The sequence below is a fragment of the Paenibacillus sp. J23TS9 genome (assembly GCF_018403225.1).
GTDB lineage: Bacteria > Bacillota > Bacilli > Paenibacillales > Paenibacillaceae > Paenibacillus_AQ.
The window spans coordinates 230,686-288,356 of record NZ_BOSG01000001.1 but is presented as its reverse complement, the minus strand read 5'-3'; the positions used below and the strand labels follow the sequence as shown (position 1 = coordinate 288,356).

Sequence of the window (57,671 nt, the reverse complement as noted above, 5' to 3'; positions counted from 1 at the left end):
GTGCAAACCCGAGTGCAGCTTTACTCCAGTTGCCATTCTCATCCTGGGCGATTTTGCGTGAAGGTCCCTTTACTTCTTCCTCCACATCATCCTGCTTCTCTGCTACATCCTTAATCAGCACCGCAAGGCGCCGCGGTGTCGCATAGGCCTGGACATCACTTTGGGACAAGCGGGATTGCTCCAGCCATTGAACCATTTTATCCTTAAGCTGATCCATCGCCGCACGCAGGAATCGTGCAGGAACCTCTTCAAGACCGATTTCAAACAACAAATCCTTAGACATGCAAATCGCCTCCTTTCTTCAGCAGCGGGAAGCCAAGCTTCTCGCGTTCCTCCACATAGGTTGCTGCAACCTGACGGGCCAGATTACGCACCCGGGTAATGTAACCGGTACGCTCGGTTACACTGATGGCACCACGGGCATCCAGAAGGTTAAAAGTATGGGAGCATTTCAAAACATAATCATATGCGGGAAATACCAGGTTCTGATCCATCGCCTTTTTGGCTTCCTGCTCATACATGTTAAAAAGCGTGAAGAGCATTTTGACATCAGACACTTCAAATGTGTATGTTGAATGCTCAACTTCCGGCTGATGGAATACGTCTCCGTAGAGAATACCTTCAACCCACTCCAGATCAAACACATTTTCCTTTTCCTGGATATAGGAAGCGAGCCGCTCCATACCGTAGGTGATTTCAACGGCTACCGGATGTGTTTCAATACCGCCCACTTGCTGGAAGTACGTGAATTGGGTAATTTCCATACCGTCAAGCCATACTTCCCATCCGAGTCCCGCACAGCCGAGAGATGGATTTTCCCAGTTATCCTCTACAAAACGAATATCATGATGCAGAGCATCCACACCAAGTGCTTTGAGGCTTTCCAAATATAGTTCCTGAATATTGTCAGGCGAAGGTTTAATAATCACCTGAAACTGGTGATGCTGATACAAGCGGTTTGGATTTTCGCCGTAGCGTCCGTCGGAAGGACGGCGTGAAGGCTCCACATAAGCTACTTTCCAGGGTTCCGGTCCGAGTGAACGCAAAAAGGTCATCGGGTTCATCGTTCCTGCTCCCTTTTCCGTATCATAGGGATTCACGATAATACAGTTCTGCTCCGCCCAAAATTGCTGCAGTGTCAAAATCATTTGTTGAAAATTCATATGCGCCTCTCCTTTGCTTTTTTTGAACGAAATCTCGTTCGCCAGCATGCTTGATCCGCTAGCAGGACATTTTCGGGGCAAACAAAAAACTCCCGCCCATGCCTGCTGTACAGACATAGGGACGAGAGCTGTTATTCCCGCGGTTCCACCCTACTTGATCGCATTTCCCATATTTACAGGGAGGCAGCAATCCTCTTTTTTAGCCGATTTCATACCATGCTCCCGGATGCCATGTTCATGAATTCATTCCACCGGGCTTGCACCTTCCCCGGTTCGCTGTTGGAAATAAAATCATTACTTTTTCCGATCAACGCATGTCAGACAATTTAAAAAGAAACTTAACCTATATTACTGAATATCCAGTGATAAGTCAACTGTATTCTACAGCCCATATTTCTCCATCTGATCGAGAAAGCTTTGCGATTTCAAATTCAGTCCAAGCTGCATATCCATAAAGGCACGCATAACTGCCTTCAGTTCAGCTTTCGTCTCCTCTTTCACATCGACATGGCCGAGTCTTCTCAAATCAAGTCGTGCGAAAAGACGGAGCAGCTTCAAACTTTTGGGGGATAATTTCATCGCCGGCGGATCCAGATGTCGGCAAGAACGGCATAAGACTCCGCCCAGTCTTGGACTTATGACAGAGCTATCATCCTCAGACAAATCCTTGCCGCAAGAAATGCAGGATAGGAGCTCGGGTCCGTATCCTGCAGTCTGTAGTATTTTCATTTCGTACAAATTGATGATAATTCCAGGATCCTTGCCTTCCTCCAGCGCATCCAGACAAGCCTTCAACTGTTGAAACCAAAAGCTTCCTGTTTCCTCGTCATGTAGTACCCGGTCAAGCAGTTCACATGCATAGGAGGCGTAAGCTGCCAAAATAAGATCCTGGCGGAGCACATGATGCGAGCTGCTAATTTCGCCTGAATTTAGCGTTCCCAGACCTGTCCCATTTCTAAAAAACACATATTCTGCTGTTGTAAACAGCTGCGTTAAGGCAGCATGGCGGCTTTTGACTTTTTTTGCTCCTCGGACAAGAACACCTACTTTGCCCGCATTTTCGGTGCAAATCGTAATGATTTTGTTCCCTTCGCCGTAGTCCATGCTGCGGATGACGATCCCTTCCACCCTGTATAGCATGCCTCTTCCCCCAGCCATTCCCGGAGCAGCCAAAGATCATTCGTTTTCTTCATGATTATCCGTCTCTTCCGCTGCCGCCATTTCCGGCACTGCAGCCGCTTCGGCCATTGCTACGCCCCCATGTTCTTTGTAGAGCATGTAAGCATCCACATCTCCAGTCATCGCAAAATACTTCCACGAAAAATCTCGCATTCGTATTCATCCTTCCTTTGGAAATGACGTCTGCATCTTCAAAATTAGGATGTGGCGAACGCTCCGGATGTATGTGAAGCAAATCCTGCCAGCGGCATAAGTTGCTTTTTAGGCGTCGCGGTGGAAGCCGAGATCACGAAGTACGCGGTCCTGATTGCGCCAGTCTTTTTTTACTTTTACCCATAATTCCAGGAAGATCTTCGATCCAAGCAGATTTTGGATATCCTGCCGGGCCTGCTTGCCCACTTCTTTCAGAAGAGCGCCTTGTTTACCGATAATAATGCCCTTTTGGGAATCCCTCTCCACAAAAATGACGGCGGAAATGTGTACCACTCCGTTCTCCTGCACATGCATGTCCTCAATCGTAACTGCAATGGAGTGCGGAACCTCTTCCCGTGTCATATGGAGAATCTTTTCTCGAACCAGCTCTGCACAGACAAACTGCTCTGGATGATCTGTAATTTGATCGGCAGGGTAATACTGCGGTCCTTCTGGTAAATACTTCTCTACCTGCTGCAAAAGCGTGGTCACATTATTGCCGTTCAATGCCGATATGGGTACAATCTCAGCAAATTCATGCAGCTTGCTGTACTGCTCAATCATTGGAAGCAGCGCTTCAGGCTCAACCTTGTCAATTTTGTTCAGCACAAGTATGACCGGTGTCTTGATGTCTTTCAGCTGTTCGATGATGAACCGGTCCCCGCCGCCAAAACCTTCTGAAGTATCCGCCAGGAACAAAACAGCTTCAACCTCTTTAAGTGTGTTCAAGGCCGTTTTGTTCATAAAATCACCAAGCTTGGATTGTCTTTTATGAATACCCGGGGTATCCAGGAACACGATCTGGTTATGATCCGTTGTATAAACCCCATGAATTTTATTGCGCGTTGTTTGGGGCTTGTCAGACATGATGGCAATTTTTTGACCGATAACCTGATTCATCAAGGTCGATTTGCCCACATTAGGTCTACCAACAATTGCCACAAAGCCTGATTTGTATGACGGTTTCGCCATAATCTATTTTAACCTCCTCAAGTTTCTTCCCACTTTTCGGGAAGACCACCCAGGGCCCTGAATCCGGCGGTGGCACAGATAATAAATGCCGGCCGCGGAGACGGGGCCCCGGTTCGATGTTTACTGTTTTGAATATATCTGATTACTTATTGGCACTTTCAAGATCAGACGGGCCAAAAGCCCCTGGCAGAAGATCACGTACGGTTGTCTCCTTGATGTCGCCCTTCATATTGCCCATAATGATCTTCATATCCGGATCGCAGAGCTCGACCAACACCTGGCGGCATACCCCGCATGGTGTAATGGGTCCATCCGTATTGCCTACCACGGCCATGGCCTTGAAGCTTCCTGCTTTATGTCCATCTGCAATCGCCCGAAACAGTGCAGTCCGTTCAGCACAGTTTGTAGGGCCGTATGCTGCATTCTCAACGTTACAGCCATGGTGAACATGACCTTCCTTGTCAAGCAGCGCCGCTCCTACGCCAAAATGGGAATACGGTGTATAGGCGTTTGCCCGTGCTTTAATTGCTTCCTGCAATAATAGTGCTGAATCCATGAATAAAAACCTCCTCAAATTCCGTAAAACCAATAATATACTAACCGCCCAAACCAAGCAAATCCATGAATGGATGGTAAAATACAATGACGCCTGCGACAACCGCAAAAATTGCCGCTAGGAGCACGGCTCCTGCGGCCGTATCCTTTGCTGCCTTTGCCAATGGATGAATCTCAGGTGAAGCCAGGTCCACTATCGATTCCAGCGCCGTGTTCATCAGCTCCATGGCCATGACCAGCGTAATTGCAAGCAGTAGAACCACCCATCTGCCCCAGGACAAATGCAGCAGCGCTGCCGCCGTAATGACGATCACCGCTGCTGCCGCATGGATTCTCATATTGCGCTGTGTTCGAAGGGCGTACCGTACTCCTTGAGCCGCATAGGCGAATGAAGCAAGGAGAGATCCCCTTCGCATTAGCGTGTAAGCCCTACTTCAGCCAGGACAGCTTCCTGCTTGCCCATCATCTCGGCTTCACTTTCTTTGTCCTGATGATCATATCCAAGGAGATGGAGAAAACCATGAACGAACAGGAATCCGATCTCACGCTCCAGGGAATGTCCATATTCTTCGCTTTGGATCTGCGCACGATTCACGGAAATAATAATATCCCCTAGCATTTCCGGCATGTCCTGCAGCTCCTCATCTTCCTCCAGCTCATAGACGATATCCAGCTCTTCGTCCGTAAATTCGTTCATGGCAAAGGATAGTACATCAGTCGGCCGGTCAATGCCGCGGTATTCCATATTCAGTTCATGGATCTGCTTATCGTCCACAAAGGTGAGAGCCACCTCCCCGTCCAACACTCCTTCTACTTCCCCTGCCTTTTGCAGCAGAAGCTCCAGCGTCGATACCAGCTCTTCACTGATTGCAATCTCCTCTTGCTCATTATTCCATGCCAGCTGCAGTCCCATGACTAACCGCTCCTTCTTGTGTCTTCATTCGTTTTGTTCTTTTTGATTTCTTCCGGATATTCAATTCTGGAATGAAATATTCCCATAACGCTTTCTTTAAGCGTTTTTGCCACAATATCCAGTTCCTTCATCGTCAAATCGCAGTCATTGAACTGGTGATCGTCCAAGCGGCTTTTGATAATTTTTTCGATCATTGTCTCAACCTGGTCCACAGTCGGATTTCGCAGGGAGCGGACGGCAGCCTCTACGCTATCCGCTATACCAATAACAGCCGATTCCTTGGACTGGGCTTTGGGACCCGGATACCGGAAATCTTCTTCGGTAAAGTCCGGCTCTTTTCCATTCTCTTCGGCCTGGCGCAGCGCCTTATGGTAGAAGAATTGAAGGAACGTGGTTCCGTGATGCTGCTCCGCTATATCTCTGATCGGCTTCGGAAGCTTGTGTTCTTTCAGCATTTCCACGCCATCCCTAGCATGGGCAATGATGATGGATTTACTCATTTTCGGATCAATGGAATCATGCGGATTCTCCATGTTGTTCTGATTCTCGATAAAGTAGCTCGGACGCTTGGTTTTGCCGATATCATGATAATAAGAACCGACGCGGCATAGTAGTCCGTCCGCACCAATCGCCTCGGCCGCAGCTTCGGACAGATTTCCCACCATGACGCTGTGATGATATGTGCCCGGTGTTTCTGTGAGCAGCTTCCGCAGCAGCGGATGGTTAGGATTGGACAACTCAACAAGCTTCAAGGCTGACAGAATCCCGAATGTAACTTCAAAGAAGGGCATAAGACCAATCGCGAGAATGGCGGTTAGCAGTCCACCAGCGAAGGCAAATCCAATGCCGTACAATGTCTGCATCTGGTTCCACTGGCCGTTGCTGATGAGCGTCATAATAAACACGGTCAGCGAGCCGAACAGACATACCATGATCCCGCCTTTCAACAGCGTCGAGCGCTGGCTCGCGCGGTGAATCGTAAATATGGCTACAGTCGATACGACAAGAGCAAAAAATCCGAAACTAAAGTCAAACAACTGCCCCTGATGGACATTCAATATAACACTAGACAAAATGCTAAACAGCATTGCCGAGAAATACGCAAGTGACATATCCAGCAGCAGGGTTACCAGTGTCGCTCCGATGGCAACAGGCGCCAGGTAACCGACATAAGGTCTCTCAGCACTCTGGAGAATTCCTGCCAGATGCATGGAAATTACTGTAATGATAAAAATAAGCACCAGCATCAGAAGTTGTGAATTATTGTACCTGAATTTGCCGGAATCAGACTGGCGGATAAAAAGGAACAGCCCCCAAGCCATAAGCAGAGACAGCAACAGCAGGCCAAGTTGAGGCCAGTAGTTCACCTCATTTTTAAGAAGACCGTTATCATCCAGCAGATTATACAGATCCTCCGTGATCAGCTGACTTTTAGCTACAAGCACATCTCCCTGCTTGATGTATACTGTCTGTGTATTTTCCCGGGCTTGAACCTTGGCTTCCTTGGTCGCTTCCTCATCGTAGAATTTGTTCGCCGTAATCGCTAACTTAGACAGCTCCTGCACAACTTCACGGGCTGTACGCTGGTTCAAAGTGCTTGCGCTGACGAGTTCAGCCACCTTCGCACGAACGGCTTGGGCTTCAGTAACCTGATCATTCGTCAGACGGGATACGATTTCACGTGCAACCGGCTTCATTTCGGCAATATCCTTGGTTGTCAGCTTCGGAATTTTAATAAAGGTCTCTTCTGGAATCCGGTAAGCCTGCTGATTCGTCACCTTCAACATCTCGTCCAGCAGTTTGTCCGAGTATTTGGCCGTAGAACGGTTTGCATTGACATAGTTTTGAATAAAATCCTTGGAACGCTGCGGGATTTCAAGACGGTAGATCGAAATTTTATCTTCCCTTGAGACCTGATCATCCTGATTCAGCCGGTCGATCCGGTCCAGAATGGAAACTACCAAATTTTCATTGGGAACGGTAACAATCGTATAGATCGGCTGAACACGCTCTGCTTCCTGTTCCTGTGCCTTCAGCGTCGCTTTGTTGTTCGGAATCTGCATTGGTGCCCTGATTTCCTTCTCACTGCGAGTCCCCACCTGAATGTTATACCTTTCAGGCAGCAAATCAGGAGCCAGACTGACATAAAAGAGCACCGCCAGACATAAAAAGAGAACATAGCGTGTTCCTGCGCTATGTTTCCAGCCCACATTTTTAATTGAGAAAGATTTGCCTGATGACGTTTCTCTCGAAGTCATAAAGATAATCCCCTCTAATCTTGATTTTCTACAGCTTTGTCATAAGCAACGATAATTTTTTGAACGAGAGAGTGGCGGACGACATCCTGTTCGGCAAAATAAACAAAGCCGATTTCTTCAATACCGCTAAGAATCCTTTTGGCTTCAATCAGACCGGATTTCTTGCCCTTTGGCAGGTCGATCTGTGTAACGTCACCAGTTATGACCATTTTTGAGCCGAAGCCCAAACGGGTTAAAAACATTTTCATCTGCTCGGGGGTCGTATTCTGGGCCTCATCCAGTATGATAAAGGAATCATCCAGCGTACGCCCGCGCATATACGCCAGCGGCGCAATTTCTATAAGTCCTCTTTCAAGCGCTTTCGCTGTTTGCTCCGGGCCCATCACATCATAGAGGGCGTCGTAAAGCGGACGCAAATACGGGTCTACCTTCTCCTGCAAATCGCCTGGAAGAAAGCCTAGACTTTCTCCGGCTTCGACTGCCGGACGCGTGAGGACGATCCGCTTCACGGACCCATCCTTCAAAGCTGCCACAGCCAGTACGACTGCCAGATACGTTTTACCGGTACCGGCAGGGCCGATACCAAACACGATATCCCGCTTGCGGATGGTCGTTACATAATGCTTCTGTCCTATCGTTTTGACACGAATCGGCTTGCCGCGAAAAGTTGTTGTAATTTCTCCCTTAAATAAATCGAGCAGCTGATCCGCTCGAAAATCTTTTGCAAGTTCAATGGCGTATGCAACATCACGCTCTGAAAGAATATATCCGTTCCGGACAAGCTCCAGGAGGACTTCGAACAGCTGCTCTGCGACTTGAACATCGTGCAGACTGCCTCGTATGGTAATTTCAGCTTCCCGCGAATCAATCTGCGCAGGGATTTCAGCTTCAATCATTTTCAAAAAAGTATCCTGAGGTCCGAAAATGGACAGCCCTTCACCTGCACTTTGCAATGAAATTTGTGTGCTGTGGTTTTTCTCTGACAAATAGCCTCATTCTCCTTGACTATGAACTAGGGGAAGCTCTTCAGCGATCTTCTCCTCCACCTCAAAAAGCACTTTCATATAAACTTTACCATTCTCTTTCTTCTCATGCAAAATTTTTTGATTGATGATCTGTGAATCGCTTCCGTATTTCGCCAAAATATCCCGAACTGCACCATCTATTCCAAGTTTTTTTGCCTCTTCGGGCTGCAGCGTTTCCTGAGTCTCCGCTACCTCCATAACTTTTTCAGTCATCCAGCCAATCGGAAGTGAGATCGAACGCCAGGTGAGCGGATCATGCTCCGTCAGCGTTTCGGATTTCGCAAATGGTTCTTTTCCGTATCCCCATAACTGAATGGCCCTGTTTCCTAACACAAGATAGCTTTTGTTTTTCCGTTCGCCTGTATATACTTTTCGCTTTTGAACAAGCGGCACCTGCAAATTGTATTCATGCCATACGAGTCCCTTCACTTCGCCCTTGGCGACGACAATCTCTGAGTTGACTGCCCCATCTCCCAAAATGCCGGAAATTAGCACCTGTCCTTTTTTAACACGCGTGTTCTTTTCAACCAGAGGTCGTCCCTGCTCGGCATAAATACTTGTCACCACCGCATCCGTCCGGCTGATGAGATGACGCGGACTGACCAGAGGCTTCTTCTCCGGCTCAGCAGCCTCTACAATCTGAATAGTAATAGTCGTCCCTTTTCTCTCCACTCCAACCCATGAGGTCCCTGGAAGTTTCATGCTGAGCTCACGGGAGAGCTTGTCCGGCTCGTCCAGGCGAAAAATCCATTGAAATGGCCGGATTCCCGCTTGTCTCGCGACTTTCAAAACATCTTCAGAAGCCAGTTTTTCATTCCCTATAACGTTTATATTCCACACCAGAGATGAGAGCAAAAACAGCATGATAAAAAACATAATAATGCCTGTAGCAAAAAATTTGCGTTTATACAGCCTGACGATGCGAAAAGGCAAGCCAATCCTGCGGCTGACATGCATCCGGCAGCCTGTCCGTTTGAGCAGGGGGCGAAGAGCATGAAAATCTCTCAGAAGCAGCTTCATATCAGCGGTATGATCGCTGGTTGGCCGGATATCCCACACGGGAATGCCAGACTCGGCCAAAACATTGATCAGGTGATTTACATGCTCTCCTCTGACTGTTATCAGCACACAGCCGCGCACGACAGATAGTGTAGGTATTTTCATAAGCTCTCCCCCGTTCCTATATATTTTATATTGTTGATGATCCCTTCAATCATGACTTCCTGCGGCAGGATCGCCCGGATCATGAGCCCCGTGCCCTCGACTTCAAGCGAGCCCTGGCTAAGGGAAAGAATCATTTTATTCTCTGAAAAATGCCGCACTCCGCGATGATTTTCAATGGAAAGCTCCTTGTTTCCCACCAGGGTAATCCGCGGTAGATCGAGCAGGACATCCTGCGGCAAATCCAGCATTTCATTTGTCCATTTCCGCAGCCTGCGGCTGATCCGGGTCATACGAAGGTCTTCCCCCTTCCTGTACTTTACAACTTATGCCCGGTCTGGCTGATTTATGAGAGGTTTCAGGCTCTTATCGCATTTTGAAAGTTCCGTAATCAGTGGGCACACAAAAAAACCTCTCCTGTAAGGCATTGAGGATATCAAATATCCTCTGCCATGCAGAAAAGGTTCATTTGCCACATATGAAAATTGCTACGGATTACAGCCTCACTTACGGCCGCCATATGGCCGCTTTGATCGTGGCGGCCCCAAAATTTCGGACCAGATCAAACCGTTTATGGCTTGCTTCGCAAGTGGTGACACCGGCTTCGAGTGTTCCACACGTGGAGTATGATTGGAAGGTGATCCCGTCGCCGTTTTCTCAATTCGGTCCAGCGACGCGCTTACCCGTTCCAAATGCTGCTCCATTTCGTTTTTGTAATCCTCCAGCGTTTCCGGTTTGTTGTCTTCCCACATTCCGGATACACCCTCGCCTGTATCATAATCGGGTCCATCGCCTTGATAATCATAGGATCTCTGCTTATGCCTGGATACCTTTGAACTCCAGCCCTGCGGATAAGATGCACTGCCCGGTTGATCCCGGTCGTCCTCAGAATCAGGCGTCCTCACATCATCTCGGCCTCTGGGAGCTTCGGTACTGGCAGAATGGGTTCTGCGCTCCATGCCGCTTCCACCGCCGAAGGTAGGCATTCCCCGCGGGTTTTGCCTAGGCTTAGATTTGCCGCGCTTGCTCAGGGCGGAGATGACCGCAAATCCGACAATCAGGATCCAATAGAAATTTTCCAAGATCCACATGGATGCATCATTCCCTACTTATTATTTTGAGGACCGTTTTGGTCTCCCTCGCCCATTTTGCCAAGCGAGCCTCTCATCTGGGTGTCCGCTTCGATATTTTTCAAATTCATGTAATCCATCACGCCAATTTTGCCTGAACGAAGTGCTTCCGCCATCGCAAGAGGAACCTCGGATTCAGATTCGACTACGCGTGCTCTCATTTCCACTACGCGCGCCTTCATTTCCTGCTCTTGAGCTACCGCCATTGCGCGGCGTTCCTCGGCTTTGGCCTGGGCAATTCGTTTGTCCGCCTCCGCCTGCTCCGTTTGGAGATAAGCACCGATGTTCTTACCTACATCCACATCTGCGATATCAATGGACAGAATTTCAAATGCGGTACCCGCATCCAGACCTTTAGACAAGACAGTACGTGAAATCCGGTCCGGATTCTCCAGCACATCCTTGTGCGAGTCACTCGAGCCGACCGTGGTAACGATACCTTCGCCTACACGGGCAATGATCGTTTCCTCACCTGCACCACCAACGAGACGGTCGATATTCGCTCTAACCGTAACACGGGCCTTAACCTTCACTTCGATACCATTCTTCGCAACGGCTGCCACAACAGGCGTTTCAATGACACGCGGATTAACGCTCATTTGAACGGCCTGCAGTACATCGCGTCCTGCCAGATCAATAGCAGCTGCACGGGTGAATTCCAGTGGAATATCGGCACGTTGAGCCGCGATCAGGGCATTAACGACACGGTCTACGTTACCACCGGCCAGATAGTGGCTTTCCAGCTGGTTGATATTGAGTCCTAGTCCTGCTTTGGTAGCCTTGATCAGCGGATTCACGATCCGGCTTGGTGTAACACGGCGGAGCCTCATGGCTACCAGGGTAATAATGCTGATGCGGACGCCCGCCGCCAATGCGGAAATCCAGAGTGTGAGCGGGAAGAAGCTGAAGAATACGCTCAGCACAATAATAACCACAACCGCAATGAGCAAAATCGAGATCAACGAAGCACTCGTCATAAATGCAATCCTCCAATATTTTTTTATGTTTATCTATGATTCTTTCCGTGATGTCCTATAGTTACCATGTTACACGATTCGGGGTAAAAGAACAGGATTTATTTGGGTTTGACGACAACCCTCGCACCTTCGACATGAACAACCACCAACGCTGTATCGCGTGGGATAAATTCTCCATCCGTCACCACATCAATGCGTTCATCGTCTATGAGCGCCGTCCCGGCAGGCCGCAGCGGTGTTACACTGACGCCCTCCCGGCCAAGCAGCGCATCCTTGGAAGCCGTAGGGACGTATCCCTGCTCCTTCGTGAGAGACTCACTAAGAATAAACCGATTCCATATCCCCCGCTCCTTGAAAAGGATGGCCACAATCACAATAACTACGACCGCAGCAGCAAAAGCGATGCCCAGCGACAGCATTGCATGGCTTGTGTCATATGCTGCGCGAACGACTCCCGCTATCAGACTGATGGCGCCCAAAATTCCCAGAATTCCGAAGCTCGGGACAAACATTTCCAGAATCATGAGAACTAGACCTACGATAAAGAGCAGCCAGGTCTCATTGCCTGCAAAGCCGGCTACATAATTGCCGAAGAAATACAGTACAAATGCGGCTACTCCAATAATTCCGGGCACACCGAATCCGGGAACAATCAGTTCAATGACAATGCCGGCAATACCGAGAAACAGCAAGATGGTCATCACGATTCGATTCGTTAAAAATGAAGCTACTTTCTCTGAGCCTGTATGCTGCACGAGGAACATATCATCCGTTGAATATCCCATCCAGGATACAACATCCTCAGGTGACGATGCGATGGTGTCTGCATATCCAACCTTGAGTGCCTGTTCACTCGATAATGCGATAATTTCGCCTTTCTCTTTCTTCACTCCAATTTCCGGCATATCGACAACAGCATTGATATCTGCCATGCCTTCCGCTATGGTTCCGTTTCTTCCACTGGATTCAGCAGCGGATGCCATTTCGGATTTCCAAGCCGCTACAAGCTTGGGATCATCCACCCGTTTGCCTGTACTGTCCACCATGGCGGCTGCGCCAATCATGCTGCCCGGTGACATGGCAATTTTATCCGCATTTAATGCGATGTAGCTCCCGGCAGAGGCGGCATTGCCGCGTATGTAAGCAACCGTTGTTATCTTGCTTTCACGAATCATTTTGCCAATATCCTGTGCCGTATTGACCAGACCGCCCGGCGTATTGACTTCCAAGATGATAAGTTCAGCATTCATTTTCGCGGCTTCCTTAAATCCGCGTTTCATAAATTTCCCAAGTCCCGTCTCGATTTTCTGATCCACCGGAATAATATATACCGGCCCCGTTTTTGCCGTTTCTGCTATTGCCATACCCGGTATTGCAGCCGCTGTGCAGCCAACCAATAAAAGAAGTACAAACCACATAGCCAGCCTTTTGGTACATTTGGATAAATTCAATGTCTTCCCCTCCTTTCCACATGATTATAATATATTGTCCAGCATATGGTAGTTATTACGCAATAAATGGCTTACCGTTTCAGAAAAATGAAAAAACACCCCTTTAAAAGGGGTGTTTCACATTATGTTTTATTGCAGAAATTGTTGAACCACTTGGTTCACAAGTTTTCCGTCAGAGCGTCCTTTGACTTTCGGCATCAGCGCACTCATCACTTTCCCCATGTCCGCTTTCGAAGAAGCACCGGTTTCCTGGATGGTCTGCTGTACAATAACTTTTATTTCTTCTTCGGAAAGCTGTTCGGGAAGATACTGACCGATAATCTCAATTTCTGCTTCGACATTTGACGCAAGATCGTCACGATCCGCTTTTTTAAATTCTTGGAGGGCATCTTTGCGCTGTTTAATTTCACGACTGAGGATATCAAGCACTTCGTTGTCATCCAAAGTTCTTTTCAAATCTATTTCAAGATTCTTGATCGTTGAACGAACCATTCGAATAGTGGAGAGCCTGAATTTCTCCTTGCTCTTCATCGCTTGTATCATATCTTCGTTCAATCGTTCGCTAAGATTCATGTTAGTTCAGTTCCTCCTAAAACTTTCTCTTACGAGCAGCCTCGGACTTTTTCTTGCGCTTCACGCTTGGCTTCTCATAATGCTTGCGTTTCTTCACCTCAGCCAATACACCATCCTTTGCGATGGAGCGCTTAAAGCGGCGAAGTGCAGCATCAATAGACTCGTTTTTGCGAACTTTAGTTTCAGACACCAGTTTTCCCTCCCTCCGACCAGACCGTCCAAGAGCAATAACACGGTTCATCAAATTTAATTATAGGTGAAAGAGAAATAGGGTGTCAACCTTGATGCCTATTTTTTCAGAAAGCACCTATAAATTTTTGGATAAATTATCTATTCATGCGAATCTGAAATGCCTGTCAGAGCGCCTAATTTGGCCCCTCCAAGCAGGTGATAATGGATATGATGCACAGCTTGTCCGCTGTCCGGTCCGCAGTTATTAATAAGACGGTAACCGGAATCTGCCACTCCAAGATCCTTTGCTACCTGCTGGGCAACCTGATGCATTTCCGCGATCAACGCCAGATCCTGCTCCTCCACTTCGTTCATGGAAGCAATATGTTTTTTGGGAATAACCAGTACATGCACAGGTGCCGCAGGCTGAATATCCTTGAACACCAGGATTCTTTCATTTTCAAACACCTTTTGTGAAGGAATGCTGCCCTCGGAAATTTTGCAAAAGAGACAGTCCATATTTTGTCGCCTCCAATATGTAATATTGTTCTTCCAATACGAATATCATACCGGATTCTGGGGGATCACGTCCAATTTTCATCTCAAAAAAAGGACTTTCCTAAGGGAAAGTCCTACTTTTTACCGGATGTTGGGCCCCTGTATGTGTAAATATCGGTATTAATAGAAAGGCAGCAGAGAAAGTGCAGTCAAGCCTACAAGCGGCAGAACCAGCCTGTTAAAGCGCCGTCTGTATGGAAAACCCCCATAGGGGAACCCAAAACCATACCCGTATGGAAAAAATGCCCGGGTGTCCTGCGCAGGATATCGATAACATGGATCCCAGCAGCCGCCTTGATGATACGCGCTGACATTTCCATGATGATAAGGCATGTTTTCATGACCTACCGGTACCGCCAGATAAACCTGTTCTTCATCAACATGTTCAACAAAGCCATCATGGGCGCTTCCATCCGACATGGTAGCTCTGACATAACGGTACATATGTTTTTTACAAACTTCCTTGGCCTCAAACTTCTCCATTCCGTAATCCTCCCCAGTCTGCAATTTACACGATCATCATATTCAGAACTGGGCGAATGGCTACTCATCTTCAGCAAAAAAAACGGAAAACAAAAAAAAGAAGCACCCGCTCCGCTGAAATCAGCTTCGCTGCGCACGGACGTATGTTAAGGAGTTGTTATCCCTGCCATACGTCCGCCGGGGTGCTTCATGATAGAATGTCGGCTTGACTGTATTATAACAGCCGCTTGCAGCTGTAACTGTGAATTACATCACATTACATTTCTTCCACGGTAATTTTCGAACCTCCGCCTGCCTGGTCAGCCGGCAAGACCACCAGCTTACGCGGAAGACGGGCACGAAGCTCCGGAACATGACTGATAACGCCAACCGACAGGTGATCGTTATGCAGCTTTTCCAAGGATGAAATGACGGTCTCCAGCAAATCAGGATCAAGCGTACCAAAACCCTCATCCAGGAAAAAGAACTGCAGCGGATACTGTCCGCGAAGCTGTATCTGTGCGGACAAAGCGAGGGCCAGCGAAAGAGAGGTAAGGAAGGTCTCTCCTCCGGATAACGTGGAGACCGGTCTGCGAACCCCTCCATTGGCGTCGTCCCGGATTAGAAAGCCTCCGCCAGAATCCACTTCGAGGGCATAACGCTGCTTGGTCAGGAATCTCAGACGCTGGGAAGCAGACTGACTGACCTGCATCAGCTGTTCTTCCGCAATGTATTCGACAAAAGCATTACCGCGCAGACAGGATTGCAGCTTGGCAAGCTTCTCCGCTTCCTGCTGCCGCACAAGGCGCAGTTTCTCGAGCTCTGTCCAGCGAACATGCCGCTTCTTAATATCCTCCAAATCACGTTCTGCACGCGCTTTAGCCTGCAGGGCCTCCTCATCAGCTTGGCGGAAAGCAGCCAATTCCTGAGTCACGTGCAGCCAATGCTCTTCCGTCAGCGAGCTGCCAAGCAGCTGCTCTTCGAAATGCCTGATCGCTGCACGGAGATCCCTTTCTCTGTCACGGTGCTCCCGCACCCTGGCAGCAAGCTGCTCAGCCTCCTGCGGCTGAACATGCGCAGCCTCCACCTCAGCTTCATTGGCAAACGGTGAAGCTGACAGCAGCTTCTCCCATCGCTTGCCCGAGGCTTCATAATGGGCTGCAGCCGACTCTGCAGCTTGACAAGCCATTGCATATGCCTTTGCACTCTCATACTTAGCCTGCTCCGCAGACAGCCTGAGCTGTTTTGCCTTAGCGGCGGTCTCCCGCAATGCTTTCAGCTCCAGTGCGCAGGCTTCAAGCAGTGCCTCCGCCCGGTTGTCACCGATCCAGGCATACAGCCGTTCCTGTTTTTCTTTCAGGAGCTCTTGCTTGCCGCGAAGCTGTGCATCCAGCTGAATCAAATGCTTTTCTGACTCCGTTAGGCTCCGTTCCATGGACTGGACCGTATTCTTCTTTTCATCGAGAAAAGGAATACTCCGGCGCAGCCGTTCCTTCACATCTTCCGCATCCTGGTCTTTTTGCTGCATCTGCGACCACCGCGTCTCTACTTCTTCCATCAGAAGATCAGGCAGCTCCTTAGCCCACTTTTCTTGCAGCTGCGCCACTTCCTCCGCCAATTGTTCAAGTCTGTTCTTCAGCTGTTCCAATACACTGCTGCCTGCTTCCGTTTCAGCGGCATGTTTGATGGCCTGCTGCCGCAGGGCTTCACGTTGATCCCTCAGCTCTAGTGATTCTCTTTTCAGATTCGCAAGCTCGCCTGAAAATTCACGTTGGGCGTACTCAAGTCCCCTGGTCCGCTCCTCCCAAATAACCGTAGAGAAAGCGTCAGCTTTAGACGCAGCCTGCGTCGGTTCTGCACTTGCAGCCGAATGATCCAGCGCCATGGGTTCAGCTGAGGTTGCTGTTCCTCCCTCACATAGGCTGGAACATTCATGATACATCTGACGCGATGCATATTTAATATCCTGCAGCCGGGATCGATATCCCTGCAGCTGCCGAATCATATCTTCATGCATACCTGATTCAGCTGCATCCGAATGGGCAGGAACCGGATGCTCCAATGAACCGCATACCGGGCATGGCTGTCCTTCGTGTAACTCAGCAGCGAGAGAAAGCGACAAGCGCTGGAGCTGCTGCTGCTTCAGTTCTTCATGGAGCTGCTGCTCGTCCTTTTCCAGGCTCAACAATGCCCGTTCAGCCAGCTTTGCCTGTTCCTCTGCCTGTGTAAGACAAGCAGATACTTTGAAGATGAGCTGCTTTTCCTGATCCTGCAGCCGATGATGCTCGCTTACGCTCTGCTCATGCTTCTTTTGAGCTGATGCGAGCTTTTCCTGCTGCTGTTCAAGCTCTCTCTGTGCCTTTGACTTACCTTCTTCGGCGGAACGAAGCATCTGGCGGAGCTGAAGAGCTTTTTGCAGCATATCGCGTTCTTTCGATGTAATTTCCAATCCGTTCAGCTTTTCCTGAAGCTCTGACTGCTTTTGGGCTCCCCGGCTCAAAAGCTCCTGTTCCTTGGCGAGTGACTGCTGAAGCTCATTCATTCTGCTGGCGGCTTCCTTCTGCTGGGTACCGAGCTCCTCATAGAGAGATTGGATCCCGTCTCTTTCCTTTTGCAGCAGAACTGCCTGTTCCAGCTGTTCCTGGCGCTGCAGCAGCTTGGGCTCTCCGGCAGTCAAGGCTCCTTGCGCCGCATCATCAGATGCAGAGGCATCGGCCGCTGCCTGTTCCGCATGCGCAGCAGCAGTCTGAAGCACTGCCCTTTCCGACTCTTTTAGCTTCTGTTCCTGCCCGTTTTCTCTCCATAAAATCAGAGAAGGCAGAATCATAGACGAAGCCGCAGAATTCTCTAACCTTTTTTCCAGAAGAAGCATTTCATTTTCCGAAGCCAGCAGCTGATCAAGCTGAACCTGCTTTCGGTTCTTCTCCAGCTGCCGCTCACGGATTTTCCCCTTCACTTCTGCCTCCAGGGTTATTGCTTGAAGCTTGGTGCGGATGGCTTCTGCGTGAAGTGCGGCGTCATGAAGCTGTTTTTCCGTCATTTCGAGGGCTTCCTGTCCTGCTTCGCCAAGCCCCTGCTGCTCTGCTTCCACAGCTTTTAATGCCCCTTCGTTTTCCTTAACCCGCCGGCTGAGCTTGATTCCTAACTGGTCTCCATACTGTTCCAGATGGAACAGCCGCTGCAGCATTTGTCTGCGCTCACTGCCTTTCAGGGAGAGGAACTCGGCAAACTTACCCTGTGGTAGCACAACGGCACGGGTAAAATCATCCATTTTCAGCCCAATCTTATCCTCTACACAGCGCGTTACCTCGGCCAGCTTGTCGGCAAGAACATTCTCGCCCTCATCGTTAACCTCAATAAAGCGACTGACCGTATTGCTGACCGACAGCTCGCTCGTACGCTTGAATCTTCGTTCGACACGAAAGCGGTGCTTGCCTTCGGCAGAAGTCAACTCGAAGCAGAAGGAGACGAACAGAGTATCTTCAGAATGATTCATTATCCCCTGTGTTCCGTTGACGGCCCGATCAACCTTGCCGTACAAAGCGAGCGTCATGGCATCCAGCAATGTGGATTTGCCGCTGCCCGTTGGCCCGAAAATACCGAACAGCCCCATATCGCATAAATCCTCGAAATTAATCTGCTGCATTTCCCTGTAGCTTTGCAGACCGGAAAGTTTAAGCGTAATCGGCTTCATTCGTCGTCACCTTCCTTTACCCGCGCATCTTCTTCAACGAGCTCGAGAAACAGCTGCACCAGTTCATCATCCGGTACGGCGCCGCCGCTCTGACGCTGATAGAATCTGCGGAACAGCTCCGAAACAGGAAGCCCCGATCGCTCGTATTGCTGTTCCGCCTGCTCCATCTCCGGATAAATCGGACGGATGTGCACAAATCCATCCCGGCTTTTGCGTAGACGCTGTATTTCGCCAATGGACATCGATTCGGTGAGAGATACTTCAAGATCAATAAAAGCCTCTGTATCCTTCCCCTCATCCAGCCAGTGATACACCTCTTCCAATCCGCCTTTCGCCTTCCAGCGCACCAGTGGACGTCCACTCGACAGATAAACTTCTTCCATCACCGGCATACCACCTGGTGCAATATCCAGCATCATGACCGATTTAGCCTGTCCGGCTTCCGAGAAGCTGTAAGCTAGCGGAGAGCCGCTGTACCGGATGATACCCTCGCCTTTAACCGCCTGCGGACGATGGAGGTGACCCAGAGCTGTATATTGCGCTCCTACGGACAATGCTGATGGATCTACCGTGTAAGCACCACCGACCTGGATCGGACGTTCCGAGTCGGTTTCTACGCCTCCCAAGACATAAATATGGCTCATCGCCAGATTGACCGTTTTCGGCGTAAACTCCTGGGCAAGCTTGCCCATCAGCATGCCTACACGGGCGCTGTAAGCCCTGCGCAGCTCATCTTCCTTGCCCTCTGCAGACAAAAGCTCATTAAGCCGTGATTCGGAAGGATAGGGAAGCGCAGCGATCTTGGCGAGCTCTCCCGTGCGCGAAGTCCCCACCGTTATCGACTCAGCGACCGGAAGCCCGATCAGAGTGATTCCCTGCCTGCCAACCAGCGGTGAAACAGACGAGACACGTTCAGGTTGATCATGGTTGCCCGAGATAACGACAAGCGGCCGACCGTTCTCCGTTAATCTTGCGCATGCCTCATAAAAGAGCTGCTCCGCAGCCGCAGGTGGATTAACGGAGTCATATACGTCTCCTGCCATCATAATAAGGTCCGCCTGTTGTTCATTGGCGATCCGGACGAGCTCGTCCACAAAATCCTCCTGCTCTCTCAGCCTGCTGCGGCCTTCAAGCGATTTTCCAAAATGCCAGTCTCCGGTGTGCAGTATCCGCATGCCGCACTCTCCCCTTTCCCATGTGTAAGCTAAATAATATGATTGCGTTAAGCTAAGCACTCTTATCATCACAAGCGGACGGCATGCCCTCCATCAAAGAAGTAAAGCCATTTCTCGCTGATCTCTTCATGCAAAATATCTTTCAGCGCCTTCGCATACAGGTCCAGCTGAAATATATATTGTTCGGCAAGGGCATTTATCCCGCCCTTATGTTCCAATACTCTGTCCGTCTTGTAATCAACAAGCACCAGTTTGCCTTCCTGACGAAACAGACAATCGACCACGCCCTGAATCAGCACTGTTTCCCCTTGTAATAACGATATCTCGAACAAATCAGGGTTTTCCTCGATAAGACCCGGCTGCCCCGAGAACAGCCCTCTATGGGCTTCCTCTGCGGTCAGGCCATAGCTGAAAGGCATTTCTCGGGAAATCCATTCAGCAGCCTGCAGCCTTTCTCCAATATCGGTTCTGAAGAACATGCCGACTTCCTCAGGCTCGATAATATCCGCCTGCTCACGGGTTAAGAGCTCGCGCTCCAGCAAACGATGCACTGTTTCCGCAACAGCTGCAGCATCAATTTTGCCCTGCCCCAACGGGATATGCTGCATCAACGTATGATACACGGTGCCGCGCTCCGTAGGCGTCAATGCATTCTGCTCCATGAACTTCGGACGCTGCAGCGGGAGCGTAAAGGAAGAATTCCTATTTATATCCGTTAATTCCTTTCGCAGCTTCTCGTCCTCAATCCAATTTTCGGATGGCTGATCCTGCAAGGTCAGGAGTTTCTTCATTTCGGACACGGAGGTTTTGGCTGCCAGTCTTGTAGCTCTTCCATACGGATATTGCCAGGTCAGGCGGGTTCCGATCTCAGCTTCTTCAAGCATATCGGTTCTATCCTCCGCATCCACACGCTGCCGCTTCATTAAAGCCTCCAGCCGGTTCTTCCTTTCAGGAGTAGACTCTTCTTCCTCCTCCCAGCCACCAAGATTAGCCAAAGTAAGCTCATCCGCAGGTATGACCGACACTCTCCATACGGACGGATCGGAAGAAAGAACCGGAGAAACAGCATCACCAAGCTCCATCATCTCCCTCAGCTTCGCAGCCCCGGGATGACGGATTAAAGCAGGTCCAACCCAATCGATATAGCTTCGGCCTCTGGCCAGCAAGTAATCAGGAAGCATATACTCGGACTCATTCTGGACCTGTGCCCAGGACGATACCTTTTTATTCAAATCTTTGACGGTACCAATCAGAAACAGTTTTTCCTTGGGACGCGTCAGTCCTACGTAGAGAACCCTCATTTCCTCCGCCAACAGCTCCAGCTGTGATCTGCGCCGGATCGCAAGGTTGGGAAGCGTAGGGAAGCTTACTCGCTTCTCTTCGTCCACAAATTTAGGACCGAATCCCAGCTCCTTATGCATCAGAAATGAAGCATTCAGATCCTGCTGGTTGAAAGTCTTGGACATCCCTGCCAAAAATACAACAGGGAATTCAAGTCCTTTACTTTTATGAATCGTCATAATCCGTACAGCATTGTCTTTATGCTCAGTACCGCCTCCCCCGCCAAGATCACCGCCCCGGTCACGAAGCCGTGATACGAAGGTCAGAAAGCGAAAAAGTCCTCTGGAGGCTGTCGTCTGTTCGTACTGGACGGCACGGTCGTGCAAAGCCTTCAAGTTATTCTGGCGTTCGGCACCGCCCGGCAGTCCCCCGACCCAGTCAAGATAGCCAGTCTCCCGATAAATCCGCCATATGAAGTCGCCAAGACTCTCTTGACGGGATACATTGCGCCAGTTTTGCAGCTGCTGTACAAAACCAGCGATCTTGTACTTCAGTTTTGACGGAATACTTTCATCTGTGTCTGATACAGGAACTTGTACTAAGTCAACGTTCTCATGACCATCCGCTAAATCATGAAAGGTCATTTCCAAGGTTGCAGCCGCTTCAGCTCCCGCCCTTTCCATTTCTTCCATCACTTTGCTTTCGGCCGAGCTTTCTCCCAGCTGAACTGACGCTATTAACGCATCGTAAAAGGAGCCGTTCTGAGCTAGGCGGATCTGCGCCAGCTCTTCTTCCGTCAAACCGACAATCGGTGAACGCAGTACACCTGCCAAAGGTATATCCTGCTGCGGGTTGTCGATGATTTGCAGGAGTGACAGCATAATTTCCACTTCCGTCGCCTGGAAGTAGCCGCGGCTCTGGTCTCCATAGGCAGGAATACCAAGCTGCTTCAGCTCCTCCATGATGAGCGGACCCCAGATATAGGCTGATCTCAAAAGAATAACCATATCACCGTACTGCACCGGCCGCATTTCTTTAACAACCTTGTCAAATACAAGCAGCGGCCTTGCGGCGGTATCACCCATCATATTCCGGATTTTTTTGGCAATGGCTCTCGCTTCGAGCTGTGCCGTTTCCATCTCCATGATTTCGCTTTCCTGCATGAGACCTTCGCCGTCTCCATCCTGAGACTCTTCATCTGCAGAAGGTCCCTTGCCGGCACGGTCGATCAGAAGAAACTCAGGTTCATATGGATTCGCGCCAGTACCCTCTCCCGTCTGCTCTACAGTCGGGAACGAAGCACCATATACAAGCTCAGCACGTTGATCATAACTGATCTCTGCCACCGTTTCGTTCATGATCTGGCGGAAAATCACATTGACCGCATTCACCACTTCCATCCGGCTGCGGAAATTCCGCGCCAGGTCGATGCGGATCCCGCTCCCGCCACCGCTGTCATATCTGCGGTATTTATCCAGAAAAAGCCCCGGCTCCGCCAAGCGAAACCGGTATATACTCTGCTTCACGTCACCAACCATAAACCGGTTGCCAGGCAGATCCCTGGAGATGAGATTCACGATCGTTTCCTGGACACTGTTCGTATCCTGGTATTCATCCAGCAGCACCTCGTCAAACTGTTCACGATATTCCATTGCCGCATCGGATGGCATCGGATTTTCCGGTGTCGAATCGCTGTGCAGCAGAATCCGGAGGCAGTAATGCTCCAAGTCGCTGAAATCCACCGCTCCTCTTTTCCTCTTTTCCAGCTCATAGCGTTCTCCGAACTGGATCACAAGCTCAGCCAGCTCCTTCATCAATGGCGCCGCTTCATTCAGTTCTGTCAAAAAAGCTTCGGAGGAACGGCCAAACAAGGCACCGCGCAAATCAGCGGCTGTTTTTTTGACGGCTTCGCGCAGCTCCTTGACACGTTCCTGAAGCTGCGGGTCCGTCTCGTCCTTGCGTACGCTCTTTAACTTGCCGAAAGCTATCCCTTGAAAGACCTCATATAGCTCTTCCCAAGGGCGATGCTTCATGGCGTCCTGCAGCGTATGAATCATATCAAGATCCGCGTTTAGATTATCCGCATATGCCCCTGGTCCGCCCGGAGACATCGCGAGTTCGCGGGCCTGATTAAGAAGCCCTTCCGCACCTGCAAGGGCAAGGCGGGCATCCTGAAGGATGCTCTGAACCCAGGCGGTTTGTCCAAGGCTCGCTGTATCCGGAACTGCAAAGGCTGCAGCCGTATCCCTTAACCAATGATCCGGCCAGGCATGACTTCGTGAGAAATCATACAGCTTCTGAACCAGAACATGCATGGCGTCATCGGTGCGCTCACCGCTGAACCAGTCCACCAGACGGATAAAGTCGCTGCCCTCGCCATCGATTCCATACTTCTCTTCAAAAAGCTCTTCCAGAATTTCCTGACGCAGCAGCTCTGCTTCATTTTCATTAATAATACGGAAATTCGGATCAAGGGGAATCAGCTGATAATAGCGCCGAATGACTTCGAGGCAAAAGGAATGGAGTGTTGTGATAGATGCCCGTCCTAGCAATGACAGCTGTCGGCGTAAATGAACGTTCTCCGGATCCTTTTCAAGCTCCTGGTCCAAGGCTTCCCGGATACGATCCCGCATCTCCGCTGCGGCAGCCTTCGTAAAAGTTGCAACGAGCAGGCGGTCAACGCTGAACCCCTGCTCCGTATCTATTATTTTGCGGATAATCCGTTCCACCAGCACAGCGGTCTTGCCCGATCCGGCAGCGGCGGCAACGAGAATGTGATCACCGGTTTCCGAAATGGCCTTCCACTGGTCATCGCTCCATTTGCTGCCTTCTGGTTTAGGTATTAGGGTCAAGATGTTTCTCCTCCTTTGCTCTCGGACAACAGGTCCCATACCTGCGATTTATTCGGTTTGCTCAGCAGATGGTAGTGATTGCCCTCAACCGCCTCGTCAAACTGGCATACCGGCTTGTACGGACAGAATGTGCAGGCGGTCTCCTGCTGGATACGATACGGCTCAATTTTCACATCGCCCTCCGTAATCCGTGTTCCGATCGTCTCAATGCTGCTCCGAACGGAGGTAAGCAGATGATCCCACTGTTCCGGACTTGCAACCGATGCGCTGCTGTAGAAGCTTCCATCCGATTTGACCGCCACCGGCAGGATCGATGAATGTCCTTTGTCGAGTGATGTATCCATTTTGGACACGACGTCACGGTCGGCCATCAGCAGTCCTTTCATTTTGAAGCGTTTGAGAAGTTCTTCCGCAGCCTGATCCATCGTCATGCCGTTTGCGGACTGCAATATCGGATCATGCACATGAAAATACAGCGTGCCTGCCGGCAGAGCCTTGCTTCCCAGCCACTCATCTGCGTAAGTCAGAAGCACATCCAGGTATGTCAGCATTTGCAGGGCCAGTCCGTAATACACTTCATGAAGTCTGAGATCCTTTTGCCCAGATTTGTAGTCAATGACGCGAAGCAAAATTCCGTCTTCCCCCTGCGCCATATCCACGCGGTCAATCCGGCCGACAACCTCCATCACTGTACCGTTCTCCAGCTCAAAGGTGAGCGGTGGCAGCGGCTTTCCAGGACCAAAATCCAGCTCCAGCCCAACCGGTTCAAAGCTTCCCCGACGCGCATGTTCGCCTAAAATGATCGATGCTCTTCCAACGATATTTTTCAGCTTACGTGAGATATATCCGTACCTTTTGGAGCTGAGCAATATCTCGCCTTGAAGCATGGGAGCCAGACGTTCCACGGTCATCTCCGCTTCCCTCCGGCATTCCTCTGCCGACAAACTTCCCCAGCTGCGATGCTGTTCCTTCAGTCTGAGTGCCATTTCGCTCAGTGCCGCATGGAAAAGCTGCCCGATATCGGGTGCCTTCAGCCGGTACAGCTGGCGTTCCTTCAGCTTCAAGCCATGGGACGCAAAATGCGAGAATGGGCATGCCACGAATCTCTCCATGCGCGACACGCTTGTACGGATTTTGCTTCCATAGAGCCTGCGGCTGGTACCCTCTTGAAGCGTCATCGTGTCGTTTCGGTAAAACAGAGAGCGCAGCAGCATATCAAGCGGATCACGCCACTGTGAATCCTGTAAATACCAGTTGTAAACATTCCACCAAACCTCAGGTATCTTGGCGCCCTGTCTCCATCTTCTAAGCTGCACAATGAGATGGCTGAGCGTTTGGCGAGGATGCTCAATGTATATTTTATGCTCCAGGGCACTCTGATCCGCTCCAGGCTGCACTGACAGCGGCTCTTCCTTCAGACCTGAAAACATTCTTGTTACATGCCGTACCACTTCAGATGGCAGCAGTTCCTTGCCTTCGTCGTCCGCAGAAGGATAGCTGATCCATACATGCCGGCTCGCGGACGTGAGCGCGTTGTAGATCAGGAATCGTTCATCCAGCAGCTTTCGGGAAATTCCCGGAGCCAGCTCCATTCCTGTATCCGCCAGCACAGATCGCTCCTGTTCAGTTATAATGCCGTCCTCCTGGTATACTGCCGGGATCACACCATCATTTACGCCCAGCAAAAATGCATACTTGATTCCGCTCGTACGAGTGCGATCCATCGTTCCGACTAGCACTTGATCCAGTGAAGGCGGCACAAGACCCAGCTTCAGTTCACTGAGACCGGTCTCTAAAATCCCGGCAAACAAGTCGAATGTCATCTTCTCTGTACCCATCATTTCGACAATCTGATCCAGCAGGGTCAAAACCTCGCCCCATAATTGCCGGTGCTCCCTTGCCGCCTCTGGACGGCCATTTTGCAGCGCTTCCCGGCTCCACAAATCCAGCGATTGAGGTATTCCTGCATCCTCAAGAAGCCCGAAAACCGCCGTACTCATATCCCGGGCTGTCTTGGCATGTTTAATACGTTTATCAAAAGCCGAGAGCGGACCGGTAACTGCGCTCCGGCAGCGCTCCATCAGCTCCAGCATCTCCTCGCCCGTCTTCCGCTGCGGGGATCCCCCCTCTTCGAGAGAAAGGCTCGGGATCCCCTTCCATGGACGTCCATCCGTCCAGCGGTAGCCCTGTATGCCGCTTGCCAGAGCATAGTTCTCCAGACGGTCCATATCCTCGCGCGTCAAGGAACCGTCCAGCGGCAGAAGAAAATCGCTCTTCACACAGCGGAATACATCTTCATGCCTCCAAAAGCGCCGGACCACATCCAGCGCGGCACGCATAAATTCAACCAGCGGATGATGAAGCTCACTCCTTTTCTGGTCAAGGAACAACGGAACTCCATAATCCTGGAACAGCGGCATAACCAGATGCTCATAATCCCCAAGATTACGGACAAAAACAGCCATCTCACGGAAGCGGACGCCTTCATCCCGCGCCAGCCGCAGCATTTCCCGCAGCGCACCTTCGACTTCTGCTCGGCGCCCCGCTGCAGAATGGATAGAAATACCATCCGCTGATCCGGTTTCTACTGCCTGATAACGCAGCCGCCGATCATACCCCCGCTCCAGGTGGGCGAGCTGAGGGCTCCCTTGAAAGCGCGGCGGTACTGAAGGAGTAAGTACTTTGTTGTCTATTTCAATACCAAGTTCTTCCGCCATCCCTCTCAACTTGATATAAGTAGTCGCGGTCGGATGGAACAAATCCAGTTCATGAGGCATCCGCAAGCCGTCGTAAGGCTTATCCAGCGTGAGTGAAACAGTAACGGACGCAGCATGAAGCATCAGTTGGTTTACGACCTGAAGCTCCTGGGGAGTGAACCCATGGAAACCGTCAATCCAAATCTCCGCTCCCTGCAAATAGCTAGAATCTCTCACTGCCTCGGTCAGCCTGATTAAATTGTCTTCCTCATCGATATACAATGGTGACATTTCCTGCTCAAAATCCTTGTACACTGTCCACAAATCTTCGAGCTTGCTGCGCAGGATCGGTGTGGCTGCGGATGTTGCAATCATCTGATCCAGCACCTGCTTAACCGCGGAGGAGTCGATACAGTACCGCTTCATTTCAGTGTACACGTCTCCCAGACGGCCAACGAAGCCAAGCTGCTCGCCCGAGGCCCCAAACAGCTTTAACTCATCCTTGCGATGCTGAATAATTTTATATAGGAGCATTTTTTTGCCTTCATCGCTGATGCCGACGCGAGCAGCACCGCCGGTTTCCTGCATGACGCGGTAGGCCAGACGGCGAAAGCTCAGCACCTGGGCTCTTACGCTGCCTTTAATCCGGCCCGTCGTGACAAGTCCATGCTCTGCCTGAAACGATCCCTGCTCCGGAACCAGCAATATCATGGGTTTTCCCTGCGGCGCGGCCTCCAGCCTGGCAGAGATATCTTCAAGTATAGTTGTCGTTTTGCCGCTTCCCGAACGTCCGATAAGAAAATGAACCGCCATATTCTCCTCCTTCAATTTATGTAATCTATGAAATCAATGAATTGAATATTAATTCAGTAAACAACTGCAAACATATGATCTAGTATACCATATCGATAAAACATTAGAACGTATGTTTGTTTCTAAAGGGATTTTTCTCTTATTCTGTTAATATAAAAAGCTCACACTATTTTACCACTAATATTTTGATAGAGTTTAAAGGTAATGATTGGGGTGAGCAAGCTTAAAAATAAAAAGGACAGTCACCAAGGTCCTTTTTCAGAACCTTTAGTGACTGCCCCAACAGAGCTATTAGAACGTTCTGCTTCTCACTTCAAAGATTGCAAATTTCAGGTAATGGCCTTCGTCAACGCCCAGAATCTGCGGATGGTCCTTGCCTGCGGCGCGCCATTCGATCAAGCGCAGGATTTTGCCGGCATCAGCTGCAGCCTCCTGAATCGTCTCGAGGAACAGATCTGGACGCATATGATACGAGCAGCTTGCCGTAACCAGATATCCGCCTTCATTGACCAGCTTCATGCCATGGAGGTTAATATCTTTATATCCCCTGCAGGCACCCTTCACAGCGCTTTTGGTCTTGGCAAAGGCTGGCGGGTCCAAAATGACCACATCCCAGGTTCTGCCGCCGCCTGCGGTCATCTTTTGCGAGGTATCCACCTTATCGGAGGTGCTGGCGGAACGTTTCTGTCTCTCCTCTAGCCCTTTGACTTGGGAACGCAGATACTGAAATGCATCATCCACCACGAATTCAACACGGTCACCAAACCCGTTCAGCTCCACATTTTCCCGCGCGCTGTCGATCGCATGCTGCGAGATATCCAGGCAAGTCACTTTTTTGGCACCATATTTACATGCATGAAGCGTAAAGCTTCCTGTATGCGAAAAGCACTCCAGCACTGTTGCCCCGTCCCAATACGGAAACTCGACAACCTTGCCGCTCTTATTCACCGGGCGTTTAAGCGTTTGGCCCGCTTCCTCGATTTCCTGCAACGTGATGCCGCTGCGTTCGCCCCAGCCTGTCATCAGCGGCTCGATGGAAGCCCGATTCTCTCGCTGGTCAAAGAAATAACCGGTCTTTTGTCCTTCTTCAATGTCTACGCGGATATGAAGACCATTCTCCTGGACCGTGACATATCTCGGACATTCCCCATATACGGGTCCCTTCGTCTGTTCCAGACCTTCAAGCTCGCGTACCGGAACATCGCTTCGTTCATAGATACCTCTCGGGTTCATCACTTCAACAAGGGCGTCCACAATTTCCTTGCGGCGGATATCCATGCCCATGGTCAGCAGCTGAATGACCAGCACATCATCGAACCGGTCCACGATCAACCCCGGGAGAAAATCAGCCTCGCCATATACAAGCCGATACGCATTTGCATCCTGCAGGAACCGTTCCCTGTGTTTAAGACAGCCGAGGAACCGTTCAGCAAAAAATACCTGGTCCATTTGTTCAATTTCGCGGTAGGAAACCGCCCGTACTGTAATCTGAGATGCCGGATTATAATACCCCGTTGCCAAATAACGTCCCTGATGGTTCATGACTTGAACCAGATCTCCTGGCTGCGGGTTGCCCTCTACAGACTCGATTTCATTTTTGTAAATCCAGGGATGTCCCTGTTCCAGCCTTTTTTTACGGCCTTTTTGAAGAATGACAGATGCCAACATATCCACTCCTACCTGTATGCGAATTTCTTGTATACTCAACATCTAAATCAGGTGCTTAACAATGTACAATAAGACCGCTACAACTTCGCTGCCCGGTACTTTACGAGTCATGGTTGTCCAAGCAGCAACATATAAATGATACATGGACAAGAACCCGTCAAAGGAGAACCTTTTCCCATGTTCAACACCATTATTTTCCCCGTTATCTACGGGCTGATCATTTTCCTCGCCGGTATGAAGGTGATGGAAACGGCTCTTGGCAGCTGGGCTGGTCCTCTGCTCTCAACGTTCCTGAATAAAGCGACCGCTTCACCGCTTAAAGGGATGCTGTTCAGCACAGGCATAACGGCGGTACTTCAAAGCAGCACGGCGGTTACGGTCCTGACGATGGGCCTCGTAAATGCCGGACTGCTCACCTATGAGCGTACGCTCGGTATCATTCTGGGCAGCAATATCGGAACCTGCATCACCACCGAGCTTATCGGACTGCAAATCGGTCAGTTTGCTTTGCCCTTGCTGGGAGTCTCCATCATCGTATGGATCATCTCTGTTATTACTGATGAATACAAGCCTTTCCTCCTGCGTAAAGGACCGAATCTCTATAGGTCAATACAGCTTATATCACTGGCCACTGCAGGCTTTGCCATGGTCATGCTTGGTATCCGGGTCATGCAAATGATCAGCCCCGCACTGGAAAATGCAGGTTTGTTCGGCTGGTTCATTGAACAAGCTACTCATAATGTATGGTGGGGCGTTGCCGCTGGGGCGGCACTGACCGCACTGATGCATAGCAGTGCTGCCGTGATCGGCCTTGCCATTGCGCTATCTGCAGCCGGAACGCTACCCGTAGGCATCGGGATCGGCATTGTGCTCGGGGCCAATGTAGGCACCTGTGTAACAGCGTTGATTGCTGCCATCGGCAGTACGCCCTCCGGTAAATTTGTCGCCTGGACGCATGTCGTACTCAATGTAGGCGGTGCACTGCTGTTCATGCCTTTTATACCGCAACTACAATGGATCGCCGCCCTGATGTCATCAGACAGCGGTGCTCAGATCGCTCGTGCCCAAACCCTGTTCAATATCATCTCTTCGCTCTTGGCGCTTCCGCTTTGCTATTTGCCGATTTGGAAAAAAATACGCCTGCGCTCATAATTCCCCGATCAGACCGGGCTATACGTGAATATCAAGCTGGATCAGGGCCTTACGGACGATGACATCATTATTGTCATATCCGCCCTGCTCCTGCTTAACCCACGCCTCCATCGGATCGTACCAGGAGACACTGCTGATCTCCTCCACCTGCGGACGCAATGAACCACTTTTGGCCTCAACCAGAAAATAGTGGACCTCTTTGTCCACTTCGCCATGCACTGGATTTATATACTTATATTTTATAATGTCCACCGGAGCAACGATCTTTCCGACGATTCCTGTTTCCTCCTCGATTTCACGCAGCGCTGTTTCTTCAACTGTCTCACCAGGCTCCATCTTGCCTTTGGCGAGTGATATTTTGCCGTAACGGTCCATGATCAACTGCACCTCAAGACGGTCTTCCACTTTGCGGAACACAACCCCACCTGCGGATATCTCTTTTCTGGCCATGATGATTCCTCCTTGTGACTCCAAGTTGCAACAAGGATTTCACCTCCTTGGTTGCACGGGAAATGAAATCCTTGTTTGATCAGAATTTTGCAAAAATTTGATTCGGCTGCTCGTTTACATTTATGCAATATCCTTAGTTATAAATAAACCAGTAGTTATATTTAAACCGCCGCGCCGGAAGCTCCGTCAAGAACCCGGACCAGCTGTCCTTCGCATTCATTTACGCCTGCCTTGGTCAATTTCACGCGGCAGATTTGGCCTTGGAGATCTTCGGAACCATCAAAAATAAGCTGCAAATAGTTGTCGCTGAAGCCATGCATTTTGCCTGGGCCGTGAGTTCCTTTGGATGTACCCTCTGGAATGACGTCCAGAACCTGACCCACGAAATTCTTGGCATATGCCAGCTGCATTTGCTCCGACAGTTCAATCAGCTCACGTACGCGTGCATGCTTGATCTCTTCAGGGATCTGATCCTGCATCCGCGAAGCAGGTGTGCCATTCCGCTGGGAATAAGGGAAGACATGCATTTCAGAGAAATTAATTGCCTTCATCAGGTCGTAGCCGTTGCGGAACATTTCATCGGTTTCACCTGGAAATCCGACAATAACATCCGTCGTAATGCCCACATCAGGCATGGCCTGACGAATCAGCTGCATCTTGCCATAGAACTCCTCGGTCGTATATTTACGGCGCATCCGTTTCAAAACGGTGTCATCTCCCGCTTGCAGCGGAATATGCAGATGACGGCACATTTTAGACGAGCGGTTCAGTACTTCAAGCATTTTCTCATCAATTTGGCTGGCTTCGATAGAGCTGATACGGATACGCTCCAGCCCGTCCACCTTGTCCAAATCCCACAGCAGATCCGATAAACGGTAGTTGTCGAGATCATCTCCGTACCCGCCGGTATGGATACCTGTCAATACGATTTCCTTATAACCTGCCTCCACAAGCTGGTGTGCCTGGGTGACAATGCTTTTCGATTCACGGCTGCGGGACAGTCCGCGCGACCACGGGATAATGCAGAACGTACAGAAATTGTTGCAGCCGTCCTGAATTTTCAGGAATGCGCGGGTACGATCCGCAAAATCAGGAACATCCATTTCCTCAAATACACGGTTTTTCATAATGTTGCGCACCGCGTTAATGGGCTCACGTTTTTCCCGGATCTCATTCACAAACGGAATAATCTTATCGCGGTCCTGGTTGCCAATGACAAGATCAACACCCGGTATATCCATAATTTCAGCTGGGGATGTCTGCGCATAGCAGCCGGTAACCGCAATGATCGCCTCCGGATTTCGGCGGACAGCACGGCGGATAATCTGCCGGCTTTTCTTGTCTCCGGTATTCGTAACGGTACAAGTATTAATCAAATAGACATCTGCGGTCTGTTCGAAATCCACCTGATCATAGCCTTCTTTTTTGAACAACTGCCAGATGGCTTCGGTATCATAAAAATTCACTTTGCAACCCAATGTATAAAATGCAACGGATGGCATTTTCAAACTCCTCCCATTTCTCCGGATTCATAAAGTATGCATGCAAGGGCAACCATTCCCGCTGTCTCACATCGCAGGATTCGCCTGCCGAGCCCTGTACTCGCGGCTCCAGCTTCTTCCGCCTGCCGGCATTCTTCTTCACTGAATCCGCCTTCGGGACCCACAAGGAGCAGAACACCCGGCGCATGGTCTGTCGGCAAATCTTGCATGAATGGTCTTAGCGCATCGCGCAGCTGCAGACCCTCTTCCTTTTCATAGCAAAAATAAACGGCGTCATAGTTTTTAAACGTTGGTAAAAGCTGCTTCCACGTGAGTGGCTGGGTCACTTCCGGAACCGTGTTCCGGTGGCTCTGCTCAGCTGCTTCTTTCGCGATTTTGTTCCAGCGTTCGAGACGTTTAGATTCCTTTTTGGCATCGTACTGAACGATCGTGCGCTCAGAAATAAATGGAACGAAAGAAATCGCGCCTATTTCAGTGCATTTTTGAATGACGGTTTCCATCTTATCCCCTTTGGGCAAGCTTTGGGCAACCGTTACCTTTACGGCAGGCTCATGTGTCATTTCCAGGTGTTCCAAGACGGCGGCGGTGACCACACCCGAATCAATGGCTGTAATCTCAACAAGCGCTTCACGGGAAATACCATCGCTGACAATCAGCTTATCCCCGTTCTTACCGCGCATGACCCTGGAGATATGACGTGCATCCTCACCGGAAATATCTACTGTACTCTCTTTGAATTGATCTGGAGATACGAAATACCGCTGCATGTTCATCAACTTCCTATATTAAAAATCACAAGCTTCATCATACAACATTTGCCCAGGATATGACCAGTACATGTTTAACAGTTGTATACAACCGGACTAAGACAAAATATGCATAAAGACCTGCATGAAATGAAAATACAAATTATAAGCCAGATTATAGATCGGCGTGATCGTATACTGACGCACCGTAGGAATGAATAGGATCAGCAAGAAAATAAAAACGGACCACTGCTCAAACTGCTGCAGTTTGGCTCTCACCTGACGCGGAACCAAATCTTCCAGAATCCGATAACCGTCCAAAGGCGGCAGAGGTATCAGATTAAACAAAAAGAGAAAGAAGTTCATCATTCCAAACAGCTGGAAGAAGATGATAATCGCCTCAATCACCTTTGCATTGGAGATGGAAGCCAAAGCTCCGGTACTGATCAGAACCGCATATATAAAAGTTCCGATAATCGCAAGGAAAAAGTTGCTCAGCGGGCCGGCAGCAGAAACAACAACCCCCATCAGCCGCGGACTTTTGAAATTATCACGGTTGACTGGAACCGGTCTAGCCCAGCCGAAGCCTGCAATCAGGAGCAAAATGATTCCCAGCAGGTCAAAATGGACCGCAGGATTCAAAGTAACCCGGCCCAACAGCTTTGCCGTCGGATCTCCGAATTTATTGGCAAAATAAGCATGCGAAAATTCATGTACCGTGAACGCAACGACCAACACCACCAGGTAGAATGGAAGCTGCTCCAGCGGAACACTGAGTATTCTGTTTAGGAAATCCATTTATGACCTCTTTCTAGCTACAAATGCGACCCAGTCCTCATCACGGTTAATATCCTCTATGTCAAAACCGGAATCCTCAAGTGCCTGCTGTACGATTTCTTCTTTATTTTTATAAATACCGGATGCGATGTACACACCACCCGGCTCCAGTGCCTGATATACATCATCTACGAAAAGCAATATAACTTCTGCCAAAATATTGGCAACTACGATTTTAACAGGTAGTTTAATCCCTAGATCTACATTGCCGCTGCCGTCCAATAAAGACAACAAGTCACTTTCCTTCACCGTAATTCGCGAATCCATTTGGTTTAGCGCCACGTTTTCCTTGGCAATGGATACCGCCACCGGATCAAGATCCAGTGCAAGCACATGCTTCGCTCCAAGCAAAACAGCGCCGATCGCCAGAATTCCGGATCCCGTTCCCACATCAATAATTTCCTCGCCACCCTTAACCACCTTCTCAAGCGTACGCAGACAAAGCGAAGTTGTAGGATGGGTTCCTGTACCGAAGGCCATACCCGGATCAATTTCAATAATCTTTTCAGACTCGCTTTCCGGTGTGTACTCTTCCCAGGTCGGCTTGATGGTCAAGCTTTCAGAAACTCGAAGCGGTTTAAAGTACTGCTTCCAAGCTGTAGCCCACTCATCCTCATTAACCGTTCTGAACTCATAGCGGACCTCACCCGGATCAATCTGGAAATCGCGCAGCTCTTCGATTCTATGCTTCACTTCTTCAAGAATGTCCTCTACTGAAGACTCCTCCGAGAAATATCCTTTGATTTCAGCATGCCCTTCGGGTATATCATTCAACGGCAGATCATACAGCTCACCGTATGTTGTGTCGCGCTTCTTATTCAAAGTGCCGGATTCCTCTATTGATACCCCGCCTGCTCCTGCTTCATGCAGGAAGTTGGAAATCATCTCCACGGCTTCCTCCGTGGTATGTATTGTTAACTCATGCCATAACATCTTTTTACATCTTCCTCCTCAACCTTGTGCATAGGTTTTATTGTACTATACATAGGCAGCTGAGTACAAAATTTTAACTAATAACAAAAAACCGCATCGGCCCTTAGGCTTCGCGGTTTCGATCATTTTGGTCATTTCTTGGGATTAGGGCTTTATATTCCAGCTGTCGTCATCCATCTGGCGCAGCTGCCGCTCATCGGCGGCTTCACTTCGGCGTAGGGCTTCCACATCCTCGTGGTCAGCCAAAACGCCGGAGAATTCCACGTCCTCATTTTTCATGGACATAAGCTTCTTGATCTTCTCCGTCTTACTCATAATACGTCCCTTTTTATCACGGCTTGCCATGTTCAGCACCCTCTTCCGATTTTGTAGCAGCATGTTTGTCATACGTTTATCCCGCTGTTACACCATGCCGCCCGCATCTTCAACGATCCGCATAGCCTTGTCAAAGGAATCTTCCTCAACGACTATCGTCAGCAAAATATCCCTTCCCGTCGGTCCCCCTTGACCTCCATCGCTCATGCCGCTCGCCGATGGGTCGGCAGCCGCCAGGATCGCGGAAGAGTCACCGCTTAGCGAGGTTCCATAAATTGCCGCTGACAGGCTGACCATATCTCCGGCAAAGGGCTTCACGGCTCCATACATGCCGGTTCCGGGATAACGGCTAAAGCGGTTGATCGACATGTCGTCCACGCGCAAGACCTGCAGCTTCTTGGCCGCACTTTCGGCCTCCTCCGGGCTTTTGAAGTAGGCAAGAATATTTTTTTCACTCAACATGTTCACCTGCTTGTATAAAGAGTCTGGTTGCATACCCATACATAATGGTTCGTAGGCCTGCATTCGCCTGGGATTAGGTTCTGCTGAAGCTGAATTGAATATGCGTTCTGAAGTGAACTTGAAACATTTACTTGAAAATAAAAAACAAAAAAGCCGACCCTATAGGCCGGCTTCATGTAATAACCGTTATATATTTTGCTTAATCAGTCTCCGCGGAAAGCACGCTTCATCCGGTCAAAAAAGGATTGCTCATGCTCATGCGTCTGCTCTCCATCCATCGAGGCAAACTGACGCAGCAGGTCTTTTTGCTCATCGCTCAGCTTGCTTGGCGTCACGATAACGACCTTCACATGCTGATCCCCCTGTCCGATGCCGCGCAGGCGAGGAACGCCTTTGCCCTTCAGACGGAAATAGGTTCCGGTCTGGGTACCCGCAGGAATTTTGAGCTTTACTTTTTCAGTAAGCGTCGGGATTTCAATCTCATCCCCGAGAGCCGCCTGTGCAAATGTCAACGGAATTTCGCAGTAAATATCATCGCCTTCACGCTCAAAGAAATCATGGGATTTCACGCGGATTACGATATACAAATCTCCCGAAGGGCCGCCGCGCAAGCCGCCTTCACCCTCGCCGGTCATGCGGAGCTGGGCTCCGTCATCGACACCCGCAGGAATTTTGACATGAATCTTGCGCTGCTTCTTCACCTTGCCGTTGCCGTGGCAAGTTGGACATTTATCCTTGATGATCTGGCCGGTTCCATTACAGTTCGAGCAGCTGCGACGGTTCACCATACGGCCAAACGGCGTATTTTGAACTACTTCCTGCTGGCCTGAACCGTTACATACGGAACATGTTTGCGGCTTCGTGCCCGGTTTAGCGCCTGATCCATGACAAGTGTCACAGTTTTCGGTACGCGGAATCGTAATATCCGTTTCTTTTCCGAACACAGCCTCTTTAAATTCGATCGTCATCGTATACTGCAGGTCATTCCCCCGCTGCGGTGCATTTGGATCGCGGCGTCCGCCGCCACCTCCGAAAAACATATCAAATATATCGCCAAAGCCGCCGAAGTCACCACCCTGGAATCCTCCGCCCATACCCTGGTTCGGATCAATATGACCGTATTGGTCATAAGTGGAGCGCTTCTGGCCGTCGCTGAGCACATCATAAGCTTCCTTAACTTCTTTAAACTTGGTTTCCGCGTCATCCGCTTTGTTGACGTCCGGATGATACTGCCGGGCAAGCTTGCGGTATGCCTTTTTAATATCTTCATCGGAAGCGTCCTTGCCTACGCCCAGTACCTCATAGTAATCACGCTTATCAGCCACTCTTCCACCCCCGTTGTTTCCTTTAGAATATGCCGCTCATGGAAAAAGGAAAGCCAAAGCAGCGGGATGCCCCGGCTTTGACCTTCCCTTCCTGAACATAACTTTCTATAGGTTAACCTTGATTCTTGTCCTCGTCAACAACCTCATAGTCAGCATCAACTACGTTGTCTTTTTTGGGTGCGCCTTCCTGGCCGCCTTGAGCGCCTTCTGCACCTTGTTGAGCTTGAGCCGCTTGCTCATACAGCTTAACAGACAATTGCTGCACGATTTCAGTCAATTCCTCGGTTGCCTTTTGGATTTGCTCCAGATCGTCGGTTTCGAGCGCAGCTTTCACTTTATCTTTCGCTGCATTCGCTTTTTCCACTTCGCCCGCATCGACCTTGTCGCCAAGATCTTTGATGGTTTTTTCTGTGGAGTACACGAGTTGGTCAGCGTTGTTCTTCGCTTCAACCAAATCTTTACGATTACGGTCTTCCTCGGCATGAGCCTCGGCATCCTTCATCATGCGTTCAACTTCATCATCGCTGAGGCCGCTGGAAGAAGTAATCGTGATTTTTTGCGTTTTGTTGGTACCTTTGTCCGTAGCAGAAACGTTTACGATACCGTTGGCATCAATATCAAAGGTAACTTCAATTTGCGGTACGCCGCGTGGTGCTGGAGGAATGTCTCCCAGCATGAAGCGTCCGAGTGTTTTATTGCCGGCTGCCATTTGACGCTCACCTTGCAATACATGGATCTCAACGCTTGGCTGGTTGTCAGCATAGGTCGAGAAGACTTGGGATTTGCTGGTTGGGATCGTTGTGTTGCGCTCGATCATTTTCGTGAACACGCCGCCTGCAGTTTCGATACCAAGGGACAGCGGAGTTACGTCCAGCAGAACCACGTCTTTAACATCACCTGTCAGTACGCCGGCTTGAACCGCTGCACCAAGGGCAACCACTTCATCCGGGTTAACGCCTTTATGAGGATCTTTGCCTGTCAGCTTCTTAATCGCTTCCTGTACGGCAGGAATACGAGTAGATCCACCGACCAGTACAATTCTATGGATATCGTTAGGAGTCATGCCTGCATCGCTCAGCGCTTGACGAGTTGGTCCGAGTGTACGCTCTACCAGATCAGCAGAAATTTCTTCGAATTTAGCACGGGTCAAGTTAACCTCCAAATGCTGAGGCACTCCGTCTACCACAGTGATAAATGGCAGGGAGATTGTTGTTGTCAAGACGCCGGAAAGCTCTTTCTTCGCTTTTTCAGCTGCGTCCTTCAAGCGTTGTACAGCGGCTTTGTCCTTGCTGAGATCAATGCCTTGTTCTTTCTTGAATTCGTTAACGAGGTAATCAATGATAACTTGGTCGAAGTCGTCGCCGCCCAGGTGGTTATCACCACTTGTCGCTTTTACTTCGAAGAAGCCGTCGCCCAGTTCAAGAATCGATACGTCGAAAGTACCGCCGCCCAGGTCATATACCAAGATGGTTTGGTCTTCGGATTTTTCCAGACCGTATGCAAGTGCTGCTGCAGTTGGCTCGTTGACGATACGAAGGACTTCAAGACCTGCGATTTTACCTGCATCTTTGGTCGCTTGACGCTGACTGTCATTGAAATAAGCTGGAACGGTGATTACTGCTTGAGTAACCGTTTGTCCGAGGTATGCTTCTGCATCGGATTTCAGCTTTTGCAGGATCATAGCCGAGATTTCTTGTGGAGTATAGTCTTTTCCTTCAATTGTTTCTTTATGGTTCGTACCCATGTGGCGTTTAATGGAATGAATGGTGCGGTCTGGGTTTGTAATTGCCTGACGCTTTGCTGTTTCACCGACGATACGCTCGCCGTCCTTTTTAAAACCTACAACCGAAGGGGTCGTACGTGCGCCTTCCGGGTTCGGGATAACAACGGCTTCGCCGCCTTCCATTACGGCTACACAGGAGTTGGTGGTTCCAAGGTCAATACCGATAACTTTACTCATAAGATATTTCCTCCTTCAGAATAAATGAATATTTTCATATATTTAAACAGCCATGAAATTACATGCTGACTTTAACCATTGCCGGGCGTAACACTCTGTCTTTGAGAATGTAGCCTTTTTGCACTTCCTCAACAACGATGCCTTCTTCATATTCATCGCTTTCCACCTGCATGATGGCTTGATGGAATTCTGGATTAAACGGCTGTCCAACCGTTTCCATCGGCTCCAGACCCTCGGCTTTCAGAACGCCTTCGAGCTGACGGAAGATCATGCCAACGCCTTTCGCGAAGGAATCACTGTCTGCAATGTCACCTGCAGCGGTAATGGCCCGCCCGAAATTATCAATAATAGGGAGCAGCTCCGTAATCAGCTTGGACGATGCATATTTTGCAAAGTCTTCTTTCTCCTTCTGGGTCCGTTTACGGAAGTTATCAAAATCCGCTTGAGTCCGCAGTGCTCGCTGCTGGTAATCATCAGCCAGCGTCTGCAGGCGTTCAACCTCATTTTGAAGATGTGCGGAATCCAATACCTCCACATTTCCCTCTTCTGTAGAAGAAGCATCTGCTTGAGCAGCTGTGTTTTCATTTTCCACCGAAGTATCCTCGCTGGTTTCATTCAATTCGTTTTCATGTTCTTGATAGTTTTGGTTTTCTTTCAAGATGTCTTCACCTCCTTAATATGCTCTATATCTTTTTGTGCCAAACTTTCGCTTCATTTCATGTCATTCCTCATACCCATGTGCGCTTCTCATCTTAATAACATTATGAATGCGCAGTACTGCCGCAGCAACCTCACCAGCCGTCTGCAGGCCGTGAATTTTGACCAAAGCGGGATCAACAATGCCCTTCTCCTCGTAGTGGATCACAAGGCCGGAATCGCAGTCCACTCCCATGCCGTCACAATTCTCTGTCAGCTGCGCGGCACGTGCCTCTTCCATCTTCTCAAGCGGATTGTAGCCTGCGTTCAGCAGGATTTGGGACATCGGTTTACGTAGGGCTGCAGCAACAGCTGCAATGCCAAAAGCCTCCATCCCTTTCACAGCTTCACGCTGCCGCTCCAGCTCATAGGAAACGGCAAGCTCAGCGGTGCCGCCGCCGGGGAGGATACCTCCTGCAATCGCTGCCTGAAGTGCAGAAGCTGCGTCAGCCGCGATCCGGGCTGATTCACCGACCACTTCAGCGGTGCTGGCACCAACAATGAGCGTCACAAAAGGCTCCTCCTTTTGTCCGCCGCTCCTGATCCGGACACGCTCTAATGTTTCATCATAGCATGCCCAAGGAGAAAAACCGAGCAGTCTTCCAAGTGACTCCCGCTCTTTATGTAACGCCGTCCGCCGCAGCGGAACGGCACCGGTCATTGAGCTGACGCGTGCCAGGTCATTCCGGCTTACTCTTGGAATGACCATGATTCCATGATCCATGCAGAACTGTTCTGCATCCGGATGAATCCCTTTTTCCAGCAAAATCAAACCAATACCGAGATCAGCCAACACATGCAAATCGCGGGTAAACCGCTCACGCAGTTCCATATATCGGGCAAAGCCGGCTTCAGTCGTCAACACTTCCTCATCCAGGCTTTCAGGCTCAAGCGCATCATGCAGGATGAGAATCCGTGTATCTTCAAGAATGGGCGTATCATGTGGATACAATGGCAGCTGTCTGAGCAGAAGACCCTCAAACACCTCATTGCTGCCCTTTTCATGCGATGTCACGGCATCAGCCAGTAAATAGGAAGGATCCTTCAGCTTGCGGATTCCGATGATCGAAGCAGCTTCCATTACAAGAGCCACGATATCTTCCCGTTCCCTTCCAGCCACGTATACGGCTTTGGCCAGCAAGGGATCCTCCAGATCCTCAATCTCTCTGGCCCGGGCTTGCAGAGATTCTGCAGCCATCTTAACTCCCTGCTGCATGCCTGCCACCACTTTGGATGCAGGTACGCCTCTTACGATCTGGGATACCCCTTCCTGGACAAGTGCACCCGCCAGAACGGTAGCTGTGGTTGTTCCATCCCCTACCTTTTTCTGCTGGGAGCGTGCTACCTGAATTAGCAGCCTTGCCGCTGGATGACTGACATCCATTTTATCCAGAATAGTGACCCCGTCGTTCGTAATAATCACTTCACCCCGGTCACCCACCAGCATGACATCAAGTCCTTTAGGACCCAGGGTGCCTTCAACCGCAGAGGTAATGGCCCGGACGGCATTACTGTTGTTGAGCAGTGCCGCGTACCGTTCCTCGCCTTCGCGTACCGGCTGCTGACCTTGACTCATCCGCCTCAAGCCTCCTTATTTATACAGCTTTGATAGCATCGTCGTCAGATCCTTCGACAGAATGCCAAGCAGACTCATTACCCTGGCATATTCCATCCGCGTAGGACCTAGAATGCCGATCGTTCCCAGCGCCTCTCCATCCAATGAATAGGTTGCCGTTATCAGGCTGCAGTTAGCAAAGGCCTCATGGTCATTTTCGGTACCAATCCGAACTTGAATCCCTGCCGAGCCCTGCGTGGCAGCCATCATTTTCATGAGTGTAGGCGTTTCTTCGAGAAGGTCAAGGATGTCCTTGACTTTCTCCACATCTTTGAATTCGGGCTGGGTCAACATATTGGTTGCACCGCTCAAATACACGCGCTGATCGGTATCCGTATCCACAAATATATTGTCCAAGATGCCCATCATTTCTTCAAAATTGGTTAAGTGGCGCTCCATTTCCTGCCCCAGCTCACGGTAAAGCCTGGATTTGAGCTTGTAGAGCGGAACATTGACCAGCCTACTGTTAAGCAGATTTACCACTTTCTCCATTTCTGAAACAGAAACGCCAGGCGGTACAGATACCGTTTTGCTCTCAACCTGTCCAGTGCTGGTCACGATAATGGCTACCGCAGTCGTCTCGTTTAGCGACAGCAGCTGGAAATGGCGAAGAGACGTATGAAAAACTTCCGGCCCAAGCAGGATGGAAGTGTAGTTCGTAATATGGGAAAGAATCATGGCGGCATGCTGGATGACCTGTTCCGATGCATTCAGCTTCTCCGCGAAATAGTTGCGCAGAGAACGCAGCTCCGTTGGAAGCCCTTGATAAATCGGTTCAAGATGGTCCACATAATATCGGTAACCTTTATGAGAAGGGATGCGTCCGGCCGATGTATGGGGCTGTTCCAAAAAACCCAGATCCTCCAAGTCAGCCATCTCATTGCGTATCGTTGCAGGACTGTATCCGACATCTCCCCGTTTCGATATGCTGCGTGAGCCGACAGGTTCCGCAGAGCGGATATAATCGTCGACAATGGCATTCAGTATCAATCTTTGGCGTTCGGTAAGCATGTCTTCCCCTCCCCCCTGGTTGTTGATTATCGCCAATCGTTAGCACTCGACTCAGATGAGTGCTAAGCGCTAATACAAAAATACCAAACTGACATGAGCATTGTCAAGTCAGTTCGGTATCATGGGTCAATAATGGACTGTGGAATTACTTCACCACAGGAAACAACGATTTTCTATTTAATGAGGGTTATCTCACTGTCCCTGCTCGAATCATAATAGCTGTAGAATCCAGGATTGATCTCCAGCGTTTGATTCATCTTAAAGTTCGGGTATCTCTCGATATTTTTGCTCGGTGCGCTCGGTCCCCTCGGTGTATATTCCGGATAGAGGTCTTGACCATCCACGCGGAGCATGGATTGGCTGATACCTTTAAATCCCTTCGAATCAGACTCCGATTCGACAACGAGATCATTCCCATCCATATAATAATCGAAACGAACTCCGAAAGACTCCAGCTTCATTTCAGCCGTCTGCTTCTTCGCAGCGGGTTTGTTCAGGACAAGCCAGTTTGCGGATTTATCTCTTTTTGTGACAACCGCATCTTTCAAAATCATCTTCATCGGTACCTTGGACCAATCCTTGTACCACTCCGGTGATTCGAAAGCGAACACATGCTGATACTTTTCCGGGTCATCCCCTTTTATCGTGTAGGAGCCTGCGATCTCCTGATCGCCAACCATCAGCCGTACGTCTTTATACATGACTTCACCATTCTTGTCGTGTACCTTCATCAGCATGTCATCCTGAATGCCGGCAATAATCTCCAGTGGTGTGACTGTCAACTGGTTTAGCGACATACCCGCCTTTTGCTGGAATTCATCGCTGGATTGCAGCAGCTGCGAATAAACCGCTTCGCCCGCCTTTTTGCCATCTGCTTTAAAATGGAATGACCACGTACCCGGAATCCGCTTCGCTTCTTTCATATAATTGAAATGCAGCTCTGCATTCCCCCATGCTTCGGCGGTCAAATTACTGAATACTTGCTCAATAAGTACGTCCTTATCTTCCGGAGGAAGCTGGGTCAGCATGCCCCGACTGCTTCCGCTACCCGTCTTAACAATTAAATGCGGATCTCCATGTCCCTGGTCGTTTGAATCGGCTGCTGATACGTTATACCGTACGGCTAAACTGCTATTGGACTCCGTCACCGACTTTATGCGGATGGAAGGGTATCGCGCTTCACCGGTGGAGAGCGTTTCTCCTGCTTTAGGGATCTGCTTCAGGGCAATGTCCTTGTCTTTGTAATATACAAGGCTGCCTGCTTCCAGTGTGTATGTTTTTTTGCCTTGCTGCAGATTGTCTTTAGTTTCATATATCCCGAGAAGTTTTCCACTGGATTCATCGTAATTCAAGTAACCATTGACCGGTTCTTCCTTACCTGCTTCGTCCTTGATTACCATATGCTCCAGTTCCACAGCATCATAATCGCCCGGTTTCATATCGGAATCGATCGAGACCAACATTTTCATTCTTTCTCCGTCCGTGACTACACCTTTCAAGCTCATCGTAATATCCTTGCTGCTCACATCAAGATTATAACGTTGGCCAACTCCATTATTCAGTGCATTCGTTACACTCCGGCCGCCGTAAAGACTGTCCCAATTCAGTGTAACCCCCGCAAACACAGGAACGGCAACGACCATAAAACACGAGAAGACGATGGCAGCAGGTATGAATTTCCTTTTCGTTCTTGGAGTGGAAGTCACTTGCAGAGCACCCGATCTGCGCATCGCTACTTCTCGTTCAATGTCCGTCCACATCTGATTATAATTCGGACGGGGAGGATCCTGAACCTTTCCCTGTAGCCCATTTTTATAGAAGCGACTCATTTCCAATCATCTCCTTTGTTTGAAATACCTTCATTTGCTGCAGCAGCTTGATTCCACGGTTTAATCTCGATTTAACCGTTCCTTCCGGAATATTGAGGACATTCGCAATTTCCGGTATTGTCATTTCATTAACATAACGAAGGGTAACAACTATGCGAATCTTATCCGGCAGTCTGCCATACACTTGGTAAAATTCCATTTTGATTTCCCGCTGATCTACATTCTCTTCAACCGGATTGGATATACGCGGACGGGTAAGCAGATAGGCACTCAGTTCCTTGGCCCAGCCGTTTTTACGTCTTCTGAGAACACTGCTGCACTCATTTGAAGCGATTCTAAGCAGCCATGGTTTGAGGTCACGTACTTGCGACCTGTCGGCAAGCAAGGCTTTGACGAACACTTCCTGGCAAATATCCTCGGCGTCTGAACGGTTTTGCATCATGTAAAAGCACAGATGATAGACCTGTTCCTTATACGTCTCAAAAAGCTCGCGGTCATTCACTCCGATTACACCTCCCTTTTGGTTGTCTTGTCTATATGACCGATAACTTCGGATAATCGTTCATTTTATTATGGATAATGAAAAAAACCGTCTGCCGAGTGAATTATTTCCCATAGTATTTCAGCAACAAAAAACCACTTCCATCAGTCATTGAACATGACTTGAGTGGCAAGTGGTCCGTTTTTATGATCATGCAGCTTTTACGTTAGTCCAGCATCTTAAGTACGGCAATTTCATCACAGCAGGACTGCTTGCTGCAGTTGACGCAATCGGTCCATACCTTTTCCGGGAAAATTTCCTTCTCTACCACAGAAAAACCGTTTTTCACAAAAAAAGATACCTCATACGTTAAAGCCATAATTTTGGGAATGCCCTGGCGTATTGCTTCCTCTGTCAGTTTGTTCACCAGCATGGAGCCAATGCCAAGCCCTTTATGTCCATCCATAATACCAAGGGAACGAATTTCAACCAGATCACTGCCCAAGCGGCAGAGCGAGCCGCAGCCTATGACCGTGCCGTCCATTTCCGCAACGACGAATTGATCCAGCTGCTTTTCCAGTACCTTCCGGGACCGAGGCAGCATAATCCCCTTCTGTGCGTATCCATCAATCATATGAAAGAGCGGCTCAACATCCTCCGCTACCGCAATTCTACATGTGACTACAGCCGGCATCTTACTTCTCCTCCTAAGTTCAAGGATGATGCAAAACAGGCTCATGCCCGTAGTCAATTGCGCATCCTCTATACGTGCTGTTTTTTTAATATGAATAAATATACAACATCACGCATAGAAGTTCAAGCTATTCTTTAATGGTCAGCGACCCGATAAATGTGCCAAATACATCATTGCCAAACAGAAGCCCTTGCTCACTGAGACGATAGCCTGTGCCCGTTTCTTCCATCAATCCTTTATCCAGCATTTTACCCAGCGGTTCTGCGAAAACCTCCTCGATGGTAAGGCCAAACTGCTCTTCAAAATGACTTTTTGAAACCCCGCTCATCACGCGCAGTCCGACCATCATGAAGTCCTCCATCGCTTCCTCTTTCGGAACGGTAAAGCTCTCCATCCGCGGCAGCCCTTCCTTCGTGGCTTCTGTATACGGATTGACGCCTTTGATATTCATGTGGCGCTGATGTCCTACATACCCGTGTGCTCCGGCACCGAGTCCGTAATAGTCTTCATTCAACCAGTAAGCCATGTTGTGGCGGCTGTGATAGCCCGGTTTGGCAAAGTTGCTGATCTCATACTGCTCGTAGCCCGCTTTTTTCATGCGATCCATCAGGAGCAAATACATTTGCAGCTCGTCATCCTCATTAGGAAGCGGCAGCTGATTCTTTTTAAACATCGTATGGAAAAGTGTATTTTCCTCTACCTTCAGACTGTATATGGAGTAATGAGGCAAATCCAGCGCCAGTGCCTTATCCACGCTCTCCGCCAGCATTTCCACCGTCTGGTTCGGCAGCCCGAACATCAAGTCGATCGACATATTTTCGAAGCCGGCTTTACGTGCGTTTTCCAGACTCTGATATACATCATCCGTATCATGAATTCTTCCGATGCCTTTGAGCAGCTCATTCTGGAAGGATTGTACGCCGAAGCTGACGCGGTTCACACCGCCTTCGCGCATGACGGACAGCTTTTCCAAATCGGTAGTACCCGGGTTAGCCTCCATGGAAAACTCAATCGAGTCGGACCAATCCGGGAAATAGGTGCGGACCGTCTTCAAAAAGTATTCCATTTCATCTGGCTTCAGAACGGTCGGGGTTCCGCCACCTACGAAAATGGTCTTGATTTCGCCAGGTGGAACCTCCTTAACCGTCCGTTCCATTTCACGCTCAAGGCCTTGCAAATATTCCATTACCGGCTGATTCTTCAGCACATAGGAGTTGAAATCGCAATAAAAACACTTGTTGGTGCAAAAGGGAATGTGAAGATAGACCGCTTGCGGTTTCCGATTCCCCTGGGACTTTACGGCTTCCGCAGCATGCGGCTTAATGATTGTCATTGTCCAATTCCCTCCTTATCGTATACGAAAATATCTATCGAAATATGCTTATCGAAGGCGAAATGCATGTAAACTTCGGATTTCTTGTAATCATCTAAAAATAACCCCACAAAGTGGGGCTATTACATTTGAAGATTATTCAGGTACTTTGCGGGAACCCCGAATATTTAAGGGAAAGCCGCCAGCGGCTCTCCCGTGAAAAATAGCATCCTAATTGTCGTCGATTTTGAGAACGGCCATAAAGGCTTCCTGCGGCACTTCGACGCTTCCGACCTGCTTCATGCGCTTCTTGCCTTCCTTCTGCTTCTCAAGCAGCTTCCGCTTACGCGAGATATCGCCGCCGTAACACTTTGCAAGCACGTTTTTGCGCATCGCTTTGACGGTTTCACGCGCAACGACCTTTGTTCCAACCGATGCCTGAATCGGCACCTCAAACATTTGGCGTGGAATGATTTCGCGCAGCTTTTCGCAAATAATGCGTCCACGATGGTATGCACGGTCACGATGCACGATGAACGACAGCGCATCCACCTGCTCGTTGTTCAGCAGAATATCCATCTTGACCAGATTGGATTTGCGGTAACCCGAGATTTCATAGTCAAAAGAGGCATACCCCTTCGTACCGGACTTCAGCTGGTCGAAGAAATCATACACGATTTCTGACAGCGGGATTTCATACGTTATCGTTACGCGGGTTGTGTCCATGTATTCCATATTCACGAATTCGCCGCGCTTATTCTGGCATAGCTCCATGACTGTACCTACATAGTCATTGGGAACGATGATACCTGCTTTGACGTACGGCTCTTCTACCGCTTCGATTTTGCCGACCTCCGGATAGTTGGACGGGTTATCGATCTGAATCGTTTCGCCGTTCGTCAGTTCAATGCGATAAATAACGCTTGGCGCCGTCGTAATGAGCGGAATGTTGAATTCGCGTTCGATCCGTTCCTGAATGATTTCCATGTGGAGAAGGCCCAGGAATCCGCAACGGAAACCAAAACCCAGCGCGCTGGACGTTTCCGGCTCAAAGCTCAAGGATGCATCGTTCAGCTGCAGCTTCTCGAGTGCTTCACGGAGATCGTTATATTCCGAAGTTTCAATCGGATACAAACCACAGTATACCATCGGATTAATCTTCCGGTAGCCCGGGAGCGGCTCGGCTGTCGGGTTCTTCGCATCGGTCACGGTATCGCCGACACGGGTATCTCCGACATGCTTGATGCCGGCGACGATAAAGCCCACATCGCCAACCATCAGCTCGTCCACGATGGTCATCCGGGGTTTGAAGGCACCGACCTCAATCACCTCAAACGTTTTTCCTGTCGCCATCATTTTAATTTTCGAACCTGTTTTAATGCTTCCGTTTAAGACACGGACATACACAATAACACCTTTGTATGGGTCATAATGCGAGTCGAAAATGAGAGCTTTCAGCGGTTCCTCCGATTCTCCTGTTGGAGCTGGAACCTGTTTCACGATCTGCTCGAGTATTTCTTTGATACCGATGCCCGCTTTCGCCGAAGCATGTACTGCTTCACTTGCATCCAGGCCGATAACATCTTCAATTTCCTGCTTCACGCGTTCCGGATCAGCGCTCGGCAGGTCTATTTTGTTGAGAACCGGAATAATCTCCAGATTGTTATCCAGTGCCAAATATACGTTTGCCAGCGTCTGAGCTTCAATACCCTGTGCAGCATCCACGACCAGAAGTGCGCCTTCACATGCTGCTAGGCTCCGCGACACCTCATAGGTAAAGTCGACGTGCCCAGGAGTATCGATCAGATTGAGCAGATACTCCTGACCGTCATCCGCCTTGTATGTAAGATGCACGGCCTGCAGCTTGATGGTAATGCCGCGTTCGCGTTCCAAATCCATCTGATCCAGTACCTGTTCCTGCATTTCGCGGGATGTTAAAGCACCCGTATACTCCAAGATCCGGTCGGCAAGCGTTGATTTACCGTGGTCTATATGTGCAATGATACAGAAATTTCGAATATTTTTTTGCCTTGCTTGTACGTCTGTCATGCCCTACCCCCAAAACAGCCTGATGTGTCAATCAATTCATTATAGCAGTTGAGATAAAGGCGGGCAATCCCACAGGCAAAGGATTAATCTGTTATGGAATCGAACAGGGAGACAACCAGCCGTATTCCCTTCTGGGAGAGGTCCTGCAGCAGTCCGGCCGTCTTGTCCGCCAGCACGTCTACCGTCGGCTTGTTCGTGTTCGTCGACAGAATCTGTTCCGGTGACTGAGAACTCCAGTCCTGAACCTCCACCTGCTCCGGCTGCTCTTCCTCCACCTTGAAGTGATTCGAGCTTTTACGCGGAACCTGTGCTTGGGCAGTATTGGCTGCCTGCGCCGTTTGATCCGCGTACGCTATTTTTTTTTCGGAGTCTGCCTTCGAGCTGCCGGAACCGGCAAGCTGCATTCCGATCAGCGCGCCAATTCCGACCCAAATGATTACCATCCATATCCGCTTGGTCCATTTCGACATTACCGGTTCCTCCCTTGTTCCATTCCATTTGGATTAACTTTTGGCATCCGCCTTCGTAGCAGATACCGATTTCTCTGCACTTGCTTTCTCCGCCTTCTGATCCTTGTAATACAAATCCGCAATAATTTGACCCAGCAATTCAGATGTCCGCTTCAATTCTTCATTCGTGCTGTCAATTCCGCCAACTTCAATTAAGATGCTGTTATCAGATAGAGATTGGTTATATTCTCCGTTTCCTTGTGCCGAAGTCTTCCCCCAAATCCCCCGTGATATTCCCGGATACGATTTTTCCAGCTGCTCATGGATCGAACTCGCAAAAGCTTCATTTTTGCGCCAGTTTTTGTTCTCATGACCGATGATGAAGAATACCTGTGCGTAGCTGGCCCCGTTAATCACTGTCGTTGTCTTCGCATGCCGCTGTGAATCACGGTGGATATCAATCAGGTATTCCAAACCATTGTTCTGGGCAAGGGCCTCTTTCACTGTCTGGCGGGAATATTTATATGAAAAGTTATAGTTATATTCACTGACTGTCGTCGAATAGTCTTTCTCCGAATGAACCGTGCCTACACCGAGCTTTTCAAGCTTTTGAGCCATGTATTTGCCCACCAGCATGACATTTTGCGAAGGCGACTTGGAGCTTGGATTCGAGCTGGCTTTGCTCAGCAGCGGATTATAGGCTTCTCTTGGATGAGAATGATAGATCATAACCACTTTTTTGCCGGTTGCATTTGCCGGAGGCGCCGTCGGCTTTTGTTCCTTCGTTCCTTCCGTGGCAGTTCCCGGATTTCCAGGCTCTTTTTTACCGCCAGGTTCCGGTTCTTTCACTGGAGTCTTATCCGGTGTCTTGTCCGGCTCTTTGGATTGATCTGTATCTGCTGGCTTATCACCTTTATCATCCGTTTCCGGCGGGAGATGAAAATCTTCTGGCGGATCCAGGTTCTGATTACCGGCAGCGCTTCTTAGCAGCACCGGATCATTCGCTCCCATTCCCGGCATTTCCTTGGCAAGCAGACTCTTGGGATCCCGCGGATTTACGCTCGTAAGCATTTGGAACACGAATGTGGTCATTTTTTCACCCGAGAAGGTAGAGCCTCCCTTTTCTTTATCCAGATGCGGAAGCTCCATGCCTAGCATGTCCATAAAGAACCGGCTCGATAGTGAGCCTGCGAATCCCTTCATGGAAGAAACGGTAGAGGAATTCATTTTATGTTCCGCCATTCCGCCCAGACCCAACAGTACGAAAAATATCAACGACCCTAACGTCAGCAGCAAAAATGTTCGGCCCATGGACAGCATGTGCAGCATCTTGGTTCTCCATTTGCCGATATTCCAAAGTTGAAACCCATTCCTCTTCATTGTGTTGTCCTCCTGAACTCTCTTATACTTCAAAACTATGAGTAAAAGAGTTTCACTAGAACCAAAAATGATATGTTTGCATGAAAAAAGAAGTACATCACCTAACTTAATTGTGACTTAGTGCGAGAAGAGCGCTGCGGTTACGGATCGATCTTCAGATCGCTTTTATCCTCAAATTTCTTAATTATATTTCTTCTATGGGAGAACATTCGGAGACAAAGGCGACCGCTGCCGCTTCTTCAGATCGATTCCGTCACCTCCGCTGCTTCCTCAGGCACTGAATAGGATGTTTAGCAAAAAAAAGAAGCCACGCTAGATTCGCGGGGCTTCTTGAAGAGTTTTATAGATTCATCGTTTCTTGGGAATCCGCTAATGAGTGTACGCTCCGGAATTGCCCGAATCCACCGCGTCATGCAGTGAAGCGTTCAGCCCGCTTGCCACAATATTGGCGATATCCTCAATGAATTCATCAATTTCTTTAGGTGTTACGATGAGATCATGGCCTAGCGGTTCAAGGACCTCTTTTACGAGCGCCAGCCTTTCGTTCTCGGATATGCCATCGAGCAGTCCCATAATTTCCCGTGTCTGATTGGTTTCCTGGCCAAAGTGTTTTTTCATCATTTCCATTACATTGTTCACTATGGTCGATGCGTAACAGACAGTCGGCACCCCGATGGCGATACATGGTACTCCAAGCACCTCTTGGGTCAGCCCCCGCCGTTTGTTTCCTATGCCGGAACCGGGATGGATCCCAATATCCGCAATCTGAATGGTTGTATTCACCCGTTCCAGTGACCGCGATGCCAGCGCATCAATCGCAATAATCAAATCCGGCTTGGTCCGCTCCACTATTCCCTGCACAATCTCACTCGATTCTATACCCGTGATTCCGAGCACACCCGGCGCTATCGCACTGATCTGGCGGTAGCCTGGAGCAACCTGATCCGGCATCAGCTCAAAATACTGACGGGTAACCAGGACATTCTCCACCACCAGCGGCCCCAGTGAATCCGGCGTTACATTCCAGTTTCCCAGGCCGACAATGAGAACCGTATTTTTTTTCTGAATGCCGATCAGGGTCAGGAAATCCTCAAACTCTCTCGCAAAAGCCTCTGTCACGCGCTCCTGCAGCCCGGTATCCCCATTGCGGAGCCCCGGCACCTCCAGAGTTACATAATGTCCTTTTATACGCCCAATCGCTTGTGATCCCTCATCATTCAGTACATTTAAACGGGTTATTTTAATTCCGTCCTTATCGGAAACCTCTTCATCCACGCCCGGTATCGACCCAGGATACTGCTTTGCAGCCATTTCCCTGGCATCCACCGCCAAATCCGTACGCACAGAATACTGTTGTAGATCCAACTCCATCTGAAAACCATCCTCTCTTGCCTTTTTGTTATAGTGTGCGGGAGGAAGACTCTGATTATGCAAAGCCTTTTAAGTATTGCTTTTTATGGTACCCCATGCTAAACTATTTTAAGTTGTGAATCATTTCGAGCTATTCGAATGCCTTACAGGAGGTGAATGCAATGCCAAACATTAAATCCGCCGTAAAACGCGTAAAAACGAACGACAAACGCCGTGCGCTTAATGCTTCCCAAAAATCCGCGCTCCGTACAGCTGTTAAAGCCGCTGATACTGCGCTGGCAAATACTGAAGTTGAAGCTGCGAAATCTGCAGTTCAAGCCGCATCCCAAAAGCTTGACAAGGCTGTAAGTAAAGGCCTCGTACACAAAAATGCAGCGAGCCGCAAGAAATCCCGCTTGGCGAAAAAACTTAACGCTCTGAATGCACAAGCATAAGATGCGCTATCCATACGATGAAAATGAAGAGTCCTGAACAGCTGAAAAGCTGATCAGGACTTTTTGATTCAGACTATACTGCTTGCCTACATAACCAAGACAGGAGTTGACGAGCAATGGAAATCTGGAAGAAAAACTTATGGGTATTATGGTTTGGTTCTTTTATCGTATCTTCAAGCTTCTCCATGGTGATTCCGTTTCTCCCAATCTTCTTAATTCAAATTGGCGTGACCCAAAACATTGAAATGTGGTCCGGCATATTGTTCAGCAGTGCGTTTCTGGCAGGTGCGTTGTCCTCTCCTTTCTGGGGTTCCGTCGGTGACAAATATGGACGCAAAGCTATGATTATCCGTGCCGGATTTGTTTTATGTGTGATTTATCTGCTGACTTCCTTCGTAACCAGCCCGGTACAGCTGCTTATTTTGCGGATTTTACAGGGTCTGCTTTCCGGCTTTATCCCAGGAGCCATTGCGATCGTGGGCACCAATACGCCGGAGCATAAGGTTGGGTATGCGCTATCCACCATGTCAACGGCTACAGCCACCGGCAGCATTATGGGACCGCTTCTCGGCGGGATCCTGTCGAAGATTTTTGATAACCGTCTGGCCTTTGCAAGCGCTGGCGTGCTCTGTTTTCTGGCCACCATGCTCGTGATATTTTACGTGAAAGAAGAAAAATTCGTGCCCGGCAAAGACCGCGTATCCGTGTTTAATACCGTCAAGCTTGCACTGCATAATAAACTGCTGGTCGTTGTGCTGGTACTGACCATGTTCACACAGTTCTCCGTCATGACAATCGAGCCCGTTCTTCCATTGTATATCGTAGAGTTAGGACATTCGGCGTCCGACGCATCCATCCTGGCCGGGGTAATCTTCTCACTGGTCGGTATCGCGAGCATCATCTTCGCTCCCCGCTGGGGTAAGCTCGCCGATAAAATCGGCTTTCAGAAAATTCTGCTCATCGGCCTGTTCGCCGGGGGAATTGGTTCATTGCTGCAAATCCCTTTCCACAACATTTGGGGTTTTTCGATCGTACGATTTCTGTACGGCTGTTTCTTCTGCGCAGTCTTTCCGGCCCTCAACGGTCTGATTGTCCGCGTGACATCCAGCGATTTCCGCGGCAGGGCATTCAGTCTAAGCCAAACCTCCAACCAGCTCGGAGGCATGCTTGGCCCGCTCGCAGGCGGTGCAATCAGCGGTGTATTCAGCATCCATGCTGTTTTTTTACTTACAGGCATTCTGCTGCTGCTTACGATGGGCCTCGCCTTTTGGTCGCAGCGGTTCACCCGCCAGCCCGATACGCAATCATCCTCTGCTACGATAAATCATTAAAGTGAATTTCCCTCCCTCCTTGTCACATTGACGTCACAGTGACTCATTACGATGTGACTTTAGGAGGGTGTCTCCGAAAGCAAAAGCCCTCATTCTGCTCATGCAGGACGAGGGCTTATTTTCTCAAAAAATATATAGAAGTGAATAATTTGACCATTCACCTTCGCTTGATAGCGGTATTCATGCTGCTCCAGAATCGTTTTAACAATCGCGAGTCCAAGACCGGTTCCCGATTTTTCCTTATGACGCGAGCTTTCCAGCACATAAAAGGGCTCCCACAACTGGGATACATCGGATATTTCTCCCTGAAAGACATTGCTCATATCGAAAACGATATCCGAGCCCTGTTCCCCGAAAGATACATGTATTCGATGATCCGCTGAATATTTTACCGCATTGCTTAAAAGGTTATGAAATACCATCCTGATTTTATCCGCATCGGCTTCAATCATCGGGTTTCCCGGCAGGTCATCTTCCACGACCAGTTCGATCTGTCTGAATTCCAGTTCCATTTGAAATTTCTCCAAGCAGTCGCTGAACAAATCCTTGATTGGGAGCGCGCTGAGCTCAAGCAGCCCCCTCTCAATTTTCGCAAAATCCAATAGCTCGTCAATCAGCCGAGCCATACTTTCGTTCTGACGCAATATCGTAGCAGCATAGCTTCCATCGTCCAGCCCGTCCTGAATGCCTTCGGCATAAGCCTGGATGAGCGAAACCGGCGTCTTAAGCTCATGCGTGATATCGGACATAAACCGCTTTAGACTTAAATTCTTTCTGGATAAATCGGCATGCGCCTCACTCAGCTTGTCACTCATGGTATTGATGCTCTCCGCCAGCTCTCCGATCTCATCCCTGGTCTTTGTCCGGGCTTTTCTGAAATGCAGCTTTGAGATATCCTTGGCCACCTCACCCAGCTCCTTCAGGGGCTGGGTCATGCGGTAAGAGAGCAGCCAGACGACGAACACTATAATCAGCACCGAAATGAAGGCAAGGATCAAAATAAACTCGTTAATCATCTGGATTGTGTCACTAATGTACGCCATGGAGAGTCCAATCAGGACGATGTTTTGATCCTTTCGGATGAAGCTAGCATAGAAACTGGATTTGAGCTTACCCTGATCATAAATTTTATTTACGCGGCTGCCTTCCTTAACCTTTTGCCAAGACTCATCCGTGATCCAGAATTTATTTAGCGTGACCGTCTTTTTGGCCAGCTGCTGCAGCAACGAATTGTTCAGGTCGTTTCCCCGCTTCTGCAAAGAATCATATACGATCGTAACATGGTATTGCTGCTCAAGCAGTGGAATCGAGTCCGCCATCCTTGCAGCCGGAAGCTCTGCGATCAAATTGATCGCTTCTCCCAGCTTCTCTTTGGTCTTGTATATATAATATTTAGGCAGAAAAAAGTTTGCCATCAGCACAAAGACAATAAAAATGAACAAAATGGCAACGGTGATGCTCAGAAACAGCTTACGGCCCAGCTTATTCATCACTGGCCTCCACACTATAACCAAGTCCCCGGTAAGTTTTAATAAGGTCTCCTCCAACCTTCTCCCGGAGTCTGCGGACATGGGTGTCCACCGTCCGTTCATCACCAAAATAATCAAGACCCCACACCAGATCCAGCAGTTGATGTCTTGTTAATATATGGCCCTTGTGTCGGATAAAGCAGCACATCAGCTCAAATTCTGTTTTCGTCACCTGCAGATCGGTATCATTTTTATAAATTTTGCTGCCTTCCATATCGATTCTTATCGTTTTATAGCGCTGTCCTTTCTCGTCACCCAGCAGCTTTTTGGCCCGGAGAACAAGAATTTTCGGGTGAAACGGCTTGCGTATGAATTCATCCGCGCCAGTGTGGAGTGCCTTAAGCTCATCCTCTTCTTCACTTTTTGCCGTCAGGATCAACACCTTTTTATCCGATCGCTCTTTGATTTCCCGACACACTTCAAGCCCACTAAGCTTCGGCATCATCCAGTCCAGAATCGCAAGATCGATTTTTTCACGGTAAAAGACCGCGAGAGCCTCCTCGCCATTCCCTGCTGTAAATACTTCATAGCCTTCCTTTTGAAAATATGCCGTTAAAATCCGCAGCATATCCTGTTCATCGTCAGCAATTAAAATCCGCATGGTATTCTCCTTTTCGAAGGACTCCGCCGCCTGTCACATTCATGTAACGCAGTCCCGGTATAGTTGAAGTCGAAAGGGAGGATTCCTATGAAACCCAAACACAAAAAGCCTGCCAGCTTCAATCTGTTCATTCTGTTCGCCGCTCTTCTTCTCTTGACGGCCGGATCTATCTACTATTATGCAAGACAAATCGAACCAAATCTACTCCGTATCGAGAAGGTGAAGATCATCACTCCATCCGTCACTGCTGATCTCAACGGTATGCGCATCATTCAAATTAGTGATCTCCACCTGGGTGAATTCTATTCCTTGGACAAACTCAGAAACCTCGTAACACGTATCAACAGCTTAAAACCGGATCTCGTCGTGTTCACAGGAGATTTGATCGATAATTTTTCACAATACCGCAATTCAGGCAAGGTCGCACCTATATTAAAGCAAATCAAGGCCACGCTTGGAAAATATGCTGTGTACGGCAATCATGATCAAGGTGGCGGCGGCAAACATCAATACCTCCGCCTCATGTCGGACAGTGGGTTCAAAGTGCTCGTGAACGAGAATAAGGTTTTGAATGTCGGCCGCAGCAAGCTGAATATCGCCGGTCTCGATGATTTTTTACTCGGCTCACCCGATCTCAAGAGTACATTTAAGCAGGTAGATCCGGATAGTTTTGATCTGCTGCTTGTGCATGAGCCCGATGTTGCGGACCGGCTGGGTTCTTATCCCGTGGATCTGCAGCTATCCGGCCACAGTCATGGAGGTCAGGTTCGACTGCCTGGATACGGCTCCCTGTATACTCCGCCGCTTGCCCATAAGTACACAGAGGGGTTATATACTTTTTATCGCCAAAGCCGTAAACCTTCGTATCTATACGTAAACCGTGGAATCGGCACAACACGCCTTCCCTTCCGCTTTGATAGTATTCCGGAGTTGACCCTCCTCACACTGCAGCAGCCTGCAACCCATTGACGTAAGATACAAAGCATTAAAAAAGGGCTGTACGCACATCGTAGTTTTCTAATCGACTACGATCCGTTCAGCACCTTATTTTGACCATCTATGCCGCGAGTCTTAACAGAAACAGTTCCAGTCCCAGTACCTTGTCGATAGCTCCCGTTTTCATTTGGAAGTCGAGCGTTCCAAGCCTGCTCAGAATCTGTTTCAATTGTGAAGCCTGGAATTTTCTAGCCTGCTCTCCAGCGATCTTGACAGCATAGGGGTGGAGACCCAGCTGCGAAGCAATCTGCTGTTGGGAGTAGCTTTGCCCTCCAAGGTCCTTGACCTGTAAAATAATGCGGAACTGCCGGGCAATTAATGCAGCAATTTTGATCGGTTCTTCCTTTTGCTTGAGCAGCTCATAGAAAATTCCGAGTGCGCGGTCCACTCTTAAATTCGCAATATCTTCCACAAGTGCAAACACGTTTTGTTCCGTAGTCCGTGCAATCAACTGTTCCACGATATGTACGCTGATCACTCCGCCCTTGCCAGCATAAAGGCACAGCTTATCGATCTCCGCGGATAAGGTCTGCAGCTGGGTGCCCGCATTGCGGATCACCATTTCAGCTGCCCCCTCTTCCATCGTGCACTCGCGTTCTTTCATCTTTTTGCCTACCCACTTTAAAAGATCCTCGCTGCCTAAAGGCATAAAGGTAAGCAGCGTACCCCTGCTTTTAATCTCTTTAACAACTTTTTTCCGCTCATCCAGCTTCTCCTGGTTGACCATAAACACCAATACACTGTATTCAGCCGGATTTTTCATATATTCAAGGAGCGCTTCCACACGATGCTCCACCTTCGCATTGTCCTTGCCTGCTGTGAATACAGAGGCATCCTGCACAAGAATCAGCTTCCGCGGCACCATGAAAGGCACCATTTCTGCTTCTTCAATGACCGCCTGCAGAGGCGTATCCGAAAGATCATAATGGACCAGAGCAAAGTCATGCTCTTCCTGGGAAATCGTCTGCTCCACGAGAAAAGAAACAAATTCGTTCATTTGGTATTTCTCCGTACCGTAAAGCAAATAGACCGGTGAGATCTCTCCCTGCTTGATGGCCTTTGTTGCAGCTTTGACGTCCACACGTAGGCCCCCTTTCATCTATGTAGCCTGATCATTATTTGGCCTGCTTTAATATATTATCAAAAATCGGCCCAAGGTAAAACAGCAAAGAGACCCTCCCTCACGGAAAGGTCCCTCTGATCCCAGCACATCTATGATAAACACCGGCTAAGCAAAGCTCTAGAAACTTTGCAGCCCGCGGTCATACGACGGGTCTGGATTAATCTAACCG

At 49.3% G+C, this 57,671-nt stretch carries 51 protein-coding genes and 1 other annotated feature (1 of these 52 running past the window's edge); of the genes, 4 read left to right on the top strand and 47 right to left on the bottom strand.

The window, feature by feature from the left end; genetic code table 11:
- From glyS to KJS65_RS01255, 24 genes are all read right to left on the bottom strand, one after another.
- Positions 1-283: the start of a glycine--tRNA ligase subunit beta gene (gene glyS / locus KJS65_RS01370; RefSeq protein ID WP_213648259.1), read on the bottom strand. It extends 1,793 nt beyond the left edge of the window; the window shows 283 of its 2,076 coding nt (coding positions 1-283); the start codon lies at positions 281-283; its stop codon lies off the left edge, out of view.
- Positions 276-1,163 carry a glycine--tRNA ligase subunit alpha gene (gene glyQ / locus KJS65_RS01365; protein WP_213648258.1) on the bottom strand — a complete coding sequence of 296 codons (888 nt, stop codon included), beginning with the start codon at positions 1,161-1,163 and terminating at the stop codon, positions 276-278. Before glyQ ends, glyS begins: the two co-directional genes overlap by 8 nt.
- A gap of 114 nt (positions 1,164-1,277) precedes the next feature.
- Positions 1,278-1,483 (bottom strand) — a binding site (T-box leader).
- 61 nt (positions 1,484-1,544) lie between these two features.
- Positions 1,545-2,303, bottom strand: coding sequence for a DNA repair protein RecO (gene recO, locus KJS65_RS01360; RefSeq protein ID WP_213648257.1), 759 nt, complete (start codon positions 2,301-2,303; stop codon positions 1,545-1,547).
- Between the two features lie 36 nt (positions 2,304-2,339).
- The gene (locus KJS65_RS01355) at positions 2,340-2,495 is read right to left on the bottom strand and encodes a YqzL family protein (protein ID WP_213648256.1); all 156 of its coding nucleotides are present in this window, start codon (positions 2,493-2,495) and stop codon (positions 2,340-2,342) included.
- 108 nt (positions 2,496-2,603) lie between these two features.
- Positions 2,604-3,506, bottom strand: a complete 903-nt coding sequence (gene era / locus KJS65_RS01350; protein ID WP_213648255.1) for a GTPase Era — start codon at positions 3,504-3,506, stop codon at positions 2,604-2,606.
- Between the two features lie 142 nt (positions 3,507-3,648).
- On the bottom strand, positions 3,649-4,062 hold the full coding sequence (cdd, locus tag KJS65_RS01345; RefSeq protein WP_136606545.1) for a cytidine deaminase: 414 nt from the start codon (positions 4,060-4,062) through the stop codon (positions 3,649-3,651).
- Positions 4,063-4,102: 40 nt separating this feature from the next.
- Entirely contained in the window at positions 4,103-4,477 is a 375-nt protein-coding gene (locus KJS65_RS01340) for a diacylglycerol kinase family protein (protein WP_213648254.1), read from the bottom strand.
- Entirely contained in the window at positions 4,477-4,974 is a 498-nt protein-coding gene (gene ybeY / locus KJS65_RS01335; protein ID WP_213648253.1) for an rRNA maturation RNase YbeY, read from the bottom strand. The genes KJS65_RS01340 and ybeY overlap by 1 nt, the downstream gene beginning before the upstream one ends.
- A 2-nt stretch (positions 4,975-4,976) precedes the next feature.
- Positions 4,977-7,232 (bottom strand): HD family phosphohydrolase, encoded by a 2,256-nt coding sequence (locus tag KJS65_RS01330; protein ID WP_213648252.1) that lies wholly within the window; start codon positions 7,230-7,232, stop codon positions 4,977-4,979.
- A gap of 14 nt (positions 7,233-7,246) precedes the next feature.
- Positions 7,247-8,218 (bottom strand): PhoH family protein, encoded by a 972-nt coding sequence (locus tag KJS65_RS01325; protein WP_213648251.1) that lies wholly within the window; start codon positions 8,216-8,218, stop codon positions 7,247-7,249.
- Positions 8,219-8,224: 6 nt separating this feature from the next.
- Complete coding sequence (gene yqfD, locus KJS65_RS01320; RefSeq protein WP_213648250.1) at positions 8,225-9,421, bottom strand: sporulation protein YqfD; 1,197 nt, start codon at positions 9,419-9,421, stop codon at positions 8,225-8,227.
- Positions 9,418-9,711, bottom strand: coding sequence for a sporulation protein YqfC (yqfC, locus tag KJS65_RS01315; RefSeq protein ID WP_136606551.1), 294 nt, complete (start codon positions 9,709-9,711; stop codon positions 9,418-9,420). Before yqfC ends, yqfD begins: the two co-directional genes overlap by 4 nt.
- A 210-nt stretch (positions 9,712-9,921) precedes the next feature.
- Positions 9,922-10,509 carry a hypothetical protein gene (locus KJS65_RS01310; RefSeq protein WP_213648249.1) on the bottom strand — a complete coding sequence of 196 codons (588 nt, stop codon included), beginning with the start codon at positions 10,507-10,509 and terminating at the stop codon, positions 9,922-9,924.
- A gap of 14 nt (positions 10,510-10,523) precedes the next feature.
- The gene (floA, locus tag KJS65_RS01305; protein WP_213648248.1) at positions 10,524-11,525 is read right to left on the bottom strand and encodes a flotillin-like protein FloA; all 1,002 of its coding nucleotides are present in this window, start codon (positions 11,523-11,525) and stop codon (positions 10,524-10,526) included.
- A gap of 98 nt (positions 11,526-11,623) precedes the next feature.
- Positions 11,624-12,943, bottom strand: a complete 1,320-nt coding sequence (locus KJS65_RS01300) for an NfeD family protein (protein WP_213650586.1) — start codon at positions 12,941-12,943, stop codon at positions 11,624-11,626.
- 162 nt (positions 12,944-13,105) lie between these two features.
- Positions 13,106-13,549: a GatB/YqeY domain-containing protein gene (locus tag KJS65_RS01295; RefSeq protein ID WP_213648247.1), complete on the bottom strand. Its 444-nt coding sequence runs from the start codon at positions 13,547-13,549 to the stop codon at positions 13,106-13,108.
- A gap of 16 nt (positions 13,550-13,565) precedes the next feature.
- Positions 13,566-13,739, bottom strand: coding sequence for a 30S ribosomal protein S21 (rpsU, locus tag KJS65_RS01290; protein ID WP_036712328.1), 174 nt, complete (start codon positions 13,737-13,739; stop codon positions 13,566-13,568).
- 140 nt (positions 13,740-13,879) lie between these two features.
- Positions 13,880-14,239, bottom strand: coding sequence for a histidine triad nucleotide-binding protein (locus KJS65_RS01285; RefSeq protein WP_213648246.1), 360 nt, complete (start codon positions 14,237-14,239; stop codon positions 13,880-13,882).
- 159 nt (positions 14,240-14,398) lie between these two features.
- Positions 14,399-14,761, bottom strand: coding sequence for a hypothetical protein (locus KJS65_RS01280; RefSeq protein WP_213648245.1), 363 nt, complete (start codon positions 14,759-14,761; stop codon positions 14,399-14,401).
- A gap of 256 nt (positions 14,762-15,017) precedes the next feature.
- The gene (locus KJS65_RS01275; protein WP_213648244.1) at positions 15,018-18,434 is read right to left on the bottom strand and encodes an AAA family ATPase; all 3,417 of its coding nucleotides are present in this window, start codon (positions 18,432-18,434) and stop codon (positions 15,018-15,020) included.
- Positions 18,431-19,609: an exonuclease SbcCD subunit D gene (locus tag KJS65_RS01270; protein WP_213648243.1), complete on the bottom strand. Its 1,179-nt coding sequence runs from the start codon at positions 19,607-19,609 to the stop codon at positions 18,431-18,433. The genes KJS65_RS01275 and KJS65_RS01270 overlap by 4 nt, the downstream gene beginning before the upstream one ends.
- Positions 19,610-19,677: 68 nt before the next feature.
- On the bottom strand, positions 19,678-23,781 hold the full coding sequence (gene addA / locus KJS65_RS01265) for a helicase-exonuclease AddAB subunit AddA (RefSeq protein ID WP_213648242.1): 4,104 nt from the start codon (positions 23,779-23,781) through the stop codon (positions 19,678-19,680).
- Positions 23,739-27,251 carry a helicase-exonuclease AddAB subunit AddB gene (addB, locus tag KJS65_RS01260; RefSeq protein WP_213648241.1) on the bottom strand — a complete coding sequence of 1,171 codons (3,513 nt, stop codon included), beginning with the start codon at positions 27,249-27,251 and terminating at the stop codon, positions 23,739-23,741. The genes addA and addB overlap by 43 nt, the downstream gene beginning before the upstream one ends.
- A gap of 291 nt (positions 27,252-27,542) precedes the next feature.
- The gene (locus KJS65_RS01255) at positions 27,543-28,916 is read right to left on the bottom strand and encodes a class I SAM-dependent rRNA methyltransferase (RefSeq protein WP_213650585.1); all 1,374 of its coding nucleotides are present in this window, start codon (positions 28,914-28,916) and stop codon (positions 27,543-27,545) included.
- A gap of 180 nt (positions 28,917-29,096) precedes the next feature.
- Here KJS65_RS01255 and KJS65_RS01250 point away from each other — a divergent pair, with 180 nt between their 5' ends.
- On the top strand, positions 29,097-30,071 hold the full coding sequence (locus KJS65_RS01250; protein WP_213648240.1) for a Na/Pi cotransporter family protein: 975 nt from the start codon (positions 29,097-29,099) through the stop codon (positions 30,069-30,071).
- Between the two features lie 18 nt (positions 30,072-30,089).
- On the opposite strand, the gene KJS65_RS01245 is transcribed toward KJS65_RS01250, so the two are convergent.
- The 20 genes from KJS65_RS01245 to gpr all read right to left on the bottom strand — a co-directional run bounded on the left by KJS65_RS01245 (position 30,090) and on the right by gpr (position 51,488).
- The gene (locus KJS65_RS01245) at positions 30,090-30,524 is read right to left on the bottom strand and encodes an NUDIX hydrolase (RefSeq protein WP_213650584.1); all 435 of its coding nucleotides are present in this window, start codon (positions 30,522-30,524) and stop codon (positions 30,090-30,092) included.
- 158 nt (positions 30,525-30,682) lie between these two features.
- A complete protein-coding gene (gene mtaB / locus KJS65_RS01240; RefSeq protein ID WP_213648239.1) occupies positions 30,683-32,023 on the bottom strand; it encodes a tRNA (N(6)-L-threonylcarbamoyladenosine(37)-C(2))-methylthiotransferase MtaB in 1,341 nt (446 codons plus the stop codon).
- A gap of 2 nt (positions 32,024-32,025) precedes the next feature.
- A complete protein-coding gene (locus tag KJS65_RS01235; RefSeq protein WP_213648238.1) occupies positions 32,026-32,790 on the bottom strand; it encodes a 16S rRNA (uracil(1498)-N(3))-methyltransferase in 765 nt (254 codons plus the stop codon).
- 96 nt (positions 32,791-32,886) lie between these two features.
- Positions 32,887-33,567, bottom strand: coding sequence for a site-2 protease family protein (locus tag KJS65_RS01230; protein WP_213648237.1), 681 nt, complete (start codon positions 33,565-33,567; stop codon positions 32,887-32,889).
- Positions 33,568-34,539: a 50S ribosomal protein L11 methyltransferase gene (gene prmA / locus KJS65_RS01225; RefSeq protein WP_213648236.1), complete on the bottom strand. Its 972-nt coding sequence runs from the start codon at positions 34,537-34,539 to the stop codon at positions 33,568-33,570.
- A gap of 144 nt (positions 34,540-34,683) precedes the next feature.
- A complete protein-coding gene (locus KJS65_RS01220; RefSeq protein ID WP_213648235.1) occupies positions 34,684-34,884 on the bottom strand; it encodes a YfhD family protein in 201 nt (66 codons plus the stop codon).
- Positions 34,885-34,941: 57 nt separating this feature from the next.
- Complete coding sequence (locus KJS65_RS01215; RefSeq protein ID WP_213650583.1) at positions 34,942-35,313, bottom strand: hypothetical protein; 372 nt, start codon at positions 35,311-35,313, stop codon at positions 34,942-34,944.
- A gap of 206 nt (positions 35,314-35,519) precedes the next feature.
- Positions 35,520-36,641: a molecular chaperone DnaJ gene (gene dnaJ, locus KJS65_RS01210; RefSeq protein ID WP_213648234.1), complete on the bottom strand. Its 1,122-nt coding sequence runs from the start codon at positions 36,639-36,641 to the stop codon at positions 35,520-35,522.
- 112 nt (positions 36,642-36,753) lie between these two features.
- Positions 36,754-38,601: a molecular chaperone DnaK gene (gene dnaK / locus KJS65_RS01205; RefSeq protein ID WP_213648233.1), complete on the bottom strand. Its 1,848-nt coding sequence runs from the start codon at positions 38,599-38,601 to the stop codon at positions 36,754-36,756.
- A 58-nt stretch (positions 38,602-38,659) separates the two neighbouring features.
- On the bottom strand, positions 38,660-39,259 hold the full coding sequence (gene grpE, locus KJS65_RS01200; RefSeq protein ID WP_213648232.1) for a nucleotide exchange factor GrpE: 600 nt from the start codon (positions 39,257-39,259) through the stop codon (positions 38,660-38,662).
- A gap of 63 nt (positions 39,260-39,322) precedes the next feature.
- Positions 39,323-40,873, bottom strand: coding sequence for a TCP-1/cpn60 chaperonin family protein (locus tag KJS65_RS01195; RefSeq protein WP_213648231.1), 1,551 nt, complete (start codon positions 40,871-40,873; stop codon positions 39,323-39,325).
- A gap of 15 nt (positions 40,874-40,888) precedes the next feature.
- The gene (gene hrcA, locus KJS65_RS01190) at positions 40,889-41,923 is read right to left on the bottom strand and encodes a heat-inducible transcriptional repressor HrcA (RefSeq protein ID WP_213648230.1); all 1,035 of its coding nucleotides are present in this window, start codon (positions 41,921-41,923) and stop codon (positions 40,889-40,891) included.
- 173 nt (positions 41,924-42,096) lie between these two features.
- Complete coding sequence (locus KJS65_RS01185) at positions 42,097-43,752, bottom strand: DUF4179 domain-containing protein (protein WP_213648229.1); 1,656 nt, start codon at positions 43,750-43,752, stop codon at positions 42,097-42,099.
- On the bottom strand, positions 43,736-44,254 hold the full coding sequence (locus tag KJS65_RS01180) for an RNA polymerase sigma factor (protein ID WP_213648228.1): 519 nt from the start codon (positions 44,252-44,254) through the stop codon (positions 43,736-43,738). Before KJS65_RS01180 ends, KJS65_RS01185 begins: the two co-directional genes overlap by 17 nt.
- A gap of 205 nt (positions 44,255-44,459) precedes the next feature.
- On the bottom strand, positions 44,460-44,927 hold the full coding sequence (locus KJS65_RS01175) for an N-acetyltransferase (RefSeq protein WP_136606575.1): 468 nt from the start codon (positions 44,925-44,927) through the stop codon (positions 44,460-44,462).
- 127 nt (positions 44,928-45,054) lie between these two features.
- Positions 45,055-46,260, bottom strand: a complete 1,206-nt coding sequence (gene hemW / locus KJS65_RS01170; protein WP_213648227.1) for a radical SAM family heme chaperone HemW — start codon at positions 46,258-46,260, stop codon at positions 45,055-45,057.
- Positions 46,261-46,470: 210 nt separating this feature from the next.
- A complete protein-coding gene (gene lepA / locus KJS65_RS01165; protein WP_213648226.1) occupies positions 46,471-48,288 on the bottom strand; it encodes a translation elongation factor 4 in 1,818 nt (605 codons plus the stop codon).
- Positions 48,289-48,371: 83 nt separating this feature from the next.
- Entirely contained in the window at positions 48,372-48,758 is a 387-nt protein-coding gene (locus KJS65_RS01160; protein ID WP_213648225.1) for a hypothetical protein, read from the bottom strand.
- A 33-nt stretch (positions 48,759-48,791) separates the two neighbouring features.
- On the bottom strand, positions 48,792-50,117 hold the full coding sequence (locus KJS65_RS01155) for a stage II sporulation protein P (protein ID WP_213648224.1): 1,326 nt from the start codon (positions 50,115-50,117) through the stop codon (positions 48,792-48,794).
- Positions 50,118-50,486: 369 nt separating this feature from the next.
- Positions 50,487-51,488: a GPR endopeptidase gene (gene gpr, locus KJS65_RS01150; protein ID WP_213648223.1), complete on the bottom strand. Its 1,002-nt coding sequence runs from the start codon at positions 51,486-51,488 to the stop codon at positions 50,487-50,489.
- A gap of 161 nt (positions 51,489-51,649) precedes the next feature.
- Between gpr and rpsT the strand changes: the two genes are divergently transcribed.
- Both rpsT and KJS65_RS01140 read left to right on the top strand, forming a co-directional pair.
- The gene (rpsT, locus tag KJS65_RS01145; protein ID WP_136606580.1) at positions 51,650-51,922 is read left to right on the top strand and encodes a 30S ribosomal protein S20; all 273 of its coding nucleotides are present in this window, start codon (positions 51,650-51,652) and stop codon (positions 51,920-51,922) included.
- Between the two features lie 116 nt (positions 51,923-52,038).
- Positions 52,039-53,253: an MFS transporter gene (locus KJS65_RS01140; protein WP_213648222.1), complete on the top strand. Its 1,215-nt coding sequence runs from the start codon at positions 52,039-52,041 to the stop codon at positions 53,251-53,253.
- Positions 53,254-53,351: 98 nt separating this feature from the next.
- Here KJS65_RS01140 and KJS65_RS01135 read toward each other — a convergent pair whose 3' ends face one another.
- Together KJS65_RS01135 and KJS65_RS01130 are read right to left on the bottom strand one after the other, a co-directional pair.
- Positions 53,352-54,743 (bottom strand): HAMP domain-containing sensor histidine kinase, encoded by a 1,392-nt coding sequence (locus KJS65_RS01135; protein WP_213648221.1) that lies wholly within the window; start codon positions 54,741-54,743, stop codon positions 53,352-53,354.
- A complete protein-coding gene (locus tag KJS65_RS01130) occupies positions 54,736-55,383 on the bottom strand; it encodes a response regulator transcription factor (RefSeq protein WP_213648220.1) in 648 nt (215 codons plus the stop codon). Before KJS65_RS01130 ends, KJS65_RS01135 begins: the two co-directional genes overlap by 8 nt.
- A gap of 87 nt (positions 55,384-55,470) precedes the next feature.
- On the opposite strand from KJS65_RS01130, the gene KJS65_RS01125 reads away from it, so the two are divergent.
- Positions 55,471-56,352, top strand: coding sequence for a metallophosphoesterase (locus KJS65_RS01125; RefSeq protein WP_213648219.1), 882 nt, complete (start codon positions 55,471-55,473; stop codon positions 56,350-56,352).
- 88 nt (positions 56,353-56,440) lie between these two features.
- On the opposite strand, the gene holA is transcribed toward KJS65_RS01125, so the two are convergent.
- Positions 56,441-57,460, bottom strand: a complete 1,020-nt coding sequence (holA, locus tag KJS65_RS01120; RefSeq protein WP_213648218.1) for a DNA polymerase III subunit delta — start codon at positions 57,458-57,460, stop codon at positions 56,441-56,443.
- Between the last annotated feature and the right edge of the window lie 211 nt (positions 57,461-57,671).

Coding starts and splice junctions, on each gene's coding strand:
- KJS65_RS01355 (WP_213648256.1), bottom strand. CDS start 2,495: ATGCGAGATTTTTCGTGGAAGTATTTTGCGATGACTGGAGATGTGGAT.
- KJS65_RS01140 (WP_213648222.1), top strand. CDS start 52,039: ATGGAAATCTGGAAGAAAAACTTATGGGTATTATGGTTTGGTTCTTTT.
- KJS65_RS01175 (WP_136606575.1), bottom strand. CDS start 44,927: ATGCCGGCTGTAGTCACATGTAGAATTGCGGTAGCGGAGGATGTTGAG.
- KJS65_RS01135 (WP_213648221.1), bottom strand. CDS start 54,743: ATGAATAAGCTGGGCCGTAAGCTGTTTCTGAGCATCACCGTTGCCATT.
- hemW (WP_213648227.1), bottom strand. CDS start 46,260: ATGACAATCATTAAGCCGCATGCTGCGGAAGCCGTAAAGTCCCAGGGG.
- KJS65_RS01340 (WP_213648254.1), bottom strand. CDS start 4,477: ATGCGAAGGGGATCTCTCCTTGCTTCATTCGCCTATGCGGCTCAAGGA.
- cdd (WP_136606545.1), bottom strand. CDS start 4,062: ATGGATTCAGCACTATTATTGCAGGAAGCAATTAAAGCACGGGCAAAC.
- hrcA (WP_213648230.1), bottom strand. CDS start 41,923: ATGCTTACCGAACGCCAAAGATTGATACTGAATGCCATTGTCGACGAT.
- rpsT (WP_136606580.1), top strand. CDS start 51,650: ATGCCAAACATTAAATCCGCCGTAAAACGCGTAAAAACGAACGACAAA.
- KJS65_RS01295 (WP_213648247.1), bottom strand. CDS start 13,549: ATGAATCTTAGCGAACGATTGAACGAAGATATGATACAAGCGATGAAG.
- dnaK (WP_213648233.1), bottom strand. CDS start 38,601: ATGAGTAAAGTTATCGGTATTGACCTTGGAACCACCAACTCCTGTGTA.
- KJS65_RS01230 (WP_213648237.1), bottom strand. CDS start 33,567: ATGGATTTCCTAAACAGAATACTCAGTGTTCCGCTGGAGCAGCTTCCA.
- KJS65_RS01160 (WP_213648225.1), bottom strand. CDS start 48,758: ATGTCGAAATGGACCAAGCGGATATGGATGGTAATCATTTGGGTCGGA.
- KJS65_RS01125 (WP_213648219.1), top strand. CDS start 55,471: ATGAAACCCAAACACAAAAAGCCTGCCAGCTTCAATCTGTTCATTCTG.
- KJS65_RS01235 (WP_213648238.1), bottom strand. CDS start 32,790: ATGCAGCGGTATTTCGTATCTCCAGATCAATTCAAAGAGAGTACAGTA.
- gpr (WP_213648223.1), bottom strand. CDS start 51,488: ATGGAGTTGGATCTACAACAGTATTCTGTGCGTACGGATTTGGCGGTG.
- KJS65_RS01275 (WP_213648244.1), bottom strand. CDS start 18,434: ATGAAGCCGATTACGCTTAAACTTTCCGGTCTGCAAAGCTACAGGGAA.
- floA (WP_213648248.1), bottom strand. CDS start 11,525: ATGACGAGTGCTTCGTTGATCTCGATTTTGCTCATTGCGGTTGTGGTT.
- mtaB (WP_213648239.1), bottom strand. CDS start 32,023: ATGCCATCCGTTGCATTTTATACATTGGGTTGCAAAGTGAATTTTTAT.
- KJS65_RS01330 (WP_213648252.1), bottom strand. CDS start 7,232: ATGACTTCGAGAGAAACGTCATCAGGCAAATCTTTCTCAATTAAAAAT.
- yqfD (WP_213648250.1), bottom strand. CDS start 9,421: ATGAAAATACCTACACTATCTGTCGTGCGCGGCTGTGTGCTGATAACA.
- KJS65_RS01250 (WP_213648240.1), top strand. CDS start 29,097: ATGTTCAACACCATTATTTTCCCCGTTATCTACGGGCTGATCATTTTC.
- KJS65_RS01300 (WP_213650586.1), bottom strand. CDS start 12,943: ATGTGGTTTGTACTTCTTTTATTGGTTGGCTGCACAGCGGCTGCAATA.
- ybeY (WP_213648253.1), bottom strand. CDS start 4,974: ATGGGACTGCAGCTGGCATGGAATAATGAGCAAGAGGAGATTGCAATC.
- glyQ (WP_213648258.1), bottom strand. CDS start 1,163: ATGAATTTTCAACAAATGATTTTGACACTGCAGCAATTTTGGGCGGAG.
- recO (WP_213648257.1), bottom strand. CDS start 2,303: ATGCTATACAGGGTGGAAGGGATCGTCATCCGCAGCATGGACTACGGC.
- KJS65_RS01185 (WP_213648229.1), bottom strand. CDS start 43,752: ATGAGTCGCTTCTATAAAAATGGGCTACAGGGAAAGGTTCAGGATCCT.
- yqfC (WP_136606551.1), bottom strand. CDS start 9,711: ATGACCCGGATCAGCCGCAGGCTGCGGAAATGGACAAATGAAATGCTG.
- lepA (WP_213648226.1), bottom strand. CDS start 48,288: ATGACAGACGTACAAGCAAGGCAAAAAAATATTCGAAATTTCTGTATC.
- addB (WP_213648241.1), bottom strand. CDS start 27,251: ATGGCGGTTCATTTTCTTATCGGACGTTCGGGAAGCGGCAAAACGACA.
- KJS65_RS01220 (WP_213648235.1), bottom strand. CDS start 34,884: ATGGCAAGCCGTGATAAAAAGGGACGTATTATGAGTAAGACGGAGAAG.
- KJS65_RS01280 (WP_213648245.1), bottom strand. CDS start 14,761: ATGGAGAAGTTTGAGGCCAAGGAAGTTTGTAAAAAACATATGTACCGT.
- KJS65_RS01195 (WP_213648231.1), bottom strand. CDS start 40,873: ATGAGTCAAGGTCAGCAGCCGGTACGCGAAGGCGAGGAACGGTACGCG.
- KJS65_RS01155 (WP_213648224.1), bottom strand. CDS start 50,117: ATGAAGAGGAATGGGTTTCAACTTTGGAATATCGGCAAATGGAGAACC.
- KJS65_RS01310 (WP_213648249.1), bottom strand. CDS start 10,509: ATGTGGATCTTGGAAAATTTCTATTGGATCCTGATTGTCGGATTTGCG.
- addA (WP_213648242.1), bottom strand. CDS start 23,781: ATGGGACCTGTTGTCCGAGAGCAAAGGAGGAGAAACATCTTGACCCTA.
- era (WP_213648255.1), bottom strand. CDS start 3,506: ATGGCGAAACCGTCATACAAATCAGGCTTTGTGGCAATTGTTGGTAGA.
- KJS65_RS01130 (WP_213648220.1), bottom strand. CDS start 55,383: ATGCGGATTTTAATTGCTGACGATGAACAGGATATGCTGCGGATTTTA.
- prmA (WP_213648236.1), bottom strand. CDS start 34,539: ATGTTATGGCATGAGTTAACAATACATACCACGGAGGAAGCCGTGGAG.
- KJS65_RS01270 (WP_213648243.1), bottom strand. CDS start 19,609: ATGCGGATACTGCACACCGGAGACTGGCATTTTGGAAAATCGCTTGAA.
- KJS65_RS01285 (WP_213648246.1), bottom strand. CDS start 14,239: ATGGACTGTCTCTTTTGCAAAATTTCCGAGGGCAGCATTCCTTCACAA.